The sequence below is a fragment of the Streptomyces sp. ADI95-16 genome, assembly GCF_003721495.1.
Taxonomy (GTDB): Bacteria; Actinomycetota; Actinomycetes; order Streptomycetales; family Streptomycetaceae; genus Streptomyces; species Streptomyces goshikiensis.
The window spans coordinates 110,888-167,574 of the sequence record NZ_CP033582.1 but is presented as its reverse complement, the minus strand read 5'-3'; the positions used below and the strand labels follow the sequence as shown (position 1 = coordinate 167,574).

The following is a 56,687-nucleotide window of genomic DNA, read 5'->3' as shown; positions in this document are numbered from 1 at the left end:
CCCTCTCCGCCGCGCCACACGGCGCTCTTCGGAGGAACCGTCACCGGAGAAGCGTTCACTTCCAATTCATTGCAACGATCGAAGCCGAGGTTGTTGCATTACCGTCGATTCCATTGCAACAATTTCCCTGACTTGACCTGCATGTATGACAGTTGAGCGCAATGAATCGATTGCCGGATCCATGAACGCAACGTAGCTTTTCCATCATCGGAAACGGCGGGCCGACAGAGCGCCCGCCACTCACGAAGGAGAGCACGATGCACAAGTTCGCCACCCCCGCCCCCGTCGCCGCCGTCCTGGAGATCCCCGCGGGCCGGATCCGGCTGATCGCCGCCGACCGGGCCGACACCACGGTCGAGGTGCTGCCCGCGGACCCCTCGAAGGGCCGCGACGTGAAGGCCGCGGAGCTGGTCACGGTCGAGTACGCCGACGGCGTCCTGCGGATCGAGGCCGCCGCGCCGAAGAACCGGCTGCTGGGCATCCACTCCGGCGCGGTCGAGGTGACCGTCCAGCTGCCTTCCGGCTCCCGCGTCGAGGCGAAGGCGGCCGCCGCCGAGCTCCGGGGCGTCGGGCGGCTCGGTGACGTCGCCTTCGAGGGCGCGCAGGGCACCGTCAAGCTGGACGAGACCGCGAGCGCCCACCTCACCCTCCAGGCCGGCGACATCACCGTCGGCCGCCTCGGCGGCCCCGCGCAGATCAGCACCCAGCAGGGCGACCTGACCATCACCGAGGCCCTGCGCGGCGCGCTCGAACTGAGCACCCGGGCCGGTGACATCACGGTCGGCGCGGCCCGCGGCGTCCGCGCCTCCCTCGACGCCGGCACCTCCCACGGCCGGATCCACAACGCCCTCACCACCGCCGAAGGCGCCACCGCCACCCTCACCATCCAGGCCACCACCGACGCCGGCGACATCACCGCCCGCACCCTCTGAAGCCGCACGCCCCCCGCATCGACACCGAGGAAGGCCGGAAAACATGAGCACCACCGAGAACTACCAGGCCGCGGAGCGACTCCTGCGCCGTCCCGCCCGCCCCGGCGAGCTCGTCGTGGGCGACAGGGTCAGGCCGCAGTGGATCGAGGGCGGCGCCCGCTTCCAGTACGCGGTGAGCAACGGCGTCGGCAGCCGGTTCGTGCTGGTCGACCCGGCCGCGGGCACCCGCGAGCCGGCCTTCGACCACACCCTCCTCGCCGCCGCGCTGGCCGCCGCCTCCGGGCAGCGGGTCGACCCCGAGGCCCTGCCGTTCACGGCGGTCGAACAGGCCGGGAACGCCGTGGAGTTCGCCGCGTTCGGCGCGTACTGGCGCTGCCGCCTCGACGGCTACGTCTGCGAACCCGCCGAGTTCACGCCGCCCGGCAGCCCGCTGGAGGTGCCGTCCCCCGACAAGACGGTCGCGGTGTCCCGGCGGGGGCACGACCTGTGGGCGCGCTCGCTGTCCGACGGCCGCGAGTGGGCGCTGACCACCGACGGCGCGCCCGACCACCAGTACGGCCCCGGCCCGGACTCCACCGCCAACGCCACCCTGCTGCGCAAGATCGGCCTGCCGTACCTGCCGCCCGCGGTGGCCTGGTCGCCCGACTCGACGAAGGTGCTGGCCCACCGGACCGACGAGCGCCACGTCCGCCGGACCCACCTCGTGGAAGCCAGGCCCGCCGACGGCGGCGCGCCCCTCCCGCACACCCAGCGGTACGCCTACGCAGGGGACGAGCACCTGCCGCTGGCCGAGCTGGTCGTGCTGGACGTCGCCGCGGGCACGGTGGTCCGCGCGCGGGCCGAGCCGCTGCCGATGCCGCTGTTGTCGCCGATCACCGCCCAGTGGGCGTGGTGGGCCCCGGACGGCTCGGCGGTGTACTACCTCGCCCGCCCCCGCGACCAGCGCACCCTCACCCTGCACCGGCTCAACCCGGTCACCGGCGAGGTGAGCACCGTACTCAGCGAGAGCGGGGCCACCCGCGTGGAGCCCAACCAGTGGGCGTACGAGCCGCCGATCGTGCGGGTGCTGGCCGACGAGGTCCTGTGGTACTCGCAGCGGGACGGCTGGGGCCACCTCTACCGCTACGACCTGCGCACCGGCGCACTGCTCGGGCAGGTCACCTCCGGGCCGTGGGCGGTGCGGCAGATCCTGCGCGTCGACGAGGCCCGGCGGGTGGTGTACTTCACCGCCTCCGGGCTGGTCGAGGAGGACCCGTACCGCCGCACGGTGTGCCGGGTCGGCCTGGACGGCTCCGGCTTCGCCAAGGTCACGGACGACGCCCTGGACCACGTCGTGACCCTGCCGGGCGCCGGCCAGGAGTACTTCGTCGACTCCGCCTCCACCGTCGACACCCCGCCGGTGACCCGCGTCCGCGACTGGAGCGGCCGCGTCCTCGTCGAGCTGGAGCGCGCCGACACCGGCGGGCTGACCGCCACCGGCTGGACGCCGCCGGAACGGTTCCGCGTCAAGGCGGCCGACGGCGTGACGGACGTCTACGGGGTCCTGTACCGGCCGCGGGGCTTCGACCCCGCCCGGCGCTACCCGGTGGTGGACAACCTCTACCCCGGCCCGCAGGTGGCCCGGGTCTCGCCGTCCTTCGACCCCGGCGGGACGGGCCTCGACGCCGAACCCCTCGCCGCGCTGGGCTTCGTGGTGATAGCCCTGGACGGACGGGGCACCCCCGGCCGGAGCAAGTCCTTCCACGACGCCTCGTACGGCCACCTCGCCGACGCCGGCTGCCTCGCCGACCACGTCGCCGCGCTGCCGCAGCTGGCCCGGACCCGGCCCTGGATGGACCTGGACCGGGTGGGCGCCCTCGGGCACTCCGGAGGCGGCTTCGCCGCGGCCCGGGCGGTGCTGGACCACCCCCGGACGTACAAGGCCGCGGTCGCCCTCTCCGGCTCCCACGACGCCCGCCACTTCAACCCGGGCTTCGTGGAGGCCTACGACGGCGCGGACAGCCCCGACACCTGGGCCCGCACCTCGAACACCGACCTCGCCCACCAGCTGACGGGCCGACTGCTGCTCGTCCACGGCGCGATGGACGACCAGGTCCACCCGGACCACACGCTCCGGCTGGCCGACCGGCTCATCGCCGCCGACAAGGACTTCGAGCTGCTCATCGTGCCCGGGGCCGAGCACACGTTCATCGACTGCCTCGCCTACGTCCGCAAGCGCTGCTGGGACTTCCTGGTGCGCGAGCTGATGGGCACACAGCCCCCCGCCTACCGCCCGGCCCCCATCGCCATCGGCCCCGAACTGCTCGCCGAACTGTTCGCCTGACGAAGCCGCGGTGCCCCTGGGGCGCGGTGGAGCCCGTCATGATCACTAATCTGGGGAACCCGCTGACCCCCGGAAAGGTGCCTTCACGTGTCGCGATCATGGGTCAATTCGGCCGAACGCATCGGCGCCGACCTGCACCTGGTGCTGGCCGGGACGGGCTCGCGCCGGGCCGCCCTCGCCCAGGCCCTGCGCGGGGCCATCCAGGAGGGGCGGCTGGCCGCCGGGGTCCGGCTGCCGCCCTACCGGTCGCTCGCCGCCGACCTCGGCATCGCCCGGAACACGGCCGCCGACGCCTACGCGGAACTGGTCGCCGAGGGCTGGCTGACCGCCCGGCAGGGCTCGGGCACCCGCGTCGCCGAGCGCGCCGCACCCGCCAGGGCGGTGCGCGTGCCGGTCGAGACCCCCACGGGACCCGCCGCTCCCGCGCACAACCTGACGCAGGGCCGGCCGGACGCCTCGTCGTTCCCCAGGACCGCCTGGGCGACCTCGACCCGCCGGGCGCTCACCGCCGCGCCGCACGACGCCTTCGGGCCGGGCGATCCGCAGGGCCGCATCGAGCTGCGCACCGCGCTCGCGGACTACCTCGCCCGGGTGAGGGGCGTACGGACCTCACCGGAGCGCATCGTGATCTGCGCGGGCTTCTCCGACGCGCTGCGGCTGCTGTTCGGCGGCGGTGTGCTGCGCGGCCCGCTCGCCGTCGAGGCGTACGGCCTGGCCTTCCACCGCGCCCTGCTGAGCGCCGAAGGCGTACGGACGGTGCCGCTCGGCATGGACGGGCTCGGCACGAGAACGGAGGAACTGCGGGGGCGCCGCGACGTGCGCTCGGTGCTGCTCACCCCGGCCCACCAGTTCCCCGTGGGCGGGCCCCTCTCCGCGGCGCGGCGGGGCGCGGCGGTCGACTGGGCGCGTGCCCGGGGCGGCGTGGTGATCGAGGACGACTACGACGGGGAGTTCAGGTACGACCGCGAACCGATCGGCGCGGTCCAGGCGCTGGACCCCGACCACGTCCTGTACGTCGGGTCGGCCGCCAAGAGCGTGTCGCCCGCGCTGAGGCTGGGCTGGATGGCGCTGCCGGAGCGGCTGGTGGCTCCGGTCCTCGCGGCGAAGGGCCTGCGCGAGCGCTGGACGGGCGTGGTGGACCAGCTCACCTTCGCGGACCTGATCACCTCCGGCGCCTACGACCGGCACGTCCGGCAGATGCGCCAGCGCTACCGGGACCGCCGGGGCCGTCTGGTCGCCGCGCTCGCCGAGCACGCGCCGCACATCGAGGTCACCGGGATCGCGGCGGGGCTGCACGCGGTGCTGCGGCTGCCCCCGGGCACCGAGACCGCGGCCGTGAACGCCGCTTCCCTGCTCGGCCTCGGACTCGACGGGCTCGCCGGCTTCCGGCATCCCGACACCGCCGAGGCCCTGTTCGACGGGCTGGTCGTCGGCTACGCGGCCCCGCCGGACCACGCGTACGCCGCCGCTCTGGACGCGCTCTGCCAGATCCTGCCCCGCGTTCAGCGCCGGGCGAGTTCCCGCTGCCAGACCGGGCTCTCGAAGTAGTGGTTGTCGAACTGCTCGGAGCTGTCACGGATGTCCTGCACCGAGGCCTCGCCCTGGTACACCCGCTCCAGCAGCCGGTAGTAGTCGAAGCGGTCCATCCCCGGGGTGAAGACGACGAGCATCTCGGCCTCGCTGTCCGGGGCCGGCGCGAAGGCGTGCGGCACGGTCGGCGGCACGGTCAGGAAGTCGCCCTGGCCGAGCGTGAGGACCTGGTCGTCGAGCAGGATCCGCATGGACCCGCCCAGTACGTAGAACATCTCGGTCGCGCGGGTGTGGAAGTGTGCGGGAGCGCCGGGCGAACCCTTGTGCAGCGTCGCCCGGTTGGCGGTCAGCGCACCGCCGGTGGCGTTCGCGTCGGCGAGCAGCGTGATCAGGCTGGTCGCCCCGTCCTGCAGCGTCTCGGCCTCGGCGGCGCGGACGAGGACGGGCTTCGAGGCGCTGGTGAACGTCATGGGCACTCCTTGGATTCAGTGGTTCCGCCGACCGGTCCTCCCGGCGACACCACTGAATCTAGTCTCCGGAAAGACCCCCGGAAGGGTGCATTGAAGGCCCGAAAGCATGGGTCAATTGAGGGGCCGTCAGGGCCGTGACGATCTCGGGACATTCGCTGACAGCGCGCCGGGGAACAGGTCATACCGACCAGGGTCTCGGCGGAGAACACCCCCGGGGCCGACGTGCAAGGCAAGGAGTGCTCCGTGCGCACCCACCACAAGACCGCCATCGCCCTCGCCGCCGCGCTGCTGACCGCCGCGGCTCCGGTCGTCGCGCAGGCCGCCCCGGCGGCGGAACGCGGCGCCGCCCCCTCGGCGTGCCGTCCGGCCAACCACACCGCGAAGATCACCTCGGCGCCGGCCAGCGCGGGGCACCACCACTACCGCGTCACCCTGACCGCGCCGCGCGGGTACGACCCCTGCGCGCTGGCCGGTTCGCCGACCGACGTGCGGTTCTCCGACCACGGCTCGCGGACCCCGGTCACCGCCGGCCGCTACGGGGACCAGAGCGCCGTGGTCACCTTCGGCCCCGGCCGCCCGGTGCACTTCGACATCCAGGTCCCGGGCGACGCCCGCCAGGTCCGCGCGGACGAGGCGTCCTTCACGCTCCGGGGCCCGGACGGGCCGATCCCCGGCGCCTCCTTCGCCGAGGGCGCGCTGATGGTCGCTCCCGGCACCCTCATCGGCCCGATGGAACAAGGCGCCTGACCGCGACCGAGCGGGAGAAATCGGGCTTCGCGGTCGATTATTCGGATTCGCCAATTCCGTATATTGCGAAGCCTTTGCCGTGGCGTTCTTCTTAACTCAGGTCTACCTCAAATCCCGGAAGATCGATTGACGCGTCGCGTCCTCCCCGTGCAGTCTTTGCGAAGCGCGGCCCGGCCCACGGGAATGAAAGAGCCGGTGCGCGCAACACGGGGGGAACGGGGGATTGACAGGGTGTACATTCATGCCCTTTTCCCTTTCCTGCTCGAACGACTTCGAGTGGTATGGACCTAAGGGGAAAGAACGTTATGCGCTCCACTGTCAGAAGAGGTGTCACCACGGCCGCCGGCGTCGCTCTGGCCGCGGTGACCCTGGCCGTGCTGCCGGGCTCGGCCCAGGCCGACGACTCCTTGGTCTCGAACGTACGGATCGCCAAGTACACGGCCTACCTCGCGTCGCAGTCGGCCAAGGGGGACGCTCAGGCCGAGGAGACCGCCGAGGGATTCGCCGCCCTCTCGAAAGCAGACAAGGCCCGGTTCCTCGACCTGATCGAGGACCGCGCGGTGATGCGCAAGGTCTTCGACCCGGCCGAGGCCCCGTCCGCGCTCGTGGGCTCGTCGCAGCAGGTGCTGGCCGGCGGCGACGTCGTGGTGCAGCACGAGTCCCTCAGCGGCGTCGACGAGGCCTCGCCCCACACCTCCGTGGCGCTCAGGGCCTCCGGCTACCGGGACATGTGGGCCTCGTACTCGATCACCGACAGGGTCATGGGCGTCAAGGTCTCGCGGGTCACGGTGCGGACCAACTATCAGGTAAAGGGCAAGGACACCACGAAGGTGTACCCGGGCAGTGCGACCCATTCCCTTTCCGTGCCGGGATGCTCTTTCTCCAACAGCCCGGTGAAGGAATGGATTTCCTCCGCGCCGGCCGACAATGCCCAGAGCGAGACCATTTGGTCGGCATCGTGCTGGGGCAGCGAATGGGACAAGCGGGAGCGGGTCTGGGCCGACTACCGCGGCTTCGTGGGCGGTTACCTCAAGGACGAGTAAATTGAAAAGCCGATGAATTCGCCTTCAGGTGAATTCACCCTCGGGTGAGGTCGGCGGCGGGCTCGGTCGCGTAGCGGCGCATGGTGTCGATGCCCGGCCTGCGGCGTCAGCGGCCGCCGAAGGTGTGCGGGGCGCCGGGCGGACCAGGACGAACGTGCCCGGCCCGCGCCGTCCAGGAACGCCGGCAGGCCGTGCTGTGGAACGGCACGGCCGGCCCGGCCCCGCTCGGCCACGACCTGCCCGCGGAGCCGGCCGCGGTGTCGCTGACACGGGCACCCGCGATGTCGTGCGCTCGCGCGGGGAAGCGCACGACATCGCGGGGGAGTGCCGGTGCCGGCGCCGCGCCGCGCGGACCGGCGCGCGCGGCGGTGAAGCCCGTGCCTACCGGAACAGACGGTCCCCGGGGCCGGCCATGCGATGCGTGCCGCCGTGGCGGTTCACCCAGTCGCGGACGAGGCCGATCGCGTTGGCGCACTGCCAGCTGTCGTCGTACTCGCGCACCCCGGTGAACGCCCCGTAGCCCGCGATGATGCCGTCCACGCGCCCGTCGCCCAGCAGCTTGTCCACGTACCACGGGTCGTTGTACGTGGTCGTCCAGGACAGCGTGGCCGCGAGCCGTCCGGCGTCACGGTCCCCGGCGCCCTTCTTCAGCTCGGCGCACGTGTTGTAGGTGGCCTCCGTGCAGTTGCCGAACCCCTTGGTGATGTCGCTGTCGCCGTAGTCCATCACCCGGCGACCGGCCGGGAACCCGGAACCGGACCGGTTGAAGGCACCCTGGACCTGGTCGCGGCTACCGGTCGAGGTGATCCCCTCCAGGCTGCCGAGCCGGCCTTCCAGGCTCTGCCAGCCCCGGCCGCCCACGTCCGGGGTGTTGCCGCCGTGGTACTCGTAGAACCCGTACAGCACCTGGATCCCGGCGGCCGTCAGCCGCTGCGCCTTGTCGCGCAGTCCGGCGACGCTGCACCCGCGGTTCTCCCGCTCCCCGCAGTAGTTCGGGTCCTTGATGTCCAGCCAGACCAGCGACAGCCGGCGTCCCGCGTTGGCGTTGGACAGAATGCGGTCGATCATGCTGTCGAAGCTGGGGCCCAGCCGGTTGTCACCGGCCGAGGAACAGTCGTGATAGGCCCGCCATTCGTTCGGGTTCCACCAGGCACAGACGTCTATCTCGATGCTGTTGGCGCCGTGCTTCAGGGCGGCGTCCACACCGGCCAGCGTGTCGACGCGGTGCGCGATGGCATAGATCGGGTGACGCTGATCGGCTGCTGCCGCCGGGGTCGTGGTGAGCGCGGTGGTACCGATGACCGCGCACAGGGCCGCCATCAGCGTCATGAGCACCCGCACCCGTGAACCGGCACCACGCCTGAGGTATGTGGTCAAGAAAACTCTCCGTCAAGTCGGTGTCCTGATAGGACGGTTGATCTGGTCCCGCACATGCTGGCACGCGATAAATGCATGATGAACGGACCTGGTGGAAGGCAGCCACGGAGTGGCGGGAAACCGCCTCCGGCCGCGGCGCCGCCCGCCTTTACCGCGGCCCCCGCGTAGGTGATGCTGACCCGGCGTTGGACGATGATCGACACGGGGGACCCGGTCGGTCCGGAGGGGGAGACCGCCGTGGTGCGCGTAGAGCTGCTGGGACCGGTACGGGTGTACGCCGATGACGGGGCCGGGGCCGGGGCCGGGACGGCGCCGGTCGAGGTGGGCGGCCCGCGGCTGCGGATGCTCCTCGCCCGCCTCGCGCTCGGTGAGGGCCGCACGGTGACCACCGACTCGCTCGTCGACGGCCTGTGGGGGCAGGCGCCGCCCGCCGACGCGGCCAACGCCTTGCAGGCACTGGTGTCCCGGCTGCGCAGGTCGCTGCGCGGGGCCGCGACGGTGGAGTCCGCCTCCGGCGGCTACCGGCTCTCGGTGCGCCCCGAGGACGTGGACGTCCACCGCTTCGAGGACCTGGCCGCCCGCGGCCGTCGCGAACTCGCGGCCGGCCGCCCCGGCGAGGCGGCCTCGCTCCTCGGGACGGCGCTCGGGCTGTGGCGGGGCGAGGCGCTCGGCGACGTACTCGACGCCCCCTTCGCGCGGCCCGCCGCGACCCGGCTCGACGCGCTGCGCACCGCCGCCGCCGAGGACCGCTCCGAGGCCGAGCTGCGGCTCGGACGGTACGGGGAGGTGCTCTCCGACCTGGAGGCGGCGGGCGCCGCGCGGCCGCTGAGCGAGCGGGTCGCCGGCCTGCGGATGCGGGCGCTGGCCGCCGCCGGACGGCAGTCCGAGGCCCTCGCCGTCTACGAGGCGATACGGGAGCGGCTCGGCGACGAACTCGGCGTCGACCCGTCGGCCGAGCTGCGCGAAGTCCACCTCGCCCTGCTCCGGGGCAGGCTGGAGACGCCCGCCGGGCGGAACAAGGCCGCCCCCGGCCCGCTGCCCGCCCGTCTCACCAGCTTCGTCGGCCGCGACGCGGAACTCGGCGGACTCGCCCGGCAGCTCGACCGCGGCCGGCTCGTCACCATCGTCGGCCCCGGCGGCGCCGGCAAGACCAGGCTCTCCTGCGAAGCGGCCACCCGCGACCGCGCCCACGCGCGCGGCCGGGTCTGGTTCGTACCGCTCGCCGGCGTCAGCGCGCCGGACCAGCTGGCCGACGCCGTGCTCGGCGCCCTCAGCTCCACCGACGGCGGTCTCTACGACGCCGCCCAAGGGCAGCGGGCCACCCCGGTCGAGCGCATGGCCGGGCTCTTCGGCAGCGGCGACGCCCTGCTCCTGCTCGACAACTGCGAGCACCTCGTCGAGGCGGCCGCCGAGCTCGCCGCCGAACTCCTCGACCAAATGCCCGAGTTGCGGATCCTCGCCACCAGCCGGGAGGCCCTCGCCATCACCGGCGAGGCCCTGTGCCACCTCGGCCCCCTCGACGTGCCGACGGGCTCACCGGAGCCCGCCGAGGCCGCGCAGTCGCCGGCCGTACGCCTCTTCGTCGACCGGGCCACCGGCGTCCGGCCGGACTTCACGCTCGACGACCGCACCCTCGACGCCGTGGTCGAGGTCTGCCGGCGGCTCGACGGGATGCCGCTCGCCCTCGAACTGGCCGCGGCGAAGCTCCGCTCGATGAGCGTCGAGCAGGTCGCGCGCCGCCTCGACGACCGGTTCCGCCTCCTCGCCTCGGGCAGCCGCACCGCCCTGCCCCGCCAGCGCACCCTGCTCGCGCTCGTCGAGTGGAGCTGGGACCTGCTCGACGAGCCCGAGCGGATCCTCGCCCGCCGGCTGTCGGTGTTCCCGGGCGGCGCGACCGTCTCCGCGCTCGAAGCGGTCTGTGCGGACCCCTCGCTCCCGGCCGGCGACATCCCGTACGTCCTGGACGCCCTGGTCGAGAAATCGCTGGTCACCGTGGTGGCGGGGACGGGCGGGCCGCGCTACCGGATGCTGGAGACGGTACGGGCGTACGCGGCGCGGCGCCTCGCCGACGCCGAGCCCGGCGAAGCCGTCACCCGGCGGTACGGCGCGTACTTCCTGGCGCTCGCCGAGGAGCACGAACCCCGCCTGCGCACCCGCGAACAGCTGCGGGCGATCGAGGTCTTCGACGCCGAACACGACAACCTCGTCCTCGCGCTCCGCTCGGTCGCGGACGCCGGGGACGGGGACACGGCGGCACGCTTCGCCGGGGCGATGTTCTGGTACTGGGGGATCAGGGGGATGGACGCCCACCTCGACGCCCACCTCGGCTCCCCCCTCGACGCCCACTCGGCTGCTCCCGCCGCCCCGGGGGCCCCGGCCACCGAAGGCGGTACGGCCACCGCGCGCGAGTTCCACCCGGCCGCGCTGCTCCTGCGCATGTCCCGCGTCGCCCCGCCCACGGGCGCCCCGGGACCGGGCACCGCCGCCGACCGGGAGGACCCCCTCGACTCGCCCGACCCCTGGGTGCGGGCCGGCGCCCACCTGGCACGGGACTTCGCCCTCACCGAACGGGGCGACCTGGTCACCGGCGCCGCATCCCGCGCCCTGGCCCTGCGCGGCTTCGAGGCGGTGGGCGACCGCTGGGGCCTCGTGATGAGCCTCCTGCCCATCGGCCGCGACCACTCCCTGCGCGGCGAGTACCCCGAGGCCATCGCCACCTTCGAACGCTGCGTGGCGCTCAGCTCCGAACTCGGCACCGAGGACTACCTCTACCTCAGCAAGGCCAGACTCGCCCGCGAACGCCGGCGCAGCGGCGACCTGGAGGGCGCCTTCCGCGACCTGTACGCCGCGCACCGCCAGGCCCGCGAGCGCGGACAGCTGCGCCTGGAGGCCAACATCCTGGTGGGCCTGGCCAATGTGCACCGCAGAGCCGGTGACCTGGCCCAGTCGGACGCCACCCTGGACCGCCTGGAGGCGCTGGGCGTCCGGCGCCCCGCCCTCAAGGGGCTGGCCCGCGACCTGATCGTCAGCACCCGCATCGAGAACCGCCTCGCCGCCGGGGACGCCGTACGGGCCAGGGCCCTGCTGCCCGAGGCGGCCGGCGCCCTGTTCGGCCAGGGAGCGGGAGCCGCTCTGGCCTGGGTGGCCGAACTGCTCGGTGGGATCCGTACGGTGGAGGGCGCTCCCGAGGAGGGCGCCAGATCGCTCGGCATGAGCCAGGTGATGCGCGGGGCCTTCGACCACGGCGAGCCGGAGTGGCGCGAGCTCATCGAGCGCATCGTGGCGGTGCTGGGCCGCCGCGGCTTCGACACGGCGTACGCGCGGGGCGCCGCGTACTCGCGTGACGACGCCCTGCGGTGGCTGGAGGCGGAGACCCTGCGCAGCACCTGACGGGTTTCAACCCGACAGGTCTCAGACGGCGTTCTTGCGGTAGGCGTGCATGGCCAGCGGGAAGAAGACCACGATCACGCCGGCCATCCAGGCGAGGGTGCCGAAGAGGGAACCGGCGACCGGTCCGCCGTTCAGCAGGCCGCGGACCGTCTCGGCGACCAGGGAGACGGGGTTGACGTCGGACCAGGCCCGGAGCCAGCCGGCCATGCCCTCCCGGGGGATGAAGACGTTGCTGGCGAAGGTGAGCGGCAGGATCAGGATGGTCATCAGGCCCTGCACGGAGGCCGGGTTCTTGATCAGCATCCCGAGGTACACCGAGATCCAGGAGAAGCTGAGCGCGAAACCGACGAGGAGGGCGAGCGCGGCGAGGGAGGCGAGCGGACCGGTCCGGACCCGGTAGCCCATGACGAGGGCGAGGACGACCAGGGCGCCCAGGCAGACGACGTAGCGCACGATGTCGGCCAGGACGGCGCCGATCAGGGGGCTGGAGCGGGCGATCGGCATGCTGCGGAAGCGGTCGAAGATCCCGGTACTGGCGTCCGCGGACAGCGAGGCGCCGACGCCGATGCTCGCCTGGAAGACGGCCATGACCATGACACCGGGGGCGACGAGCCGCAGGTAACCGTCGGTGTCGCCGCCGGACATGGCGTCACCGAAGAGGTAGATGAACATCAGCAGGCTGATGATCGGGGTGAGGACCACGTCGACCAGCTGCATCGGCGACTTCATGAACCTGGTGACCCCGCGGCCGGCGAGGGCGAGGCTGTGGTGGGCGGTCTGCGCCAGGCTGATGCGGCCGGCGGGCTCGGCACGGCCGGCGGGGAACTGGATGCTCATGACAAATACCTTTCAAGACGGGGGAAGCGGAAGGGCGGACGACCACGACGACGACCACTCAGACGCCGACGGCCTGACCTTCGGTGACGGGCGCGTGCCCGGTCAGGGCGAGGAAGACCTCGTCCAGGCTGGGCAGCCGCAGGCCGAGCTCGTCGGCGGTGATCCCGGCACCGTCCAGGCGGCGGGCGACCGCGGCGACGACCAGCGGGTCATCGGCGGGCACGGTGAGTACGCCGGACTCCTGGGCGGGGACGTGTCCGGTCAGCTCGGCGAGCATCCCGGCGACCTGCGGCACATCGGCGGCCACGGTGGGCCGGACCTGGAGGATCTGGCCGCCGACACGGCGCTTGAGCTCACCGGGCCGGCCCTCGGCGACCTTGCGCCCCTTGTCGAAGACGGTGATGGAGTCGGCGAGCTGGTCGGCCTCCTCCAGGTACTGGGTGGTGAGCAGCACCGTGGAGCCGTCGGCGACCAGCCGCCGTACGACGTCCCACACCTCCTGCCGGGCGTGCGGGTCCAGACCGGTGGTGGGCTCGTCCAGGAAGAGCACCTGCGGCCTGCCGACCAGGGAGGCCGCCAGGTCGAGGCGCCGCCGCATGCCGCCGGAGAAGGTGGCGATCGGCTTGCGGGCCGCCTCGGTGAGCGAGAAGTCCTCCAGCAGCTGCGCCGCCCGCACCTTCGCACCGCGCCGCGACAGACCGAGCAGCCGCCCGATGAGCACCAGGTTCTCGACGCCGGACAGGCTCTCGTCCACGGAGGCGTACTGCCCGGTCAGCCCGATCAGCTGCCGCACCTTGACCGGGTCCTTCACGACGTCGTGCCCGCCGATGGTGGCGTGACCGCCGTCGGGCCGCATCAGCGTGGCCAGGATGCGTACGGTGGTGGTCTTGCCCGCCCCGTTGGGCCCGAGGACGCCGACGACCTTCCCGGCCGGCACCTCCAGGTCGACACCGTCCAGCGCGGTGAAGTCCCCGTACTTCTTGACCAGCCCCTCGGCCCGGATCGCGTACGCCATGCTCAACAACTCCTCGTCAGGTCCTCGTTCTCGATGCCCCAGACCCTGCCGCTCCTCCCTGACAGCCCCCTGACACCCCCCGGCCACCCCGCTGACAGCCCCCGCCGAGCGCTGTCAGCGGCTGTCAGCGGCGCCCGCGCCCTGCTGGGCGCACCCGGCGCCTGACGAGCCGGGCCCGCACTTCGAACGGGGGCGATTTCGGATCACCTGCGCGCTGTGCCGGATTCGGTCCGTTTCTGGCCATTGCCCACCTGTTTCGCATCGGTCATGGCGTATCGGGGTTTTCGCGGGGTCCGGATGGACAGCGCTCCGTGCGGCGGGGACCGCGTCCGTGGGGGGCGAGCGCCCGCCAGTCGAACAAGGGGGTTTTGAGCGATGGCTGCTCTGAGCTACGAGATCCTTACCGACCCGGTGCCGTTCCGGACGTCCGGGTCGGACGACGCCCAGACGTCCGTGGCGGGCACGGTGTACATCGTCGTCTCCAATCCGACGACGGACTGGGTGCCCTGGTACCAGATCGAGGTGGTCCTGCCCTGTGGGAAGGAGGCCGGTGACCTGACGGACCGGCCGGACGTGATCAAGACCGGGATCGAGCCCTACGCGGTCCGGTTCGGGGACGTACCGAAGGACGAGTGGGACGCGAGCACCCGCACCTTCACGGTCTCCGCCGCCCTCGGCGGGCTGTTCACACCGGGCGATTCGATGGTCCTGTCGCTGGACGGATTCCCCGTCTCCGACAAGGAGGGCCTGGTCCGCCTCACGGTGAACGAGATCTCGGGCGGGGACCCGGGGGACGCGGTGCGCACCCGCCCCCTGACCCTGAGCCTGCTGAAGCGGGCGCCGAAGGCACCGCGCAACTTCCGCCCCGAGGAAGCCCTGGTGGACGGGGGCGAGAACGTGGTCCTGGTGTGGGACGGCCCCGACACCCTGACCTACACGATCGAGGGCCCGGACGGCCTCTCCGTACCCGTCCCGCAACGCTCCGGGCCCGACTGGCGGTGGTCGCCCGGCCCGGACGACGCACCCCTGCGGGACGTTACCTACACCCTGGTGGCCACCTCCCCGGACGGACGGCAGCCCGGCTGCTTCCTCACGACCACCGTCGCCGTGCGCAGGCCCGAGTTCGAGGCCGTCACCGCCGTCCAGGGCCTCTTCGCCCCCCGGATCGAGGGCACCACGGACAAGGGCGTGATCGTCCTGACCGAGGACGGCGTCGAGGTCCTCGCCGCCGACGGCGCACCCGGCCTGGTCTCGGCCGGGAAGGCCGACGTGGAGGGCGTGACCACACGCTGGGTGCGGGGCCGTGACGCCGCCGCCGGGTGGATCGAGTTCCCGGCCGCCGGGCTGAACGTGTTCCGGGGCGAGGGCGACCGGAAGTGGGGGACCGTGGCCGCCGACAAGGCCGATCTCAACGGCATCAACACCGCCTGGGTGCAGGGCCGCGACGCCGCCGCCGGGTGGATCGAGTTCCCGGCCGCCGGGGTCAACGTGTTCCGGGGCGAGGGGGACCGGCAGTGGGGAACCGTGGCGGCCGACAAGGCCGACCTCAACGACCTCGCCACCGACCGGGCACGGGTCAAGGACCGGCTCACCCTGGACGGCGGGTTGACGGTCACGGACGTACTGGAGACACGGAGCGGGCCGTCCCGGCTGATCGTCCACGGCCGGCTGGACGCCGAGGGCGAGCTGAGCGCCGCTCAGAACGCTTCCGTCGGGGGTGAGCTGAGCGTCAACGGTGAGCTGCGGGCCTCGCAGGGCGCCGAGGTCGCGGGCACGGTCGTGGCGAGCGACCTGACGGTCCGGGGCAAGCTGCGGACCAACCACGAGCAGTTCAAGCTGATCGTGGAAGGCGAGTCGCTCTTCCGCGGGCAGGCGAACGCCAACGGCGGGCTGGCGGTCCGCAACGAGCACGCGGGATGGCTGGTGCACGCCAAGGGAGAGCAGGTATCGATCCAGGGAGACCTGCGGGTCCACGGCGCGTTCCGCTCGGACTCCTGACCCCGGGGGGACGCCGCGCCGCCCGCCGGGTCGGGACAATTCCGGGACGGCCGCCCCATGATTGCGGGACCGGATTCCGGTCATTCTGGCGGGGTTCGCCCACCAGGGCGACGGAAAAGGAGTGACCGATGCCGCAGCTGGAGATCGAATTCCCTGCCTTCGCCGAGAACTGGCTTGAGGTGGAAAGCGTCCCGCAGATCGGGCGGGACGCCGCCGAGGAGCGTGCGTGGGTTCCCGCGTACTGGGCAGCGCCCGCCGCTGCCTGACGCGGCAGGCCGGGGGTGGCATCGATGCGATGCCGCCCCCGGCCGTCCTTTTTCGCACCTCCCGCACGAACGGTGGCCCGATGTCTGTCGCTGCAATCAACAACAATTCCCCGGAATCCCCGGAATCCCCGGAGTTCCTGGAACGGCCGGAATCCCAGGCGTTCCGGCGCGCGGACCGCATGCTGGTGGACAACCGCAGGTTCGGCGATTCCCGCTCCATCGAGGAGCGGAACGTCGCCCGGTTCTCCATCGGCGCGGAACTCGCCACCCCAGGGGCCAGGCCGAGGCGCTCATCGCCCTGGCCCGAGCGCTCCGCGCGGCCGGCGACCCCGAGGGCGCACGGGCCCGCGTCCACCAGGCGGCGCACCTGTTGTCCGGCTTCGCCCCACGCCGCGCCGCGAGCATCCTGAGCCTGGCCGACTGACCAGTGCCGTGCCCGGAAAGGCTCACCGGGTCACAGCACTAGGCCCTGTCGTCAAAGTGGCGCCGGTCAGGCCCGCGGCGTCCGGCGCCGTGCATCGCAAGGCGGAGGGACGCCCGTGTACTGGACGTACTCGGGCGCCTGGACAACGCGGCGAGGTGCGGTGCCGGGCGTCGCGGGCCAGGCGCCACTTTGACGACAGGGCCTAGGCGGCTTGCCCCAGGTCCAGGTACGTCGCCCGCTGCACCACGCGCAGCCGGTCGAGGACTTCGGCGACCTCCGCCCGGTCCCTGCGGCCGGCGGCGAACCCCCTCAGGACCTCAAGGACCCGCGCGGCCTTCCAGCACCGCAGCGCGGCCTCGTCCACCAGCTTCGGACCCGCCACCCGCATCAGGACCGCCAGCCGCCGACGAGCGCGCCGCGCCCTGCGCCGGCCCCACCAGCCCTCCTGCGCCCCGTCGAGGGCGCGTACGGTGTCCATCCGGTTCACCAGGGCCCGGATCCGGGCCTCTTGCGGGGCCGTCCAGTCCCGCCCCCGGCGGCCGGGAAGCGCGGACAGGACCTCCTCGACGGCCATCCGGGCCGCGGCCGGCCCCCGTTCGTCCAGCAGGGTGACGGCCGACCACAGCGAGGTTTCCACCGCGGGCGCGTTGTCTCGTTCGGACACGACTTACCCCCTCTCCGTTCCTGACTCATGCCCGCACGACCGCCACGCGCAACGCGAACGGGGTGCAGCGGCCCTTTCAGGAACGCACGGACCGGCGGGATCCGGCCCCCGGGCATGGGCCGCCCGGGTGAGGGTCGCTCTGCTCACCCCCACCATCCCCGCCCCCACCGCCCAGTTCCCGCTCGGCGGCATCCAGCAGCATCTCCAGCGCGACCGGGTAGGCACTGTGCGGCATGCGCGCGGCCAGCAGCCCGGCGGTCGCCGCGATGTTCGGGTACTCCTGCGCCGGCAGCCGGGCGTACGTCGACTCCCACCGGTCCTCGTCCGAGTCGCGCGCCTTCTCCGACAGCGCCAGCGCACCCGCGTCGAGCGCCGCGAAGGCCAGGGACTGGTCGATGTACGCGTGGTAGATCCGTACGGCGTCCACGTCCTCGAACCCCGCGCCCCGCAGGCTGGCGAGGATCGCCTCGTCGGCGGCGATCTCGCGCGGCCGGCCGGTCACCCGGCTCGCGGTCAGCAGCGCGGCCTGCGGGTGCGCGAGGTACGCCCCGTGGATGCGCAGCCCGAGCGAGCGCAGGTCCTCGCGCCACCGCCCGGTCGGGACCCAGCCGGCGAGCGCCCGGCCGATCAGCTCCTCGCCGATGGCCAGGGTCAGGCCGTCCATGCCGTCGAAGTACCGGTACAGGGTGCTGGGATCCGCCCCCAGGGCGGCGCCCAGCCGCCGGGCGGACAGGCCCGCGCTGCCGTGCTCGCGCACCATCCGCAGGGCCGTCTCGACGATCAGCCGCTCGGAGAGCACCGTCCCCTGCCGCGTCGGCCGCCGCCGTCTGCGGCCCTCCTCCGCAACCACGTCCTTCGCCATCCGCCCGCTCCCGACCCTCTCCCGTCCTTATGCCAACACCATTGACCTTAACTCGGAGCGCCCGGTTCCATCAGTCCCCTGAGGCACACGCCTCACAGAGAAAGGACCTCGCCATGCGCGTTCTGCTCGTGGGTGCCGGCGGCGTCGGGAGCGCGATCACCAAGATCGCCGCCCGCCGCGACTTCTTCGACCACTTCGTCGTCGCCGACTACGACCTGACCCGCGCCGAGGCCGCCGTCGCCGCCCTCGGCGACGAGGAGCGGCGGTTCAGCGCCTGCCGCGTCGACGCCTCCGACGAGACGGCCGTCACCCGGCTGCTCACCGAGCGCGGATGCGACGTCCTGATGAACGCCACCGACCCGCGGTTCGTGATGCCCCTGTTCAACGCCGCGCTGGCGGCGGGCACCCACTACCTCGACATGGCGATGTCCCTCTCCCGCCCGCACCCCGACCACCCGCACCGCGAATGCGGCGTGAAGCTCGGCGACGAGCAGTTCGAACGGGCTGCGGAGTGGGAGAAGTCGGGCCGCCTCGCCCTCGTCGGCATGGGAGTCGAGCCCGGGCTCTCGGACGTCTTCGCCCGCTACGCCGCCGACCACCTCTTCGACGAGATCGAGGAGATCGGCATCCGCGACGGCGCCGACCTGACCGTCGAGGGCTACGACTTCGCCCCGTCCTTCAACATCTGGACCACGATCGAGGAGTGCCTGAACCCTCCCGTGGTCTACGAGCGCGAGCGCGGCTGGTTCACCACCGAGCCGTTCAGCGAGCCGGAGGTCTTCGACTTCCCCGAGGGCATCGGCCCCGTCGAGTGCGTCAACGTGGAGCACGAGGAGGTCCTCCTCGTCCCGCGCTGGGTCGGGGCCCGCCGGGTCACCTTCAAGTACGGCCTCGGCGACGACTTCATCGGCAAGCTCAAGACGCTCCACGCCCTCGGCCTCGACTCCACCGACCGGGTCGCCGTACGCGGCGAGGACGGCCGCGAGGTCCGCGTCTCGCCCCGCGACGTGGTCGCCGCCTGCCTGCCCGACCCGGCGACGCTCGGGGACCGCATGACCGGCAAGACCTGCGCCGGCACCTGGGTCAAGGGCACCAAGGACGGCCTGCCCCGCGAGGTCTACCTCTACCACGTGGTCGACAACCAGTGGTCCATGCGCGAGTACGGCTCCCAGGCCGTCGTCTGGCAGACCGCCGTCAACCCGGTGGTCGCCCTCGAACTCCTCGCCACGGGCGTCTGGTCCCGGCCCGGCGTCCTGGGCCCCGAAGCCCTCCCGCCCGTCCCCTTCCTCGACCTCCTCACCGCCTACGGCTCCCCCTGGGGCATCCGCGACCAGCACCACACCCGGCCCCCGAGCCACTGACCACCCGGGGACGGTCAGCCCCGGGCGCCACCCGGCGGCAAGCCCCGACCCGGCGCCGGTCCTTCGCAACCTCCCCCGCATGTGCGGCGTTGTGTTCCTGTTGGCCCCGATCTTCAGGAGTACCGCGTGACGCCTACCTCTCCACCCGCCAGCGACGGTCTGTTGCGCCAGACCCTTGGTGAATGGCGCATCGGACTGGTGGCCTGGCGGCTGCTCGTCCTTCAGACCGCGCACCCGGCCGTCGCGGCCGGCACCGCCCGCTACTCCACCTACCGGGCCCACCCCTGGCGGCGGATCGAGCACACCATGGACAGCGGCAGCCGGCTGTTCTTCGCCGGGCCCGAGGAGCGGCGGCGCGAGATCGCCCGGCTGGAGCGCGCGCACCGCCGGATCCGCGGCACCGACGACGCCGGCCGCCCGTACACCGCCGAGGACCCCGAGGTCCGCGCCTGGGTGATGCTGACGCTGTACGAGGCCATGACGGCCATGCGAGAGCTCTCCGGTGATCCGCTCGAACCGGCCGAGCTCGACGCGCTGTACGCGGAGTTCAAGGAGGTCTGCGCGGCCCTCGGCATCCCCGACGAGGTCCTCCCGGCGACCGCCGCCGACGTACCCGCCTACGTCGACCGGACCGTCCGGGAGGTCCTCGAACTCGGCGACCAGGTCCGCTACCTGCTCTTCGAGATGCTGCGCGAGGCTCCCGCCCCCCGCCGGCTCGGACGCCTCCGGCCCGCCTGGCCGCTGCTGCGCGCCGTCGCCGCGAGCGTGCTGACCAGCCTGACCGTCGCCGACCTGCCGAGGGCCTGGCACGAGCGGTTCGCCATGCCCCGTACCCGTACCGCCGCCGCCCTGTCCTGGACGCTGCACCGCGGCATGCGACAGGTGATGACCCGTCTGCCGGACCGTCTGCGCTACCGCCACGCGTCCGACGAAGAAGGCCGGCAGCGACCTGCTTCCCGGCGGCCCACGGCGCCCCCGCCGCTGCCCCGGCCCCGGTCCCGCACCTTCGACTCCCGCCCGGCGCGGCTGGAGGCGTTCTTCCGGCAGGTGCTCGACCAGACCGGTGACGGGCGGGTGGACTCCGCCGACCTCCAGGCGATGGTCCACAACGTGTGCTGGCAGCTGGAACTCCCCGTCGAGCGCGAGGACCGGCTCTACGCCGCCTTCGAGTCCTGGTGGGAGCAACTGCGCGAGGCCATGGACGCGGACGGCGACGGCGCGGTGGAGTGCGCCGAGTTCGTGTCCGCGATGCTGGGGGGCATCGACCGGGATCCGGACTACCTCGACCGGGGCCTGGGGCCGGCGGTGCGCGCCCTGTTCCGGACCGCCGACACCGACGGCAGCGGATATCTGTGCGCGGACGAGTACCGCGTCCTGTTCGGGGGCCCGCGCGTCCACCCCGCCGAGCTGAACGACGCCTTCCGCCAACTGGACGGGGACGGTGACGGCCGGCTCAGCGAGGAGGAGTTCGTCGCGGCGTTCACCGACTTCTTCACCGCCCGCGCCGACACCGCCGCGGGCGTGGCACTGCTGGGCCGTCCCTGACTCCCACTCGACGTGACCCGGCCCCGGGGCATCGCGCTACTGGCCCGTGTGGTGGGTTTGGCCGTTCCGGTTGCGGACCTTGGTACGGATCCTTTTGGCTGTGTATCCGACCCCGGTGACGATGACGGTCGCGAGCACGTTGCCGAGGAGGTCATGGCTGAGGAAGGCGTACAGCGTTGACAGCCGCCTGGAGCGCGAGGTGCGCGACCTGGTGGTCGTCCCGCCCGGACCCCTCGAACCCGTCGGCCGGGACGCCGTGGACGATGCCGACTTCGAGGCCCGGCTGGAGCACATCACAGCCGAAGGCCTGGAGGACGAGGCGCTGATCGAGGAAGACCTCCGGCCCCCACCCGTCGATCCTGTCCAACCCTTGTCCAGTCCCGCGTTGGACAAGGCCGCGTTGGACAAGCCCGCGTTGGACAAGCCCGCCACCAGCGGCGACCGGCATCTCGGGCAGATCCTGGTCTGGCGTCGGCTCGTACTGCCCTTCCCGCTGCTGGGCGTCACGGGGTTCTTGTACTGGGCCTGCCAGGGGGCGGCCTTCAGCAGGATCGGGGGCTGGGCGGTCGTCCCCGCGACCGTGCTCTGCCTTCCCGTCCTGTACGGCAGCCTCAGGGCCACCACGGTGCGGAAGCTGCCGGCCCGCATCGCGGCCCCCCTGCTCCACATCGCCTGGTCGGCTCTGCTCGTCCTTGACCAACTGCCGTGGCCCCCGCCCGGCACCGGCACGAGATGGAGCAGCCGAGACGGAGCCCGCGGGCAGCGGTACCCGGGCGGGGGAACCTCAGGCCGTGTCGCGCAGGGTCCGGGCCTCCCGGGTGAGCCATGCCGGGCGGACCGTCTCGACATTGCGGCCGACGCCTGCGGCGGCGCGCTCCAGGGCCTCGGCCGCCACCGCCAGGTCTCCGGCGGCCCGCGCGCGAGCGGCGTCCGCGAGTGCCTGGGCCCCCGCGCCTTCCGGGGATCCGGCGCGCTGGAAGGAGGCCGCGGAGCGGTCCGCCGTCCCGGCCGCCTCCTCGTACCGGTCGCCGGTCCAGTGCGTCCAGGCCAGGTTGTAGAGGCAGACGCCTTCGGTGCGCGGGTTCTCCATGGCCGATGCCGCGTGGAACGCGGCCTCCAGCGAGGCGACCGCCTCGGCATGCCGTCCCAGAGCGAGCTGGGCCACGCCCTTGGCGTTGAGCGCGTAGTCCGTCGCCTCCCGCACCCCCGCCACCTGATAGGCGTGTACGGCACGGTCGCTCGCGGTGATGGTCTCTTCCCAGCTGCCCATGGTCAGCAAGGCCGTGAACCGGGCGTTCCAGGCCCGTGCCTCGGTCAGCGGGTCGCGCGACTCGGCAGCGATGGCGTTCAGCCGCTCGGCGCTGGCCAGAGCTTCCCGCCCGTGCCCCAGCGTGCTGTGGGCGAGGCTGAGGCTCAGTACCGCATGGGCCTCAGCCTCGGTGTCGCCGTTGTCGTTGGCCAGGACCGCCGCCCGCGACAACGCCGCCGTCCCCTCCTTGAGGCTGCCGAGTTGGCGGTGCGCGTCGCCCAGGCCGAACAGGGCGTCCTGCAAGGCCTGCCGGTCTCCCAGGCGCTCGGCCACCTCTGCCGCCTCCGTGAAGAGCGTCACCGCGTGTGCCAGCGGACCTCCGCTCAACCGGGCGTGCCCGTAGCTGATCAGATGGGCGAGACGTGCCGCGTCGTCGGTCAACTTGTCCTCCAGTGTCAGGTGCATGGCGATCGCCGCGAGGGCGGAGCCGTGCCGGGTCATCCAGGGTCCGATCGCCCCCAGTACCAGCGCGGCCTCGTTCATGTCCCCTGCCCGCCGGCGGTGTTCGAATGCGCGGCGGTGGGCGCGCACATCCTCCAGGCCGCGCCACCGCTCGCGCGCCGGGGCGGCGTGCGCGTACCAGTCCGCCGCCTGCCGCTCCAGTGACCGGCGCCCGAGCGCCCCGTCCTGGGGCAGCGCGCCGTACGCGAGGTCGGCGTCCAGCGGATGCAGGGCGTAGGTGCGGTTGGGCCGGTCCACCGAGAGCATCCGGATGCGCAGCAGTTGCGACATCACGCCCACGACGTCAAGACCGGGCGCGAGGGCACCCACGATCCAGTCGATCGCCTCCCGGGAGGCGGGCGTGCGCAGAACGGCGAGTACGTCCACCACGACGCGGGTTTCCGGGCCCAGCCGCCGGTAGCGGTCCTGGGCGAGACCGCTGACCACGTCCTCGCGCAGGGTGAAGTCCTCCAGCACGTCCCGCAGGGTCGGCAGTTCCAGCACGTCGTCCGCCACCGCACCCATCAGCAGCTCCAGCGCACGCGGCACCCCGTGGACGCGAACCGCCGCCCGCAGCAACTCCTCGTCGGACAGCTGTGCGACGCCGAGGCTGCCGTCCTGGTCGAGTTCACGCAGGAGCGCGATCGACTCGGCCGCGGGCAGCCCCTCGGAGAGTTCGACCTCCACGGCGAAGCGCCGCAGCTCCGGTGCCAGCCGCAGCGGAATCTGCGACGTCACCAAGAGGCGCGGAGTATGACGGTTGCGGAAGAGGCAGTCGAAGAAGACCCCGAGCTCGGCGTCCTCAAGCCGGCCGTCGTCCAGGAGCAGGTCCTCCAGGTTGTCCACCAGGATGACGACGAGCTCGTCTCCCATCGCGTTGAACAGCTCGCCGACCTTGTCGTGCACCGGGCGGTTCGCCGCCCATACGCCGAGCAGCCGCGCCTCGGTCTCCGGGCCCAGGGCGCGGGCGCAGTCGAAGTACAGGCGCTCCAGGGTGACCCCCGACGTACGGGTGCTCAGATTGACGATCGCGGACGGCAGCGGCGCCCGCGTCTGTCCCGGCCACTGGCCCTGCTCCAGCATCTCCAGGACCTTGGCGGACAGCGCGCTCTTGCCCATGCCCCGCCGCCCGGTGACGGTCACCATGCGGACGGCGGGATCCGCGAGATGACGGCCCACCAGCTCGCGTGCCTCGATGCGGTCCTTGAACAGCTCCAGACCGTGCGTCACCGGCAGCCCGATGACCCTCAGGGAAGACGCCCGCCCCGGCCCGGGCTCCGGCCCCGTCTCCGAGCGGGCGTCGGGCAGCGCCAGCGGATCCCCGATGCCCAGCAGCTCGGCGAGGCGGGTCCGCAGCGGTTCGTCTACGCGCCGCAGCGTGTGGTCGAGGCGGGCCGCGGTCAGCCGCCCCGGCCCCTCCCACCGATGATGTTCGGCGATCACCCCGACGATGCGAGATCCCGCCCACAGGGCGGAGCCCGACATGCCCGACCAGGGCGACACCTGGGGATCGGGGTCGGCGGCGGCCACCGAGACGGTGACTTCCAAGGTCCCCGTCCTGAGGTTGGACAGGGCGGCAACCGTTCCGTCCGCCTGGTGCAACTCGCGGAACTGCCTGCCCTCGGCGTCCCGTCGGCGCTTCCACAGCGGGAATCCGGCCGCGTGTACGTCGACCACGGCATGACGGTCGTCACCGATCCGTCCGAAGGGCGCCGGCCCGACCGGTTCGGCGCCGGCCGGAGGCGTGAACGCGAGCACCGCCACGTCCGTCGCCCCGTCCGACCACACCACCTCGGCCGGCGCGGACCACTGGCCCGGGCGGTCGGCGTCGAAACGCACCTGCACGCCGGCCGCACCGCTCACCACGTGGAACGCGGTGAGCACCACCGCGTTCCCGACCCGGTAGCCCGAACCGCGCCGGCCGCCCTTCCCGGCGGTGACGATGACCTCGGCTATTCGGCGCGGGTCGAGCCCGGTGGCCACCGCTGCCCCGTCAGTTCTCACCGAGCAGTTCGTCCCCGGAGATCAGGGCCACCTGCTCGGGCGCATCCGCGAGCACGGGCTGCAGGGTCAGGGAGAGCCGCTGGGTGACGGTCGAGGACCGCTTCGCGGAGGCACTGGCATCGAACACCCAGAACCGGACCTTGACTCCAGGCTCGTTCGTGCGCTCCACCCCCACCGTCAATTCCAGTTCCACACGCTCTGCCCGGAACCGGAGATCAGAATCCTCACCGGCCGACATGGCGCGGCTCAGTTCCGCCCGCAGCTGCGCGATCATGTCCGCCAACTCCACGGCATCGTTCATCGACTGTCCCCCGAGACAACTCACCCAACTACGTACGACTGCACGTCACATCATCACGCATCCAGATCAACCGCCGTCAATCAAATGCCTGTTCAGCCGGAGAACGCGCCGGATCCCGCCCGGACTTACCCGGGCGAAACCACCCACCCCGCCGACTGCCCGCTGCCCCGGCGCCCGGCCGTCCTCCCGCCGCCGAAACGATTCTTCTCCCCGTCCCCCGGACAGGTGAGTGACCAGCTCCGAAGAGAGGCCCCCCGCACCCGGCGGGCCCCTCAGCCGCGTCCCCGCTCCGCCAGGGCCGGCGGATCTGTTCAGTGCGTGAGGGCGTAAGCGGCCGGTTCGGTCTTGTAGGGGGCGAAGCCGGTGTTGTCCTTGCAGCCGAGCTGTTCCCAGGTCTTGTCGTTGGTCACCGGGTCGGTGTTCGTCAGCCGGTACTTGCACGCGCCCTTGATGAAGTTGCCCTGCACCCCGCCAGGGAAGTCGATCTCCTTGTTCCACAGGTACGGCGACTGGTAGTTGTTCACGCGGGCCGTCGCATTGACGTCGATGCCGCCGGGCGCGTAGATCTCGTACACCCAGCCGGTCTTCTCCTCGCCGTACGTCGCGAACCTCTTGGCCACCGACTGGTCGCAGCTGGTGCTGAGGTGCGCGCTGAGCTGGCCGCCGCCCTTGACGATGTACTCGGCGACGGGGGTGAGCTGGTCACCGCGCGGGGTGAAACCGGTCCGGAAGATCTCCTCGACGTTCTCCCTCGTGTCGCCGCGCCACAGGGTGTTGACGTCCTCGCGCCACTGCCAGCGCTCGCTGGAGGCGGTGGCCGCGACCGTGCGGGCGATCCGCGTGATCGTCGTGGTGCGCCACCAGTCCGTGGCCCGGTAATCGACGACCGGGCCACAGGGCGCGGTGGTGTCGTCGGCCGCCGCCGGCGCCGCGGTGGCGGTCGGGGCGATGACGACGGAGAGAAGGAAGGTGGAGGCAAGGACCCGCAGAGTGGCCTTCAGCATGCTACGACGACCCATCAGTCGAATGCGTTCGCGGAAAACGGAGGAGCACCCCGTTTATAGGGGCGCCGCTCATCGGCCGAGCCACGGTCCGGCGGACGGGTCACCCGTGCGGCGGGATCAGTCGTACTGGTAAAAGGATTCACCGAACAGCCCCCGCGCCATGGAAGGGGCGGCCCACCTGCACTTCGCCTCCCCCATGCCCCTATGCTGCCGCCATGGGTCGGGATCTCACGTTGTTCATGGTGGACTGGGAGCAGTTGCGCACCTTCCCCGCCCAGGACCGGATCGAGGTGCTGGACGACAAGGCCTGGCCATGGGGGCTCGACGACTCGTGCGAACTCAGCCGCGGGCGGCCCGACGGCTGGCTCTGGCCCCCGGGCCCCGAGCGAGCATGGTGCGCCGAGTACGTCTTCTTCACCACCAGCGGCGCCTATTGGCCGCATTTCCGCGCGGGCAACGCATGGGCTGACATACGTCTGCTCGTCGGAGCGTCCGTTCGTGAGGCGATGGACGCCTTCCTCGACGGTCTGATCTGGTACGCGGACCCGGCCGATGATCCGGCCGTGACCGGCGGCGGGGGGCTCTTCCCGCCCGCCACGGACCGCTGGATCCCGCACGCCCTCCTGGTGTGCCCGCCGGCGGCGGTACCCGGCAAGGCCCGGGCCTGGGAGCGGCTGGAGCCGTGCCTGGGCAAGCTGCGCGGGCCGTTCGCCGCCGAGTGCGAGGGCTGGGCAGGCCGCCCCGACACCTTCGAGGACTTCATCGCGCTTCTGCGCGAATGGGGCGACGTGACAACGGAGGCCGCCCGCCACGGCTGGGGCCTGGTGGGCCTGCCCTAGCCGCCGGCAACCAAGGGGAACGTGACGCACGTGGGTCACGACCGGGGAGCTTGTGGTCCCTCGGGGCCGACCGGTGTCCAAGGACGGCGTGGCTGGCTGTGCCGTGGTGGCGCCTTCACCACGCCGGACGATGCTCGGTGCCGAGCCGGGCGGGCGTCCGCGCCCGTCCGCCTTGCGAATCGCCACCCGGACGCCCGCGCCAGCAGCACGGCGGCACGGCGGCACGGCGGCAAGGCGGGTATGTCTGCAGAGCAAAATGAGTACGAGGACTCAGGCCTCAGCGGCGCCCGTCACCGACGATGAGTACCACCACCGCCGAGACCGGGAGCCCTCTCATGCTCAGCCGCATCGCCGACGTCCTGGTGCCCGCCGTCGGACGCCTGTCGGTGACCACCGACGCCGACACCGCTCTCGCTCCGGGCAGCATCATCGCCGCGAACCACACCTCACTGGCCGACCCGGCCATCGTGCTCGCCGCCTTGCGCAGGCTCGGCGCCGAGCCGGTCGTGATGGCGGCCGCCGGACTGTGGCGCGTCCCGCTCCTGGGCCGCGTCCTCGCCGGCGGGGGACACATTCCGGTGCTCCGCGGCGACCGGCGAGCCGCCGCCGCGCTCGACACCGCCGCCGAAGCCCTGGAAGAGGGGCGACTGATCCTCATCTACGCCGAAGGCGGTCTGCCCCGCCGCGAGGACGCCGCCGAAGCCGCCCCCGGCCCCTTCCGCAGCGGCCTCGCCCGCCTTGCCGAACGTACCGGCGCTCCCGTCGTACCCGTGGGCCACGCCGGCGCCCGCCGCGTCACCTCGGGAGGCGTCGGCAAGCAGCTCGCAGGTCTGGCCACCGCACCCCTGCGCCGCCCGGGCCTGCACGTGCACGTGGGCACGCCGCTACGGCTCACCGGGGACTGCCAGGCCCGCACGGCGCGGGCCCGGACCGCGGTCACCAACGCGTGGCGGACCGCAGCAGCTCACCTGGACGACTCCTCCCCGATCGCCGCGTAGCTCTAGGACGCCCGCCAGGTGATCCACTTCGCGTCGGCGCCATCGCCCTTGTAGCTGATGGTGGCCGGCTCGTCCCCCTTCGGAAGCATGTGGATCGAGCACTGCCGCACGGTGGCGTTCGGCTTGACCATCGTGTCCGGAACCGTCCTCGGGCACTGCGCCACTCCGGGCCCGCCCAGATCCAGCAGGATCACGGGCCGCACCTGCTTCCCGCCCGCGCTCTGGAGCCACACATGGTCCTGCATGCCCGGATAGACGTCGTACTGACCGGTGTTGAGGTACTCGATGGTGACGTAGTACGGCACGAGGTCCTGCCCGCCGTCGCCTGCCTTGAAGCGGCTCAGATCCGCCGGATCCCCGGCGCGTACGGTCTTGGGGGTGGCCTTGATCGGGACCAGGTGGCCCTTGCTGTCGTCGACGGCGGCTTCGGCGGGCGTGCCCGGCGGCAGTACCCCACCGCCCCCGCCGCCGAGCCCGTCGCCGACCTTCCAGACGACGGTGTCGCTCCCCTCCGCGGAGTACGCGACGGTCGCCGGCTCCTGCCCCTTGGCCAGCATCACCAGTACGCACACCTCCGCCGTACCCCCGGCGGGGACGGTCGCCGGATTGCCCTTGCGGCAGTGCTCCGGGAGGGCCGGAGCCGTGGCCAAGGGCACGTTGAGGACCATGACCCCCTTGCCGGACACCCCGTTCGTCCCGACCACGGACAGGGTGTCCACCAGGTTCGGCCGGTCCATCGCGAGCTCGCCGGTGTTGGAGAACTCGACGGTCAGGAAGTACGGATCCATGTCCTTGAGCTCGTCGTCGAGCCGGATACCGGCGAGATCGGCTCGCGAACCGGACAACAGGCTCTTGGGCGTGATCTGAACCGGCCGCTGCTTCCAGGTCGCCCGGCGCGCCTCGGTCCCCAGGGGCAACGGCCGCGCCGCCGGCTTGGCGGGCGGCGTGCTCGCCGTCCCGCCGGCACCGCCATGCCCTCCGCCGCAGCCCGTGACGAGCACCAGCAGCGCAACCGCCGCCACACAAACGGGCGTACCCCGACGCAGTCCCACGTTTCTCCCATCGATCCACGGCGTACGAGGCCGGTGAACATCCGGCGCCCGCGCCACTCACAAGCTTAGGGACGGCCCCCCGGCCCCCCGCCGCGGCCTCTGTCCACGCCGGCGGAATGAGCCGGGGTGATTTGACCACTGCGGAGTGGCAGCGGGATCACCACGGAGCGCGCCACGCTCTGACGGCGTCGGCGGACAGCTCGGAAGCTGCCTCCGCGAGGCGGGGGTGCCTTACGGCAACGGTGCGTATGAGGGTGAAGGAGGGCGCGGGAAGCTGGGGATACGCGATGGCGTGTGCCCGGTGGGATCGCAGCTGCGTTGGCCGCCGTCCTGCTGGTGGCAGCCGCCGCCGGGCCGGGAGCCGGGGACTCCGGGCGGCAGGTGGACATCTACACGCAGCCGCCGATGCTCACCATGCGCAGCACGCCCGTACGGGGCACCATCCCCCTGACCGCCATGGCCCAGGACCTGGACCGGCTGCTGTCCGCCGAGCACGTACGGGGCCCTACCTACTGGTGGGGCACTCGTTCGGTGGGATGCTCGCCCTGCGGTACGCGCAGGAGCAACCGGCACAGGTCCGCGGGGCTGGTCCTGGTCGAGGCGCTCGGACCCGCGCTGAAGCCGGCGATGGCGACGGACTGGGCGGCGCACGTCGAAGCACTGCGGCACCCCGGGACCCCCTTCGCCGCCGACCCGGCCTTCGAACAGGTCGGCATCGACGCTGGGGTCACCGCCATCGCTGGCGGCGGGCCGCTCCCACCGGTTCCGGTCGCGGTCCTCAGCAAGACCGCGCCCTTCGCGGCGCCGCCCACCATTGTCCAAAGACCTTCTCGCCAAGCTGGAGACGTCCTGGCCGAAGGCCCAGCAGGCGCTGGTGGGCCTGCGACCGCAGCCCCCACCCCGGGCGACATCGAGGTCTACGAAGCCCGTAACGCCGAGGACATTGCCACCCGCATCAACAGCGGCGAGAAGGTCTCGGACGTATGCACCTATCGACGTGAAGGGCCCCGGCGGATGCCGGAGCCCTTCACGTTCGGTCAGCCGCGGGGACGCCCGCGGCTGAACACGCACTGGTTTTCGCTCGTGCAGCCGGAACAGTAGGAAGAGCTGCTCCAGGGCGAAGGGTTCACCAGGGGCGTGCACGCGGTAGCCGAGGCGAGCTTAGAAAACCCACAGGTCCCGGTAGCCGCCCAGTCTCTGAACCGGCTAGGGAACCAAGACGCTGTGTGGGAATCATCGCCGCGCTACTTCTTGACGTAGAGCTCCTGGAAGGGAGTGAAGGGGAGCGCCTGGAAGCAGAAGTACGCGGTCCACTTGCCCGCCGCGATGCCCGCCTTGCCCGCCGTCTGGCAGGCCGCAGCCGTGCCGTGGAAGGACTCCTCATGGACGTAGCCCGCGGGGGGTGTGCCAAAGCTCGACGAGGCGGCCGACGGCTGTTGGGTGGCGGTCGCGGCGAAGGCCTGGGGGGCCGTCGCCGCAAGGGCGCTGGCCAGGACCGCACCATGCAGGGTACGTCGTATCGAGCGGTTCATGCTGGGTTCCTTTCGTCGGGGCGGAAATGGGACTAGCCGACGGCCAACGGGGGCCGTCTCGCGGGGGTCTGGGTCGCCACAAGATCGCGGTACTGCGGGCAGCGGCATCAAAGAACGCTGGTCCCGGACTCGACGAGGTCCCGGAGTACATCAGGACGACGTGGCGGGCGTGCGCGTGCCGTGCTGGAGATGGTCACGGGCGCTGGCCTCGACGACGGTGAGCGATCAAGCCGCCGTCCTACGCCTGCTGCCTGCCAGCCTTCCAAGAGGCATCGAAGCCATCGTCGTATGACGTCGACGACCCTAGTGGCATGCCGGATTGCCAGGCTGCGAACGCAAGCTGGTCGACGAGAAGGCCAACTGTGAGACTCATGGAACGTGCGCCGTGGCCTGCGCCGAGTTCGCGCCGGAGGAGCACGATCCCGTTGTCACCTGTAGTCGGACGGCGCCCTGCGACGTGCTGGAGTGCGGCACACATTTTCCTGGCGTGCAGCGGATCGACCATCGAGTCTCCCTCGGAGACGCTGAACAACACCGCGGGGTAGACACCCTCCGCGGTGACGCTGTGGTAGGGCGAATAGGACATGAGCCATCCGAGTTCTTCCTCCACCTCCGCCGAGCCGTATTCGGCAGTCCAGGACGGCCCGAGCCCGAACCGCTCGTACCGGGCCATGTCCAGGACAGGTGCTCCGCAGAGGACGGCCCGGTAGAGGTCGGGACGCTGGGTGAGCGCTGCACCGACCAACAGCCCACCGTTGGATTCACCGCTGATCACGAGTTGTGAGCTGGTGGTCCAGCCGCCGCGGATGAGGGCTTCGGCCGCAGCGTGGAAATCGTCGACCGACTTCTGTTTGTTCGCTCTGGCGCCCGCGGCGTGCCACTGCGCTCCGCCCTCGTCTCCACCACGTACGTGGGCCACGGCGTAGACGCCGCCTGCTTCGACCCAGGCAAGTATCTCCGGGTTGTAGGAAGGTGCAAGGGAGAGTCCGAAGCCGCCGTATCCATAGAGGATCGTAGGCAGCGGCCCACGGCGTGAGTGCGGAGCGAAAACGGTGACTCGGATCTGCGTACCGTCCGGCGACGCGCAGTTCAGATGATGCACCGCACCAGGCCGCGAGTGAAGCGACTGCCGTCCAGGAGGCGACGCCCAGATCGTGCGGGTGCGGGTGAGGGCGTCCCAGCGGAAGACGGTCGGCGGCGTGAATGGATCGGTATACGTGAACCACGCTTCGTGTCCCCGGCCACGGATCTCGCCGACGACTCCGGGGCCGGGGAGATCGATGTCAAAGAGGTGCTCGCCCGTGGCCAGGTCATGGACCGTGATCTCGCTGAACATGTGCCGGTTTCGGCCCGCCAGGAGAAGAGGACGCGCCAGTTTTGGGCTGTCGAGCATGGCGACGTGTTCCAGCCTCGCGTCCGGGTCCTGAGGGAGGATGTCCCTCCAGCGGCTGGATTGCGGGTTCTCGATGTCGGTGACCGCGAGGCGGCCGTGGGGCGCATCGCGGTCGGTGTGAAGGTACAGCTGTCCGTCGCGGCCGACGAGGGCGCGCGTGCGCGCACGGACGTTCCTCTGCACGGGTGTGAAGACCGGGTACAGGGGGCTGCTGGTGGTGAGATCGGCCAGCCACACCTCGTTGTGACGTACTGCGCCGATCGTGGCGGTCAGGATGAGCCATCGGCCGTCTGCGGTGACCGCGATGCCGTAGGAAGTCGTCTTGTGCCCGTCCGCGCCGAAGACGAGGGAGTCGTCGGTGTCAGGGTCGGTGGCGACGTGGTGCAGGTAGACGCGCCGATGGTAGTGCTCCTCGCCTGAAGGAACGGCCGAGCTGGGCAGGCTGCGCACGTAGTAGAAGGCGTCGCCGCTGGGCAGCCATGCGATGGGGGAGTGGCGGCATCGGGTGATGGGCCCGTCGACGATCGAGCCTGATGCGGTGTCGAGAACGTAGAGACAGCTGTCGGCGTCACCTTTGACGGACACCTGATAGGCAAGCTGGGTTCCCGTCTGGTCCGGGTACCAGCTGTCCAACGTGGTGTGTCCGGTGGGGTCCAGGGCCGTGGGGTCGATCAGGAGGCGCTGATTCCCGTCTTCTTCGGCGATGTAGAGGGCCGCGTGCTCCTGCTGGGGCTCCCGCTTCATGAAGAAGTGGCGATTTCCGCGCCAGACGGGCGGGCCGATTACGCCCACCGAGACCAGTTCGTTCAGGTGGGTACGCAGCTGGTCCCGCCCGGGAAGCGAGTTGAGTGCGGTATGTCTGAGGCTGTCCTGCTCGGCGAGCCAGGTCCGAGTTTCTTCACTGTCGTATTGCTCCAGCCACCGGTACGGATCAGCGACGGAGTGGCCGAACAGCTTTTCCACCAGACCCTGGCGTCGGGCGGCGGGGTAGGTGAGGGGTGTATCGGAAGGCAATTCTCAGTCCTTTCCGTGCTCGTCGACCAGATGAGCGATGACAGTGGTGTAGCGGAGTACTTCTGAGTCGTCCCACGACACGAAGACGCAGAAATCGTGCAGGTGGAGAAGGGCCTTGAGCGTCGCCGCGCGGTGAACCGACGGGTCGGGCGGGAGTCCGTAACCTTCGATGAACCGTGCCGCTAGGCGGTCCCAGCCGGCCGGATCCACCGAAAGTGGTAGCCGAACCGACAGGGAACGCATTTCGTGAAGCTCGCCCAGTACCCAGCCGACGTCTTGCTGCCAGGTGCCGAGGCCCAGCTCTTCCCCGGTAAGTAGCGCGTCGGTCTCATCTGACTCCGACGGCACGAGCAACCCCAGGCTCGGGTTCCCATGCAGCAATACCCGGGGTCCAGAGCGCAGGCTCTCCAGCCATGAGGCGAGCAGCTGCCAGCGGCGGGTCCCGAGGGCCTCCCGGAGACGCGTGTGCAGCACTGCTGGGGGACCGGCCAGCGGGCTGTCCATCCAGGCTGACAGACGGAGCCAGGTCAGGGGCATGTCAGGGGCTGCGCCGGTCCCTGCCAAGGGTGCGGCGTGAAGTGCTCGAAGCAGCACTCCGAGGTTTTCCAGGAGAGAACCGGCCCTCGCGTGGGCCTGAGGCTCGCGCGAGAAGAGGAGATCGGCTGTGGAGGAGGCGCCTGGGGCCGCGTAGTGGAGCGTGTTGCCGTGTGGTTGGGGCGGGACGAAGCGGGCACCGGGGGGTCTGGTGGTGACTGCCTCAAGAGCGGTGAGGAGTGAGGGGTGCGGAGAGAGGAACGGCTGGGTCCTCCTGTCGCCGGCGCTGCGGACCCACGTCGTCCGTCCGTCCGGAGATCGCGTGATCACGGTCCGGACGTGGCCACTGCCGAAGCGATCGACAACGGTTCCAGGAGGTGTGGTCATGTCGTGCCGGCCTCACCGAGCTCGGTATGGAGTTCCTCGATCATCGGCAGCAGAGTGGTGAGCGGTGCTGCCGTGGATGCCTCGATGTTTCCGGTGGTGATGCTGCGCCCGGGTTCCGGCGCGGCGATCACGACATTGCGGCGGTTCCGGAGCGCAGCCATGTGGGAGCGGAATGCGTAGCTCTCGTATCCTCCCGGCGGCAGTGCGGGTGCTATGCCGATCGGCGCGCTGGTGCATTGCAGGGCCAGCAGCGCGGGGGTGTCGGCTAGTCCTGTCGCGAAGCGGCTGACGAAATGGAAGGTGGCGGGGTAGACGGCAATGGCATCGGCCCACTGGCCGAGCTGGACGTGCGGCGCGGCGACGGGGGAATCGGTGGGCCAGATGTCGTGGAGCACGGGGCTGCCCCCGATCGCAGTGAGGGCCGCTGCAGTGACGAATGTGCTTGCCTGCCGGGTGAGCAGGACCTTTGTTTCGGTCTCGGGGTAAGTCTCACGCAGCCAGCCGAGCCATCCGGGCAGGGAGGAGACACCGAGGGCTCCAGTACCGACGATCAGGAGTCGCTGGGCAGAGAACTTCGGGACCGGTGAGCTCTGTTGCGTCATCTGTGACTCGCAACCATGGCCGCCGCTTCTGCGCGAACGGCTTGGGTGACTGCGTCGAGTGCAGACAGGGACGCGGCTGCTCCGTTCACGGTTTGGAGACCAATCGTGTTGAGGACTACTTCGTCCGCCCCGGCCGCGTAGTAGGCGCGCACGGTACGGAGGATGTCGTCGATACTTCCCACGGCTACGGTTCCGCTGTCGATGAGCCGGGTGGCCGTTGCGAGGAGGTCGTGGGGGTCCACATCGATCCCGGCGAGTTTGAGCATGGCCTGGTAGTGCGGGGCCCGGAGGTGGGCATGGGTAGCGGCCAGGATGACGCGTGTGTGATCGCGCCGTGGGGCGTCGAGCGAGACGTGGACGACTGCGGTTACCCGGGGCCGTGGCCGTTGCGCGCGTTCCGCGCCGCGGGTGAGTGCAGGCAGAAGGACTTGGGCCAGGTAGCTGGGAGGACTCAGCCAGGTGATGGAGACGTCTGAGATTTCGCCAGCGAGTTCAGCCATCCGGGGCCTGAGTACGCCAAGGCCGAGCTGAACCGGCGGGGTGTCCAGGGGTGGGAGAGCGCCGTGCATTCCGTAGTAATCGCCGGCCAGATCCACCATGTCACCGGCCAGGAGGCGCCGGACGATCGTGGTGTACTCCCGTACGGCCCCCAGGGGACTGGAGTAGGAGCTGCCACGCAGCGCCTGGACGAACGGCGCCGACCCGGTGCCGAGTCCGGCAACGAACGGGTGTCCGCTCAGGGCTGCCAGGGACCGGGCCTGGAGGGCGGCCTGGAAGGGGTGGCGCAGTGGCAGGAGCGTCACGCTGGTGCCCACAGGAATGCCGCCGCCGGCGCCGGCGGCGTAGGCGAGCGCCGTGTGTGGTTCGAGTAGGAGCGACTGCCCGGTCCACAGGCGTTCGGCGGCGCCTTCCCGGACCAGGTTTGCGAAGGGAAGAATCTGTTTCCCTTCTGTCGGCATGAAAGGAAGGAGGATGGATATCGTCATGCGCAGGCCTAAGCAATGGGTATTGCGGGACGACGTGCACGGCCAGCAGTCGAAACTGCTGGCCGTGCACCGATTCGACAGGTCCTGAGTCAGCAGCCCCACTTGATGCTGGCGACGACGCTCAGGGAGACGATGGTCTGAGGCGAGGGGGCCTCGTCGGGGGTGACCTCGGTGGCCATCTCGTTCACGTCGGCGTAGGTGTCGAAGCCGGCGGCCAGGTCGATCTCGTTCATAGCGATCTCCTCAAGGAATCCGTTTGCAAATCTGACGGCGCCTGATCGGGACTTCCTGATTGGGTAGTCCCTGAGGGCAAGATCGAAACTAGTCCTGTTTTATTCGTTCATGGAAGTTTTCTTTGATGATCGGTTGAACAGTGTCGGGCTTTTATCAATTCCAGAGAGAAGTGGGAGACGACAGGTTGCGATGGGGGTCGGACGGGTTGATTCCGCCTTCGATGAGGGCATCTCGAACCCGCTCCGTTCGGGTCCGTCCATCCGGGCGGGTCGCGTGACCGACCAGTCCTGAGGCCAGGGCACGGGACCGGTGCTCACCCAGACTGGTGTTGCGCATACCGGGCCGGGCATCATCTGGTTCCCAGGCCATAGCCACCCCGGGAGCCAGCCGCCTGGTGAACGGAGAACCACCACTCCCGAGACCGACGATTCCCTTGACAGCCCCGACAAGCGACGCGAGCACCTCCTGATCCAGACCGTTCAGGTACACCACCACGCCATCGCGCCGCGGCAGCACCGCGCTTGAGGAAGCTGCCTTGGCTCGGTAAGCGACGGCATGTTCTTCCAGGCATTCCAGTGTCCGACCCCAGGCCTCGACAGCAGCGTCGGGTGTCTTGACATGCAGGTACACCCGCAAGACCTGGGCCTCTGGAGGAAGCGGTAGCGACCCGTCGACGAGGAAGAACCCGGGAGAGAGCATGGGGCGGGCCGCCGAAATGCGCACGTGAGCCCGCTGTGCGTCGTCGCTGGTGCGCACAAGCCGGTACGAGTCGAGACGGACACGCACACTGCTCAGCTCTACGACCAGACCGTCCTCCGTCGCAGACAGCACGGGAACGGTGTGCGCGGTGTAGCGGTGAGGTACGGCCTGCGCCAGGAGAGCTTCGAGGTCCCGGTCCTGTGAGGCAGGAGCTCGCTCGGTCTCGCTCTCCGGCCTGCCGACGTGGACGATCTGGTAGAGCGCAGTGGCCAGGTGGGCGGTGAGTGCCTGAGCGGAGGACGCGGTTATTTTCCTCGCCCCCACGGCAGCCGTGAGGCCGCCCCCTTCCACGTGCACCACGTCCAGCAGCTCCTGGAGTTGCTCGGACAACTGCAGTGGCGACTGCGGCCGTGCTCGACCGCCTGTTCTCAAGACTTCGGCCGGTCCGCTCATGCGAGATCCTCTACAAGTCCGAGTGTCAGGATGAACTTGTCCGGCGTGAGCAGTGCTCTTCGCCCGATGCCGGCAGCTGCGCGCGGCAAGGCCGCGAGCCGCGGCGCCGTCCGGGCGCCGGCGAGCAGGCGGTCGAGGAGATGCCAACCGGCGAATGCCACGACCCGCGCGGCCAGGGCGCTGCCTGCGGGCCGCTGCTCCAGATAGCCGTTCCAGAATGCCTGGATAGTGGGACGCGCCAGTCGTATGCCGGAAGTGATCTGCGTCAGCATCTGTTCACGCGATGGTGCCGCGTCACGGTCGGGATCTTCCGATGTTGCAGCGTCCAGCACCGCGCGGTGCAGCAGATCGCCTACGACCCCCCCGAGGTCACGGGCCGCGTCGCCCGCCTGGAATTCCTCAAGGTCGGTGAGGTGGATCCGACCGCTGGCGATCAGGAACTGGTCCAGGCGTAAATCGCAGTGAGCGGCCACCGGTTCGGCCTGCCGCTCCCTTTCAAGGAGCGCCCGCAGGGCGTCCGCCAGGGCAACGTCGTTCTGCAGCAGACTCCACACCTGGAGCTCTGCGGCGGAAGAAGCCTCGAACAGAGCCACTGGAAGACCATCGAGTAGTTCAGCGGACGGGAGCAGCGGTGTGCTCGGCCCACTCTGTCGAAGCTGGTCGACCGGCAGATTGTGCAGATGACCGACCGTGTTGCCCAGTGAGCGAGCAAGGCTGTTTGTCAGACCGTGGTCCTTTACCAGGTCGGCGGCAGTCACGGCATCCTCGACCAGTTCGAACACCATGAGCTGGGATCCGAGTTCGGAGCCCAGACAGCGAGGTGAGAAGAGCTGGGGCTCCGGATACTGCTGCAGGAGCTGCTCAAAGGCCAGACATTGTTGAATCCGTGTCTCGGCCACCTGCTGCGGGCCCTCGAGTTTCTTGACGAAGACGCCCTGGCCGGTATCGGTGGTACCGCTCATGTTGGTATTTCGGCCCGGCAGGTACTTGCGGTCAGGCTGTCCGGCGAGAGTCCCCAGCCCCAGGCTGACGAGGAAGGCATTCACCTCCTGGAACCTCGTGTCATCCGCGGCCGGTACGGGCGCGCTGAGCGTGCTCATCGTTCTCCCCCCTATCTCTCCCCGAAGGGCTCGCGCCCCGGGGACTGGGTATGTACCCGTCATGGCTGTGTGTCCCCGTGCATCGCCCTCCGGATGAGTTCGGCGGCCGCAGCTGGCTGGTCGGCGGTGAAGTAGACACGGCGAGCCATGATCGGCTCGCCCTTGCGGAGCTGCACAGGGAGGGGCTCGGTGAGTTCGAGGGCCATGGTGGTGGCGCTGCTGACCGAGCAAGCCACTGCGTCGTCCTGGTCCAGTAAGCGACGCAGCCCGTGGCTTTGCGCCATGCCGTGCGCAGCACGCACGGTCTGGATTTGATTGATCGGAATGACAAGGGCGCGGAAAGGGCCGGTGCGCAGGTACAGCGTGTCGTCGTCGATCAGGTGAGGGGTACGCATGGTCATCGCGCAGAATCCCACAGTCATGACGAGCGACAAGACCACCCAGACGAGGTGAAGAGGGCGGTAGGCGGGAGGGACCATCGCGTCCACGACGACACTGGTGACGAGATCGGCCGCTGTGACCGCCCAGATGATGGTGCGGGCATCGGCGGAGTGCGGTATCGAGCGGCGTGCGCCGGACAGCGCGACAGGCTTGCGCGCCAGCCAGGCAGCGAGATCGCGGAGCATGGTCTTCGACCAGGTCAGGGCCGATCGCCGGGGCATCGCACCGGCATGGACATGGCTGCGGGTGTCATCATGCACTATGCGTACTCCTCTTGACGCGTAGGCCCGCGGCCAGGGCCAGGGCCCAGCTTCCTGCCACCAGTACGAGTACGGTCGCCGGTCTTCTCAGCGCCGATCCGGCCCGACTCACTATCTGCCCAGGGCGCATTCTGGGGCGGGCACTCTGGACAGGGGTCGGCGCCAGGAGCGCGGACCGCGGGGTCGGCGCGGGACCGAGGCGTGCTCGCTCCAGCCAACCCTGCGCGGGGTCCTCATGCGTGGGAGCGACCGACAGTTCTGCTTCCGTGCTCAACCAGTACTTCTCCCAGCGTTCGATGTCGCCGTGACAAGCGCCGACATAGGCCAGCGTCACGTCGAGGCTGGGCAGGGCTATACCGCGGGCCGCTTCCGACAACGACGTCCCTGAGTAGTTGGCCCTGCTCGCGAGCATGCGGTAGGAGGGGTTTCCCGCCGTCCTCCGCAGCACGCGCAATTCATGGGCGAAGCGTTGCAGGGGGCCGTCAGCGGGGTTGATCGGTGATTCCGGACGTCCCATCTTCTTCTCCAGATCTGTGTAGCGGGTCAGTGAGATGTCTCTGTGCGCCACGGGGCCGGCCCTGGCCCCGCACGGGGCCGGGGCCGAGGCCGAGGTGGTGTCAGATCCAGCCATGCTGCTTTGCCGTCCGGGCTGCCGCGTGGCGGTTGTAGGCACCGAGCTTGGAGACTGCGGACGAAATGTGGTTGCGGACGGTCCCGGCCGACAGCCCCGCTTGCTCCGCGATCTTGGCGATCGAGGCACCATCGGCTGCCAGGCTCAGCACGTCTGTCTCCCGGGGCGTCAGTGGGCAATCGCCGTAGCTGATGGCGTCGGCCGCGAGTTCCGAAGCGATGAAGCGGCGGCCCGCGTGGACGGTGCGGATGATGTTCGCGAGATCGTGCGCGGAGACGGTCTTCGGCAGGAACCCGCGGACGCCAGCTTCCAACGCCCTCTTCAGATGCCCCGGCCGACCGTAACTGGTGAGGATCATGGTGCGGCAGCCGTCGAGCTCCTTGTGCAGCGTTCGCGCGACCTCGATGCCGTCGTGACCGGGCATCTGAAGATCCAGCACGGCCACGTCAGGCCGATGTGCCCTCGCCATGGAGATGGCCTCCCGACCTGTCGCGGCCTCGGCCACGACGGTGAGGTCTTCGTTGAGTGCCAGAAGGCTGGCCAGGGCTCCGCGGATAAGGTGCTCATCGTCTGCGAGCAGAACACGGATACGGTCCGTCACGATCCCCTCCTCTCATGGCCGGTGGCACTCAGTCGGCTCGTCCACGGAAGACAGACGGTGAGGAGGAACTGGCTTTCGCTCTTGGCGCAGCCCGAGACCGTGCCGTCGAGCGGTGCCAGCCGCTCGCGCAGACCAGCCAGACCGCTGCCGCCGGTGCCCGGAACCAGGGGCCCGTACACACCGTCGTTCTCCATGGTCAGAGTCAGAGTGCCCCCCTGCGAGGACAGTTCGATGAGGCACTGCCGTGCTTCGCTGTGTCGCAGCACGTTCGTCACTCCTTCCCTTACTGCCCAGCCCAGGGCCTGCGGGGCCCCCGCCCCGAGGCCTTCTGGGTCACTGACCAGACAACGGATGCCTGCGGAATGCAGCACCGCACGAGCACCTTCCAGCTCAGTTCTCAGGTCCGCGGAGCGGTAGCCCGTCACAACGGCGCGTACCTCTTCCTGAGACTGGTGCGCGATCCGCTGGATCTCGACCATCTGATCGGCGGGCGCGCCCTGACCGCTCAAGGCCGCCGCCAGCTCACTCTTCAAGGCGATCACTGTGAGGTTGCGGCCTAGCACGTCGTGCAGGTCGCGTGCGAACCGCAGCCGCTCCTCGGCGACCGCGAGCCGGGCCTGTATCTCTTGGGACCGCCCCAGTTCGAGCACCACGCCGACTGCCCAGGCCGAGAACCGGTAGGTCAGCGCGAACGCAGCACCACCGATGACGGCGTAGAGCCCAGCTCCGGCCAGTAATTGGATCTCAGTACCCAGGACAACACCACTGAGCCCGACCGTCGTTGCGATCATTGTTAACAGAGCAAGCGCGGCCTTCGGCGGCCAGGCGATCGAGAGAGGGCCTGTGAGGAAGACAAGGGCGCCGGCGAGGAGCAGCTCGGCGGACGACGCACTGAGCTGGGACGGTTCCGCGTTCAACTCGAGCACGACTGCACTGGCTACCATCGTTGCGGCAGCCGCGCCGCTCACCTGGATCCAGTTGCCGAGCTCGGGGCGAGCAGGCAGGGAGTACGGCAGGCAGACACACGTGGCCGTGTGCACGAGGCAGGCCCCGGCGATCACCCAGAACAGATGCCCACCGGTCTGCTCCGCAGGGGTGGCTACGAGCCAGATGCCCACGAGAACGGGTTCCAGCAGGGTCAACAGATACAGCGACGCCCGGGTGTACAGGTGGAACTGCTCGGACCGGCTGCGGCGGCCCGCTCGGCCCACCACTGCGGTGATCCTGCCGTGCCAGTGTCGCCGAATCGGCTCGTGCGACTCTCCGTGGCGCCCCTGCATGATTGAAGCGGTCATTTTCGGGGTTCCCAGCGAAACCAGGTGCGCGCGACCCACACGGCGGCGGCTGTCCACAGCAGGGCACCCCCCAACTGAGGCAGCGCCGCGGACCACACGGCCGTGCCGTCGTCCGTGCCGAGCCAGCCCAGTCGCACCAGTTCCATCACCGGGGTCAGCGGCAGCACACGGCACACCTCGGTGGCCCAGGACGGTAGCGCCTCCAGCGGCATCACCAGACCTGACCCGGCGACTGAGACCAGAATCAGAGGCATGGTGGTCAGCTGAGCCATTTCCACCGTTCGGGTAAATACGGCGGAGCACGCGGCCAGCGCCGCAACGAGAACCGTGCCGATGACCACACCGATCAGCAGCAGCGGCGAGCTCGCCGGAGACTGCACGTCCAGGAGTGCAACGCCGACGCCGAGCACGATGCCGCACTGCGCCCATGCCACTCCCGCCACCGGCATCGCTGTACCCACGAGGATCTCGCTGTCCGACAGAGACCCCGTGCGCAGCCGCTTGAGGACCAGGCCCTCACGGCGTGCGACGTATGCGCCTACGAGTGTCGAGTAGACGACGAAAAGCAGGACCATACCGATCGTGCCGGTCGCCAGGACGGGGCCGGCCAGGAGCTGCTCGTCGTCCCTGGCGGTGAATGTCGACGGGGTGACGGAGTGGATGAACCAGAGCGATCCGAGAGGCAGGACGAGGGCGGAGACGAGGGCGCTCCTGTTCCGGAGCAGCATGATCAGTTCGGTGTGCCCCAGTGCCAACATTCGGCTCCGGCGGGAGGCGAACCCGTTGGAGGCGTACGCGGTCATGAGCTGCTCCTTGCGGGTCGGGACTCTGCGCCGATGGTCATCGCCAGGAAGGCTTCCTCAAGCGATGCGGTTCGTGCGTCCAGCCCTTCCAGACTGATGTGTTGCTCAGCGGCCCAGTTCAGCAGTCGGGTCAGAACGGTCTGGAGGTCCTGGGTGTGGAGCACAACGCTCTGCCCGTCGGTCTGTCGGCGAGCGGTGCCCGGCAGCGACGGCAGGGACTCGGGATGCAGACCTGCGGGAAGGTCGAAGCTGATACGGGAGGGCTGGCCGGCGATGACCTCGGCGGCGGTGCCTTCGGCGACCACACGCCCCTTCTGTAAGATGGCCAGATGGTCGGAGAGCTCTTCCGCCTCCTCCAAGTAATGCGTCGTCAGCAGTACGGTGGTGCCGTCCTGCTGCAACTGCCGCACGATGTCCCAGGTGTCGCGACGCCCTTCGGGGTCCATGCCTGTCGTCGGCTCGTCCAGGAACAGCACCTGCGGGCCGCCGATGACCGCGAGTGCCAGATCCAGCCGACGGCTCTCGCCGCCTGATAACTGCTTGACCGGCACAGTGCGCCGGCCGGTCAGCCCGACCAGGCTCAGTACCTCGGAGACCGTACGAGCGGGAGGGGAACACTTGGACCAGAAGCGTGCGACCTCAGCTACCGTCAGGTCCGCCGGGAAGCCGCCGCTCTGCAGCATGACCCCGGTCAACGGGCGGACTTCGGCCCGCTGGCGGTAGGGGTCATGACCCAGGACGCGTACCTGTCCGCTGTCGGCAGGAGCCAGGCCTTCCATCAGTTCCACCGTGGAGGTCTTGCCCGCTCCGTTCGTCCCGAGCAGGGCGAACACCTCCCCCCGACGGACTTGCAGGCTGACACCTCGCACGGCTTCATACTCCGACCGGCTACCCACCCCGTACGTCCTGCGTACATCACGAACATCGATCACGACGTCGTTCTTGTAATCGTTGACTTTCATGGGTCTCAGCCTCATGTCGCGTGCTGCGACACGGCAGTGCCATATGTAATCAATCTTCACGCCCCCCGCGCGGTCGACCTATGACATATGTCAGAGGTCTGTACGTCCGCAATCGGCGGCAGCCCTCGGCGGTCAGCCCGAGTGGCACACCCAGGTGCTGAATGGGCGCTACCGCCGTGCCGGACGATTCCCCCGTTCGGCACCTCATGATCAAAACTATGGCGGCAATAAGCTGTCAATCTTTTTAACCCCCAATGGTCGATATTTCGCCAACTCCCCGCCTCCCCTATGGGTTGTCTCGTAAGCGATCTTCGACCGGTTGCGGCAGAGCCCCCGCGCACGGGCGACTGGGCCCTGATGGCAGGATGATCGCCCCGACGATCCTGGGGCCATGTCCGTGCACACGCCTGCTGACTACCTCGAACTGGCTCATGCCGAGAGCGACAGCGCCGTACTGCATCGACTCGCGCGGTGTCCGTACCCCTTCGTATGGCAGGCGCTGGCCGCCAATCCCTCCACGGCGCCTGGCACTCTGCTGCAACTGAGCACGGCGCAAGACAGTGCCTGGAACGACAACAGGCTCCTTCTCCTGCTGGCGGAGCATCCGAGCGCGGACCACGCAGTACTGCGAGGCATCCGTGATGCCGTGGCGGCGAAGCTCGCCGAAGGCGAACGGCCCTATGCCGCTGTGCTCGCGCTGGCTGGGCGGACGGAACTCGCGGCGGCAGAACTGCGACAACTCGGGACTCTCCGTGGGGCTTCTGCGCGTCTGCGCAGTCAGCTGGACCGGCACCTCGGGCTCCGTACTTGACCCATACCCATCCCGGTCGACTCCAGGTGAAACGATCTTGGTGTGACTGCAGTGATCACGGCGTCGGTGCCGTCCTGGATAGGCCCCTTCACCGGGCTGAGCCCGCGCTGCTTCGGCAGGCTGGTGACCGCCGTGCGACGCGAGACCGCTGCCGACCTTCAGCGTGGGCGGCCCTGGGGGCTCCCACTTGAGGATCGCATTCTGCTTGTCACGGCCTACTGGCGGACGAACTTGACGATGCGCCAGATCGCTCCGCTGTTCGGCATCTCGAAGTCCGCGGCGGACCGGATCATCGATCACCTCGGGCCGTTGCTCGCGCTGCAGCCGCGCCAGCGGTTCCGCAAAGGCAGCGTGCTGATCGTGGATGGCACCCTGGTGCCCACCCGCGACCATTCGGTGGCCGAGCAGTCGAAGAACTACCGCTACTCAACAGCCCATCAGGTAGTCATCGACGCCGACACCCGCCTGGTCGTCATGGTCGGGCGGCCCCTGCCAGGAAACCGGCACGACTCCCGCGGCTGGGAAGAATCCGGCGCCAAGGCCGCCGTCGGCCAAACGATGACCATCGCAGACGGCGGCTACCAAGGCACCGGACTGGTCATCCCGCACCGCCGGCGCAAAGGCGAGGAACTCCCGGCCTGGAAAGAGGCACACAACCACTCCCACAAGCAGGTCCGGGCCCGCGTCGAGCACACCTTCGCCCGCATGAAGAGCTGGAAGATCCTGCGCGACTGCCGACTCAAAGGCGACGGTGTTCATCACGCGATGCTCGGCATCGCCCGACTGCACAACCTCGCCCTCGCGGGCTAAGCACAGGGGCGGCGCGGCGACCGACCCCTCCACCACCAACTCCGAGATCGTTACGGGACAGCCCTTAGTCGATCACGCTGCCACCCCGGCTGCGGGGCCGTGGGGATGGATGATCAATTCCAAGGTATGCCCGCGGAGGGTGTGGGGTGGGCGGCGGCCGAAATCACCGCGATAGGGTCAGGCGTCAGGGTCGACTTGGGGGTGCGTGAACCGCACGGGCCTGCCCAGTGACCGGGCGTAGGCGATTTCGGCTCGGGTGCTGTCTCCGATGTAGTTGCCGACTACGAGCACCTCATCAGCGAGCCGGATCTTCGCTCGGTGCAGTTCGCCGAGTCGAACCTTCAGCGCCTCGGCCTCGACGGGATCGGACCCAAGTTCGTGCGGCGACTTCATGTCACAGCCCGGTTTGACGACAATCTTGCCGGCTTTGGTCTCCCACAGATCGGCCTCGGTCATCTCGGTCATGAAGCGGGTGGAGCCGCAGATCACGACGATACGCGGGAGGCTCAACAGCTTCTTCGCGTCGGCGAGCTTCTCCTCGGGGGTGAGAAGGTGCGGGTATGACACTGGTTCCTCCTGGTGGTGTGGTCCAAGGGGTGCCTGCGGAGACGAGAACGAGGGTGTCCAAGATCGTTTTCTGACGAACGACGTGGACACCCTCGCGACAGCACTCTATGCGGCGACCGACGACATGCTGAAGGAGTATCCCGAGCTGGCGCCGTGGCGCCCAGCCGGCCGTGCATTGCACCCCGCCTGAGTGATGCGGACGCCTGTAGGACCAGGTGGCCCGGCCGTCGCCATCCCAGGCGAGCTCGAAGGCGCCGGATGCGCGCCGGACACCCTTGATCCGTAACCCGGGGCGGAACTGGCAGCCGGGGGAGCGTAGGTCGGGCAAGAAGGTGCCCAGGACGACGCGACGGAAGCGCCGGCGTTGGGCGGGGGTGAGGTGCTGGAGGTCGGTGGTGAAGCGGGGGGTCTCGAAGGTTGGCATGCTGGTCTCCTCCAGGAAGCGCGAAGCCCTCCGGCGCGGGCCGGAGGGCGGGGTATAGAAGGGCGTGTGCGGTGATCTCGGTCACCGGTGGGCTGGATCGTGCTCGGCGTCCGGTGGTGAGTTCCGGTAGGTGCGGCACGGCGGGTGGTGAGTCATCGGTGAGTGCGGCTCTGTGGGTGGTGAGTGAATTGGTGACTCACCGGTGCGTACGGGCTGGTGAGCGGTGACCGAATCGGTGAGTCACCGGTGCGTGGCGGCAGGGCCCGGAGAGCGATGACATTCGCTCCCGGTGCGGGGCCGCCTCAGCCTGAAGGGCCTGGAAAGAGAGTCGGGCCGCTGTTCCCGCCTGGCGGGATGTACCGCTGCTCGGCCCTTTTTTGTTCAGAAGCCGGTGTCTCGTGGCGGGCGATGGACGCCAGCGGCTGCGGAGGCGAGAACGGGGAGCGCTTGTAGTCGACTGGGGAGAACAGTGGCGCGTAACTGGCAGCTGAAATGTTGGCGAGTTTTTGAGAGCACTGTTCCGGCGTGTCGGACAGACTGGCGTTGTCAGTCGCGCGCAGCCGCTGACGCTGGGGCAGCACGGGATTACGTGTCAAGGCGCGCCCTGCGGGCCCAGACAACGGTCGCGAAGGGGCAAGTGTGTCACTGGGGGTGAGCTTGAGTAGCCCGCCTCACGATTCGACGGACTTCGGCAGCAGTAGACCCGCTGGTGGGCATGCCATTACGCCATCATCGAAGATCGGTGGCGCCGTCCATGACCCGGCCCCTTGCAAGTTCACCGAGCCGCCGGTGAATTTGGTGCCGCGGAAGCTCACTGTGCCGCCGGTGAACTCCACGCCGCGGAAGGTCACGTACCCGCCGGCGAACGTCGCATAGTCGAAGGACACGTTGCCGCCGATGAACACGGCAGCCTGGAAGCCCACCCTGCTGGCTGCGAATGTCGCTCTGTCGAAGCTCACGTTGCCGCCGGCGAACACGGCATGGCGAAAGCTCAGCAAGCCGCCGGTGAACTCGGCACGACGGAAGCTCACGTATCCGCCCGTGAAGCGGGCTCCGCGGAAACTGCCGCCGTCGAAGACTGTGCCGGTGAAGTCGAAGTCGTAGCCCTCCCAGGAGGCTGCGGTCCCACTGATTCGCGGGTTCAGATGATCGCGGATGACGCGGATCACCGTGTGTCGAACCTCGCGGTCGGCCTGCCAGGCCAGCCGTTCCTGGACCGAAGCCGACTCGGACGGCTCGGCCGGATAGGGCATGCGCAGGTACGCGCACAGCACATCGATGCAGATCTGTCGGCGTGCGCGTTCCGCCCAGTCATCCGCCAGACCGGCCATCGCATGGACGCCGGCCAGGCGGCAGGCGGGCTCTTCATGTCCCAGCAGCCCGGCGGCCATGGCAAATTGCTCGTTCAGCAGCCGAGCCTGCTCGTGGTGCAGTTCCTCCTGAGCACTACGGCGCAGTTGCCTGGAGGAGGACCAGGCCGCGAACCACGCAATCATGCCGCCAATGAGAGTGGCCGCCGGGACCGCCCACCAGGGGGCGCCCGAGGTCTCCCCTTGCCCCTGAGGAGACAAGCTCGCGGCAAGAATCAGTCGGACACTGCCTACCGCACTGGTCAGCGTCGTCATGGCGGTCACCCTAGCCCGAGGTCGAACGCCTCCCAGCAGGACAGACCCGTACGAGAACAGATTCACCCGTGCGTCGCTCACCCAGCCTTGCCACTCCCGCCTGCACAGCACGACCTGCGTACTCGGAGCCCGCCACCGCCCAGAACACAACCAAGTCTGGCGCAAGCCTCACGTGTTCTCAGAACTCGGCGACATTGCCATTATGTGGAACGAGGCGTTCGTATCGGCTGACCAACAGACGTTTCTCAAAATTCGCCTACGCAGCCAACGCCGGCGACCACAGGGGGTGGAGCGTCGGCTGCGGCCTACAACGACACCGTGGCCGCTGAGGTCTGCGAGGCGCTGAGGGTGGCGACCGAGCCGCGCATCGTCGCCGCCAGCCGCCTACCGGTCATGGAGATTGCCGGGGTGCCGCACGAGCTGATCCGCTGGACCGCCCGGCGCAGCGACCAGATCGCCGCCTCCCTTTCCGAGCGGGAGCACGAGTACGTCACCGCCGTCGACGACGATGGCGGGCTCCGCTTCCTGCCCGTGGTCTCGGATAGGGCGCGCGTCAGGTTGAACCGGATCGCCCGGATGCTGCGGGCCGTGTCCTGTCGCACGCTGGGGGTATGGAGTATGCGCCGATCCTGGTGCACCGGATCTCCCCGGCCGGCGGTCGGCGGGTCGTGATCCGGATCCGCGGTGTCGACACGGTCCTCGGGGTGGCGTTTTCCGATGCGGATCTGATCGAGTTCCTGCGGCGCATCGACATCCCGGGTCCGGACGAGCTCGTCCTTGGTGATTCCGAAGTCATCGCATGGCAGGGCGGGCAGCCACACCAATACGAGTAGGCGCGCTGGACCCGGGCCGGGCTGCCGTGGGTGCGCGGTCGCTGGGCTTGGCGGGTGTGACCACGGGGGTGAAAGAAGGGGGGAGAGATGGGGGGTGAGGTCAGGGGAGAGGTGGGGGGAGAGATGGGGGGAGCCGGTTTCCGTGTCCTTACGGCATCGTGCCTGGTCAGACGCTGAATCGCAGCCGGTGACTAGCCAGACTTATAGGTAGGAGGGGGTAGGGAGTGGCGAAAGGGCTGAGGGGGCGTGAGCGGCTTGAAAGGAGGCGTGAGGACGGGGGAGAGGGCTGAGAAGAGAAAAGGGGACGAGGTGGGGGAGAGGGGGAGGAGGAGTGGGCTGGTCGAGGTAGCGGCTGAGAGGGAATGGTGGGGGTGGTGGGTGACACTGTTCTGGCCGGTGGGCCTGAGGGGCGCTGTCTCGCAGGGGTCGGGGGGCGGTGTGGTCCGTCACGGGGTTGCGTACGCCGGCCCGGGGCCGGAGTGCGTGTGTAAGCGACGACTGCGGCGGCGTCGTCCCGGTCGGCTGGTGCCGCGAGCACGGGCGGGCTGCCGAGCCGGTGATGGAGTGGCACCTGTCGACTATGTCCCGGACACCCACAACACACTGACCCACGACCCCCGGTACGCGCACGTGTCGGGCGGTCAGGTGCTCCAGGACGGCGACGGAGGCCACCTGAATGTCGCCCAGGACTCCCTCACCCGGGTCCTGCGAGGTGTCTGCGACAACCCGGAGAACTTCGCGAACCTGTACGACGCCGAACGCGCCCAGGCCGCTCGCACGCTCGACGGGGCGAGCGCCTCCTACGGCAGCGACAAGGACTGGGAGAACCGGACCGCGGACGTCGGCATGGGCTCAGGTGTCTTCAACGCGATCGGGGCCGACGTGGTTCTCGACCAGAGGGACTCCAAGAAAGCCTGGATCGATGACGTGGCCCGCTACTCCTACCACGGAGTCGGCGCACCCCTGACGCTCATCCCGGGCATCGGGGACACCGCCCAGCGCATGGTGGACGCGGCCACCTACGAATGGTCGAAGGACGTCAAGGCGGAGGCCGACCAGATCGCGAACGTCGGCGTCGCCAAGGAGATGGGGGCCAAGGCGCAGGGCTCCCACGATCTGATCAACCAGTGGGCCGGCAGCCGCGGAAGGGACCCGATGACGGACAGCGTCGTCAACTATCTGCGGGACCAGTCGGACCTCCACTACAGCGCCTCGCGCAATCAAGCACTCGCCGACCTGCACAGGGGACTGTCCTGATGAAGAAGTCCATCGCCGTTGCCGCAGCCGCCGCAGTCCTGGCGGCAGGAGGCGGGGTCGTGTACGCGACCGGGGTGTTCGACACATGGCGTGACGGCCGTGCGCTGGCCGACGGCTGCGGGGAGATGGTGGACGCGGCCGAGGTGAAGCAGCTCCTCGGCGCCGAACGGGTGCGCGGGCGGAGCCTGGGCGGCCTCGGCTGCCGCGCCTTCGATCCCGGCGGCAAGGCGTCGGTGACGGTGGAGCGCGGGAGCGCCCCCGGCTCGGTGGTGCAGCACGCCCGGCAGATCCTTGCGAAGGACCCGGAGTCGCTCCTCGTACCGGTGGGCGGAGGCTGGCTCGCCCTCGTGGGGGTCGGCGGTGGCGGAGAGACGTACGCGACCGCCCTGCTGCCCTGCGGCAACGAGTCGGCCGGGGACGATCTCGTCGTCGGCATGACCGCCGTGCGGGCCAAGGGCGGTGGCACCCTGGAGGAGCGGCGGGAGGGGCTGGCGGCACTGGTGACCCGGGCACTGAAGCAGGCCGCGGCCGCGAAAGGGTGCGAGCCGGCACACGCCGACAAGCCCCAGATGCCTTCCGGCGCGTTCACGGACCTGAAGAAGGCCGGTGCGGCGACGGGCACGTGCCGGGACACGGGTCTCCCGAGCTACGAGACGGAGTCCTACGCTTCCGCGCCCATCGAGCAGTGCCTCCTCGCCGGCGCGGCGGGCGAACCGACCTTCCGGCTCGCCGCCTACTACGGCCCCTACCCCAACGCCCCGCGGCATGACCCGTCCAGGAGCCCGGACGACTACACGGCCCCCTCGGGAACCACCTCGGGCAAGTCCTGGACGACGGCGGCCTGCCCCACGGGGGAGGCCCTGTTCACGATGGAAGCCCTCCTCCCCGGAGCGGAACCCTCCGCCGAGGCCCGCAAGGCGTTCCCCACCTTCGCGGCCGCGTCGGCGAAGCGACACGGATGCGAACCCCCCGCGTCCTGAAACCGAAAGAGCCCCTCAGGGTTGAAGGCGTGATGCCGGCGGGGGAGAGCCGGTAGGTTGCCTGTCATGGCTGAGCTTGGACCCGTTGTCTGGCCGCCCGCCCCGTTGCGGACCGAGCGGCTCGTGCTGCGCGAGTCCGAGGCCCGCGACCGTGCGGCGTACATCGACCTGTTCGCCTCGTCGGAGGTGCGGACGTACCTCGGTGGCCCCCGACCACGTGCTGAACTTGAGAGTGCGGTGCCCGAAGTGCCCGGGCGGCGCCCTGGCGTGCTGGTGGTCGAGCACGACGGGGCGATGATCGGCATCGTCACGCTCGACCGCCGGGACGCGCAGCGTCCGGGGCACGTCCGCCCTGATGCCGCCGGGGAGGCCGAGCTCAGCTACATGCTCCTGCCGGAGGCATGGGGACGCGGGTACGCCCATGAGGCATGCGCGGCGGCGCTCGGCTGGTTCGCCGACGCGTTTCCCAGCGAGCCGGTGGTGCTCTGCACCCAGGTGGCCAACGACCGCTCGGTACGTGTCGCGGAGAAACTGGGCTTCACCGAGATGGAGCGGTTCGAGGAGTTCGGCGCCCAGCAGTGGTTCGGCGCGTGGTCCCCGGTCCCGCGCTCTGGATGAGCGCGTACTCGACCACCGATCGGGGTTCCACCTCCGCCAGGCATGTAAGGCGGCGGGCGGTAGGCGGCGATCCAGTCCTGAGAGCCGATGAAGGCCCTCATTCGCCGGCCTTATGACGGTTCAAGTTGTCAGGACCAGGACGATGGTCGCGCCAAGCCGCCGGCGCGCGGCGATCAGGAGCGCCGCCCTGGCCGGTAGCGGCTCGTCACAGCTGTCTATAGGCTGCGCAAGTTATGTGTGTTCCCGGCCGGGGATTGAGTGTGTTCCGGGTGGCTGGGTGAGCCGGGGGCGTAGGCACGAGATGAAGCGTGGCGGGAAAGCCGTGGGAATCCTCTTCGGCTGCGTCTTGGGCGCTTTTGGCCTGTTTGTCGTCGGTAAGACTGTCTTCGCACCGGCGCAGGCGCCGGTGCCGCTCGTGGGTGTCCCGGCTTCAACCGGTACCCCGAGGGCGATGGCGTCACTGTCACCCGAGGCCGCGGCCTTGCGTGAGCAGCTTGTCTCCTTCCTGACGTTGGCCGGTGATCCGGGCCACCCGGGAGCGGAGCGCTGGTTCCCCGGTGGTGCCTGGGAACTGGACGGCTTCACCTACAGTCCTCTTTCGCCCATCACGGACCCCGGCGCCGGCGATCGTTTCGACGGGACCGCCCGGGTGCACCATCGGGAACTGTCGAAGGCCGATACCGACACGGTGCTGCGTGCCGTCTCGCGGAACGGGCTGGCCATCCCCTCGACGCTGGAGATCACCTCGGCGTCACGGGCCGACAAGGACTGGACCCTGGGCTTCAAGCTCAAGGCCAAGGGCGGCGTCCTGGTGACGGGGCAGGCGAGGTTCACCACTCGGGACTCCAGCGACCCGGTCATCTTGCGCCTCACCTACGACAACTGACGTTGCCGGTTTCGCCCGTATTGGGGCTGGTCTTGCAGGCGGATCTGGAAAAGCCGGGTGTGTGGCCTGGAGGTCAACGGCGCGGTGAAGCAGAGCGGCTGCTCCTACCTGCAGCTCTTCGACTGCTGGAGTGGCACGAGCAATCGACCGACCGTAGGTACAGCCGTACGGTCCTCAGTGGGCGGGCGCTCCGAATTCCGCGTGCTGGGTGTGGAAGGCGTATTCCGCGTCGTCATCCGAGGGCGGTGCCGAGAATATGATCCGGCGTGCTTCTGCCCGTGCCTGCGCCATGAGCACTTCAAATTGTTCGTCCCATCGAGCGCACCTCCTCAACCCTTTCGCAGGTGATTCGCGGCGCACGGACGACCGGATTGGTTCACCGGCCGGCCGAGCACTGGATCACGGTCGTCGTCTCGGCGACGCCACACCTGGCGCCCCACCCCCGACCGGTGGGACGCCGGCGGCGCGGATCGCCGTCAGCGCGGCAGCGTGTCCACGAAAGGCTGCGGGTGCCTCTGGCGGCCTGGCGGAGGTGGGGCGAATGGCTCGGGTGGGCCGGGCCGCGGTGGTGAACCGGCGCCGGCTGCGGGGCCCGCCTGATCCGAGCCATCGTCACGGCCGGCGTCACCCGTCCGCGAGTGAGTGGGCCCCTAGCCGCCCCGTCCGGCGTGCTGGCCGACGCCCACTCCTAGGCTGTGTCGGCCACGGGGCCGCAGGATGCGCTCGCCCGCGGCCCGCGTCGGAGTGGCATACCCGCCTCGCATCCACCGGCCGCGATGACCGGCGACGGACAGACCGTCACCCTCCACGGCCAGGCGGACGGCGGTCAACCTCCATGCCGCCTGACACCAAACGACACGGGTGTCTGACCAGTCAGCTCCGCGGCGCCGCCGGGTCCGGCAGGGGGTTCCCCTCGCACTCGGCGTCTGCGGCCGGTATCCGGCCGTCGACGAGGAAGCCGTCCACATAGGCGTCCACGCACGCGTTGCCCGCCTGGTACTGGCCGTGGTCACCGCCGTGGACGGTGATCAGTCGCGATCCCTTGAGCCCCCGGTGGGCCCGCACCGCGCCCTCGTAGTGCGTCGCCGGGTCGTGCGTCGAGTTGAGCATCAGGACGGGCGGCAGCCCCTCACCCGTGACGTTGACGTGCGGCGCCTTGGACTTCGGCCACTGCGCGCAGATTGATGCGAACGTGAGCTCCCGCGCTCCGGCCATCGGGTTCGTACGGGTGTCCGTGGCGCTCTTCCTCACCCAGTACCCGGTGTCGCGGGTCCACGGTGTGTCCGAGCAGGTGACGGAGAAGAAGTCGGCGGCGAACCCGGCACCCATCGGGTGCTTGAGGTTCTGCGCGATGGCCTGACGGGCGGCCGGCGGCGCGCTGTCCGGGTGTTCCAGGACGCCCAGGGCCATCGCCAGGTCGGGGAAGCTCTTGCCGCTGTAGATCAGGCTGGTCGTGGCGGCGTCGAGGTGGTTGGGCGTGATGACGGTCCCGTTGAGGTTCAGCGGGTGGTCGTGGAGCTGGCCGCGCAGCCGCTCGTAGCTCGCCTTGGCCTCCTCGGGGGTGCTGCCCTGGTGGTAGGTGGCGTCGTTCTTCGCGAGCCACGGCAGGAAGTCCTGCTCGAACCGGCGCTGGAAGCTCAGCGGCTGGCCGGTCAGGAAGGACTGCCAGCTGCCGGTGAAGTCCACATTGCTGTCGAGGACGACCCGGTCGACCCGGCTCGGGAACTCGGTCGCGTAGTAGGCGCCGAGGAAGGAGGCGTACGACGGGCCGTAGTAGGAGACCTTCTCCGCTCCGAGCAGCGAGCGGTACAGGTCCATGTCGTGCACGGCCTGGTCGGTGGTGATGTACGGCAGTAGATCGCCCGAGTTGCGCTTGCAGTCCTGTACGAAGTCCCGTGTCCGCTCCAGGGTCTGACGGACCGCCTGGTCGGACCGGTCGCGCAGGTCGCCGCTGCCGAACAGGGCGTCGACCTTGTCCTGGTCCGCGCAGATCACGTTCGTACTGGCGCCTACGCCGCGCTGGTCGAAGCTCACGATGTCGTACGCCGCCGCCAGCTTGGGCGAGTACGTGGCCAGCCGCGCGGGCCGGGGCAGGCCCGAGGCGCCGGGGCCGCCGGCCGCCATCATCAGGACGCCGCGCCGTGCTGCGGGGTCCGTGGCCCGGTGCCGGGACACCTCGACGGTGAGGCTCGCTGCCTTGTCGGGGTGGTACCAGTCGCGCGGGACCGACATCGCGGCGCACTCCAGCGACGCGGTGCCCGTACACGGCTGCCAGTCGAGCTGCTGACTGCGGTAGCGGTCCGGTACCGGAGGTGCGCCGGCCGGTGCGGCGGCGCTCGCCGCGCCTGCAGGCAAGGCCGCCGCGGCAAGAACCACGCACGCGGTGGCCGTAACCGCAGCCCATCGTGTTGGCTTCCTGAACAAGTGCATTCCGTGTGCTCCCCGTTGGATCTTCTTGCTCTTCGCTCCGATCCTCCCCGCAGGGGGAGACTGGGGCGATCCTGCTGTCACCCGTAATGAGGGTGGCACTAGGACCACCCCGCGCCACGCGTCCAGCCTGGAACGACCCCTCCGCTACCGGGCCCATCCCATTCCCGGTTCGGCGAGGGCTGCGCGTTGCTCGGAGTCGCGGCGTTCGCGGCGTTGTTTCTGGTCGGCGATCCAGATGCCGGTACGGTGTTCGCCGCCGTCGGGGGATCCCACGCCGGCGGCGCCCGAACCGGCGCCCCGCACGCGACCCAAGTGGCCGACCGCTTCCACCTCTGGCAGAACCTTGGCACCGCCGTCGAAGCCGGCGTCCGACTCCACATCAACTGCCTCAAGGCGGCTTTCACCAGCCCTGATGACCGTTTGAGCAATACGGCGACTCGGGGTCCCAGTCCCCTACGACCCGCTCCACCTCGTGGTCGGCCAGGTGAGGCAGGAGCGCGACCGCGGCCTCTGCACGGAACCGAGCCTTACTCAATCGGCACGTTGCTCCGCGGCGTGGGCCGCAGGAGGATCCCGTGGGCTGCGGCCGTGTCTCCCGGCCGCAGCGTCCACGGCACGGACTCGTTCTCGGCGAGCCACCCGTCGGCCAGGAGCTGCTGGACGACGAACTCGCGGAGCTTCGGCGGCCAGCCCAGGGTGGAGCACAGCTGGCCGTACGAGGGGCCGTGCTCGTGCCAGCTCCGGAACACGGCGGTGGCCTGCGCGGCTTGCTGGCCGTGGCCGGGGTTCAGCTCCTTCCAGGCGTCGTACGCGTCACGCACCTGCCGGGGGGTCTGGCCGGTGCAGCGGGTGGCCGTGTGGTGGTGTCATTGCCCAGCCGGAGCCCCACAGTCAGGGTCACGTCTGTGCGGACGAGGGGGTTGTCGGGCGCGAGTTGGTCGTCCAGCCAGATGACAGCGGACGGGTCGCCCTGGCCCCGGGCGGCCGCCGGGATTTCGAGGACCTTGGAGATGGCCCGGCCGACCCTTCGGCACGCCTCGTTCCAGCTCGGTGTTGAGGATGCTTTTTGCCTCGAAGCACCAGTCGAAGAGCACTGCAAGGGACCTGTTCGGGTAGCCCGCCGCATGGCTAATGATCACGTACAGCCGTTAAGATATAGAGAGGTCTGTTGAATTTTCAAAGTGATATAGATCGAAGAGGGGTACTAGCCAGGTGGCACAGCAGGAGCGGGGTACGCGTTCCAGACGCTCGATTCTGGAGGCGGCGGCGCGAGTCTTTGACGAGCGGGGCTACGACGGGGCGAGCACGACGGACATCCTTGTCCGCACCGGGCTGGCACGAGGGGCCCTGTACCACCACTTCGCCTCCAAAGAGGCCATTGCGATCGCACTGATCGAGGCCCAGACGGAAGCTCTGGTGGCTCCGCCGAACGAGGTGAAACTGCAGGCGACCATCGACTTGACCCTGGAATTCGCTCGACGGCTGCAGCGCGATCCGGTACTGCGCGCCAGTGTGCGGCTGACGGTGGAACAGACCTCGTTCACCTACCCGGAGCGCACTCCGTACCAGTGGTCGACCGAGGTGATCGCCGCCCTTCTGGCGGAGGCCGCAGAGCAGGGCGAAATTTTGCCGGATGCAGACCTCGACGAGCTGACCACGTTCATCGTCGGGGCTTTCACCGGCGTTCAGTTGATGTCCCAGGTCTACAGCGGGCGGCAGGACCTTCTTGAGCGCGTGACGTCCATGTGGCAACTGCTGCTGCCCGGCTTCGCTACCCCCGCCATGATCAGTCGTCTGCGGACGACCCCCGCGCAGGAGAGCTGAGCAGAGGGTCGAGTATCGACCAGATGCGTTCCGAGGTCTCTGGGTCCCACCATGCGGAGTCCCGGCGGCCGAGGCATTCCAAACCGGCCGTGACAACCACCGCCAGGTCGGCCAGGTCATCCGTTTGGCGCTCGCTCATCCTGCGGCGCACCAGATCGAGTACCTCCTCAAGCAGCCGCGGGCTCCCGTCGGATCCGCTGGGGCTCAGCTGCAGGCCGGCCCGCACCGTCTCGTCCTCACGCAGAGCGCGGCCTAGAGACGTACTGAAGCGAGCGGCTCCTGTGTAGGCAGGGACTTCGAAGGCGGCATCGATCAAAACCGTGACCTCTTCACGCGCCCGGACGCGGACGGCGACGGCCGCCGCCTCCGTGGTGTCGAAGTGGTGAAACGGAGCCCCTCTGCTCACCCCGCCGTGCGGCAGATGCTGACCAGTCCGGCAGCGCGCAGACCTCCCCTGCCGATGAGCTCGGCGGTTGCGCGGATGAGCGCCTGACGTGTCTGCTCGGCGGGCTTCTGTATCCGGCGCTACGCCTTTCCATGGTTTTGGGAGCGGGTTTATCAGAGCCTGGGCCCAGTGTGTTCAGTCAACCACCCGGCAGTCGTTACAGACAAGTCTGTCTGTTCTGATGGTTGAGTCGCAGCGCCGCTGCACAGCCCAGGGTGAGTGCGTATGGGAGAATTTCGTCTGAAGTGGGTTCAAGAGATTGGGTGTTCTGTGGCTGCATGGAGGCCTTCGAAGGGTGCCGCGAGTCCCGCCAGGATGACACAAATCTCTTTGACAATCAGACAAGTCTGTCTGTTTACTGTCGGGGTGTCTTGCGGGGAGTGCCCGTGGGAGCTGAGTGACGTTGAGGAGTTCGATGGATAGCTCATCCGACCCGGTGTTCGCGGAAGCTCTGTATGAGGGGCTCGTGCGGGCCCCCCGTTCCCCCGATGCGACATGGGGGGCACGGTCGTCGCCCC

Annotated in this window: 53 protein-coding genes and 2 pseudogenes (1 of these 55 cut by a window edge); 25 read left to right on the top strand and 30 right to left on the bottom strand. The window is 69.9% G+C overall.

All coding sequences use genetic code 11. The annotated features are described in order from the left end of the window. Positions 1-257: 257 nt before the first annotated feature. From EES41_RS37650 to EES41_RS37640, 3 genes are all read left to right on the top strand, one after another. Positions 258-932: a DUF4097 family beta strand repeat-containing protein gene (locus EES41_RS37650; protein WP_123083051.1), complete on the top strand. Its 675-nt coding sequence runs from the start codon at positions 258-260 to the stop codon at positions 930-932. A gap of 43 nt (positions 933-975) precedes the next feature. Further along, positions 976-3,255, top strand: coding sequence for a DPP IV N-terminal domain-containing protein (locus EES41_RS37645; RefSeq protein WP_123083050.1), 2,280 nt, complete (start codon positions 976-978; stop codon positions 3,253-3,255). A gap of 87 nt (positions 3,256-3,342) precedes the next feature. After that, positions 3,343-4,803, top strand: coding sequence for a PLP-dependent aminotransferase family protein (locus EES41_RS37640; protein ID WP_123083049.1), 1,461 nt, complete (start codon positions 3,343-3,345; stop codon positions 4,801-4,803). Here EES41_RS37640 and EES41_RS37635 read toward each other — a convergent pair. Continuing rightward, the gene (locus tag EES41_RS37635) at positions 4,758-5,255 is read right to left on the bottom strand and encodes a cupin domain-containing protein (RefSeq protein ID WP_123083048.1); all 498 of its coding nucleotides are present in this window, start codon (positions 5,253-5,255) and stop codon (positions 4,758-4,760) included. The genes EES41_RS37640 and EES41_RS37635 overlap by 46 nt on opposite strands. A gap of 243 nt (positions 5,256-5,498) precedes the next feature. Here EES41_RS37635 and EES41_RS37630 point away from each other — a divergent pair, with 243 nt between their 5' ends. The 3 genes and pseudogenes from EES41_RS37630 to EES41_RS43500 all read left to right on the top strand — a co-directional run. Then, entirely contained in the window at positions 5,499-6,002 is a 504-nt protein-coding gene (locus tag EES41_RS37630) for a DUF4232 domain-containing protein (protein ID WP_164496184.1), read from the top strand. A gap of 305 nt (positions 6,003-6,307) precedes the next feature. Further along, positions 6,308-7,045, top strand: a complete 738-nt coding sequence (locus EES41_RS37625; protein WP_123083046.1) for a hypothetical protein — start codon at positions 6,308-6,310, stop codon at positions 7,043-7,045. A 164-nt stretch (positions 7,046-7,209) separates the two neighbouring features. Then, positions 7,210-7,311 (top strand): annotated as a pseudogene (locus tag EES41_RS43500) (LysR family transcriptional regulator); the annotation flags it as partial. Between the two features lie 115 nt (positions 7,312-7,426). Here the strand turns inward: EES41_RS43500 and EES41_RS37615 are convergent. Then, on the bottom strand, positions 7,427-8,374 hold the full coding sequence (locus EES41_RS37615; protein WP_250569552.1) for a phospholipase: 948 nt from the start codon (positions 8,372-8,374) through the stop codon (positions 7,427-7,429). Positions 8,375-8,662: 288 nt separating this feature from the next. Between EES41_RS37615 and EES41_RS37610 the strand changes: the two genes are divergently transcribed. After that, complete coding sequence (locus EES41_RS37610; protein WP_254211913.1) at positions 8,663-11,812, top strand: BTAD domain-containing putative transcriptional regulator; 3,150 nt, start codon at positions 8,663-8,665, stop codon at positions 11,810-11,812. A 21-nt stretch (positions 11,813-11,833) separates the two neighbouring features. Here the strand turns inward: EES41_RS37610 and EES41_RS37605 are convergent, their stop codons facing one another. Then, a complete protein-coding gene (locus EES41_RS37605; protein WP_123083044.1) occupies positions 11,834-12,649 on the bottom strand; it encodes an ABC transporter permease in 816 nt (271 codons plus the stop codon). 58 nt (positions 12,650-12,707) lie between these two features. After that, the gene (locus EES41_RS37600) at positions 12,708-13,664 is read right to left on the bottom strand and encodes an ATP-binding cassette domain-containing protein (RefSeq protein ID WP_073794920.1); all 957 of its coding nucleotides are present in this window, start codon (positions 13,662-13,664) and stop codon (positions 12,708-12,710) included. Between the two features lie 375 nt (positions 13,665-14,039). On the opposite strand from EES41_RS37600, the gene EES41_RS37595 reads away from it, so the two are divergent. The 3 genes from EES41_RS37595 to EES41_RS41905 all read left to right on the top strand — a co-directional run bounded on the left by EES41_RS37595 (position 14,040) and on the right by EES41_RS41905 (position 16,338). After that, positions 14,040-15,662 carry a hypothetical protein gene (locus EES41_RS37595; protein WP_123083043.1) on the top strand — a complete coding sequence of 541 codons (1,623 nt, stop codon included), beginning with the start codon at positions 14,040-14,042 and terminating at the stop codon, positions 15,660-15,662. Positions 15,663-15,790: 128 nt separating this feature from the next. Continuing rightward, a complete protein-coding gene (locus EES41_RS41910; RefSeq protein WP_158074271.1) occupies positions 15,791-15,928 on the top strand; it encodes a hypothetical protein in 138 nt (45 codons plus the stop codon). A gap of 80 nt (positions 15,929-16,008) precedes the next feature. Then, entirely contained in the window at positions 16,009-16,338 is a 330-nt protein-coding gene (locus EES41_RS41905; RefSeq protein ID WP_164496183.1) for a hypothetical protein, read from the top strand. A gap of 216 nt (positions 16,339-16,554) precedes the next feature. Here the strand turns inward: EES41_RS41905 and EES41_RS37590 are convergent, their stop codons facing one another. Both EES41_RS37590 and EES41_RS37585 read right to left on the bottom strand, forming a co-directional pair. After that, positions 16,555-17,016, bottom strand: a complete 462-nt coding sequence (locus tag EES41_RS37590) for a hypothetical protein (protein ID WP_123083042.1) — start codon at positions 17,014-17,016, stop codon at positions 16,555-16,557. Positions 17,017-17,092: 76 nt separating this feature from the next. Then, positions 17,093-17,878, bottom strand: coding sequence for a TetR/AcrR family transcriptional regulator (locus EES41_RS37585; RefSeq protein ID WP_254211861.1), 786 nt, complete (start codon positions 17,876-17,878; stop codon positions 17,093-17,095). A gap of 113 nt (positions 17,879-17,991) precedes the next feature. On the opposite strand from EES41_RS37585, the gene EES41_RS37580 reads away from it, so the two are divergent. Together EES41_RS37580 and EES41_RS37575 are read left to right on the top strand one after the other, a co-directional pair. Further along, positions 17,992-19,239 carry a saccharopine dehydrogenase family protein gene (locus EES41_RS37580; protein WP_123083041.1) on the top strand — a complete coding sequence of 416 codons (1,248 nt, stop codon included), beginning with the start codon at positions 17,992-17,994 and terminating at the stop codon, positions 19,237-19,239. Positions 19,240-19,365: 126 nt separating this feature from the next. Beyond that, positions 19,366-20,784 (top strand): oxygenase MpaB family protein, encoded by a 1,419-nt coding sequence (locus tag EES41_RS37575; protein ID WP_123083040.1) that lies wholly within the window; start codon positions 19,366-19,368, stop codon positions 20,782-20,784. Between the two features lie 151 nt (positions 20,785-20,935). Here EES41_RS37575 and EES41_RS37570 read toward each other — a convergent pair whose 3' ends face one another. From EES41_RS37570 to EES41_RS37555, 4 genes are all read right to left on the bottom strand, one after another. Beyond that, positions 20,936-21,151, bottom strand: coding sequence for a hypothetical protein (locus EES41_RS37570; protein WP_164496182.1), 216 nt, complete (start codon positions 21,149-21,151; stop codon positions 20,936-20,938). 417 nt (positions 21,152-21,568) lie between these two features. Beyond that, on the bottom strand, positions 21,569-24,538 hold the full coding sequence (locus EES41_RS37565) for a serine protease (RefSeq protein WP_123083038.1): 2,970 nt from the start codon (positions 24,536-24,538) through the stop codon (positions 21,569-21,571). Then, on the bottom strand, positions 24,528-24,839 hold the full coding sequence (locus EES41_RS37560; RefSeq protein ID WP_008740872.1) for a trypco2 family protein: 312 nt from the start codon (positions 24,837-24,839) through the stop codon (positions 24,528-24,530). Before EES41_RS37560 ends, EES41_RS37565 begins: the two co-directional genes overlap by 11 nt. Before the next feature lie 311 nt (positions 24,840-25,150). Then, complete coding sequence (locus EES41_RS37555) at positions 25,151-25,843, bottom strand: hypothetical protein (RefSeq protein WP_254211860.1); 693 nt, start codon at positions 25,841-25,843, stop codon at positions 25,151-25,153. A 215-nt stretch (positions 25,844-26,058) separates the two neighbouring features. Here EES41_RS37555 and EES41_RS37550 point away from each other — a divergent pair, with 215 nt between their 5' ends. Beyond that, a complete protein-coding gene (locus EES41_RS37550; RefSeq protein WP_123083036.1) occupies positions 26,059-26,682 on the top strand; it encodes a hypothetical protein in 624 nt (207 codons plus the stop codon). A gap of 335 nt (positions 26,683-27,017) precedes the next feature. Beyond that, on the top strand, positions 27,018-27,680 hold the full coding sequence (locus tag EES41_RS37545) for a lysophospholipid acyltransferase family protein (RefSeq protein WP_123083398.1): 663 nt from the start codon (positions 27,018-27,020) through the stop codon (positions 27,678-27,680). 2 nt (positions 27,681-27,682) lie between these two features. Here the strand turns inward: EES41_RS37545 and EES41_RS37540 are convergent, their stop codons facing one another. Beyond that, complete coding sequence (locus tag EES41_RS37540) at positions 27,683-28,702, bottom strand: hypothetical protein (RefSeq protein WP_123083035.1); 1,020 nt, start codon at positions 28,700-28,702, stop codon at positions 27,683-27,685. A gap of 324 nt (positions 28,703-29,026) precedes the next feature. On the opposite strand from EES41_RS37540, the gene EES41_RS37535 reads away from it, so the two are divergent. Beyond that, positions 29,027-29,833 carry a hypothetical protein gene (locus EES41_RS37535; protein ID WP_123083034.1) on the top strand — a complete coding sequence of 269 codons (807 nt, stop codon included), beginning with the start codon at positions 29,027-29,029 and terminating at the stop codon, positions 29,831-29,833. 143 nt (positions 29,834-29,976) lie between these two features. On the opposite strand, the gene EES41_RS37530 is transcribed toward EES41_RS37535, so the two are convergent. From EES41_RS37530 to EES41_RS37475, 13 genes are all read right to left on the bottom strand, one after another. Further along, complete coding sequence (locus EES41_RS37530; RefSeq protein ID WP_123083033.1) at positions 29,977-30,264, bottom strand: hypothetical protein; 288 nt, start codon at positions 30,262-30,264, stop codon at positions 29,977-29,979. A gap of 238 nt (positions 30,265-30,502) precedes the next feature. Continuing rightward, positions 30,503-32,671 (bottom strand): prolyl oligopeptidase family protein, encoded by a 2,169-nt coding sequence (locus tag EES41_RS37525; protein ID WP_123083032.1) that lies wholly within the window; start codon positions 32,669-32,671, stop codon positions 30,503-30,505. 3 nt (positions 32,672-32,674) lie between these two features. Next, positions 32,675-33,175: a hypothetical protein gene (locus tag EES41_RS44300; RefSeq protein WP_367995817.1), complete on the bottom strand. Its 501-nt coding sequence runs from the start codon at positions 33,173-33,175 to the stop codon at positions 32,675-32,677. A gap of 413 nt (positions 33,176-33,588) precedes the next feature. Next, the gene (locus EES41_RS37515; RefSeq protein ID WP_123083030.1) at positions 33,589-34,194 is read right to left on the bottom strand and encodes a flavoprotein; all 606 of its coding nucleotides are present in this window, start codon (positions 34,192-34,194) and stop codon (positions 33,589-33,591) included. Continuing rightward, positions 34,191-35,180 carry an LLM class flavin-dependent oxidoreductase gene (locus EES41_RS37510; protein ID WP_123083397.1) on the bottom strand — a complete coding sequence of 330 codons (990 nt, stop codon included), beginning with the start codon at positions 35,178-35,180 and terminating at the stop codon, positions 34,191-34,193. Before EES41_RS37510 ends, EES41_RS37515 begins: the two co-directional genes overlap by 4 nt. A gap of 89 nt (positions 35,181-35,269) precedes the next feature. Further along, the gene (locus EES41_RS41900) at positions 35,270-35,413 is read right to left on the bottom strand and encodes a hypothetical protein (RefSeq protein ID WP_164496181.1); all 144 of its coding nucleotides are present in this window, start codon (positions 35,411-35,413) and stop codon (positions 35,270-35,272) included. A 154-nt stretch (positions 35,414-35,567) separates the two neighbouring features. Then, positions 35,568-36,566 carry a T3SS effector HopA1 family protein gene (locus tag EES41_RS37505; RefSeq protein ID WP_164496180.1) on the bottom strand — a complete coding sequence of 333 codons (999 nt, stop codon included), beginning with the start codon at positions 36,564-36,566 and terminating at the stop codon, positions 35,568-35,570. Then, the gene (gene lxmK / locus EES41_RS37500; protein ID WP_123083028.1) at positions 36,563-37,666 is read right to left on the bottom strand and encodes a class V lanthionine synthetase subunit LxmK; all 1,104 of its coding nucleotides are present in this window, start codon (positions 37,664-37,666) and stop codon (positions 36,563-36,565) included. Before lxmK ends, EES41_RS37505 begins: the two co-directional genes overlap by 4 nt. Before the next feature lie 59 nt (positions 37,667-37,725). Next, positions 37,726-38,367, bottom strand: a complete 642-nt coding sequence (locus EES41_RS37495) for a hypothetical protein (RefSeq protein WP_164496179.1) — start codon at positions 38,365-38,367, stop codon at positions 37,726-37,728. A 617-nt stretch (positions 38,368-38,984) separates the two neighbouring features. Then, on the bottom strand, positions 38,985-39,599 hold the full coding sequence (locus tag EES41_RS37490) for a response regulator transcription factor (protein WP_254211858.1): 615 nt from the start codon (positions 39,597-39,599) through the stop codon (positions 38,985-38,987). After that, the gene (locus EES41_RS37485) at positions 39,596-40,894 is read right to left on the bottom strand and encodes a sensor histidine kinase (protein ID WP_254211857.1); all 1,299 of its coding nucleotides are present in this window, start codon (positions 40,892-40,894) and stop codon (positions 39,596-39,598) included. The genes EES41_RS37490 and EES41_RS37485 overlap by 4 nt, the downstream gene beginning before the upstream one ends. Next, positions 40,891-41,697, bottom strand: a complete 807-nt coding sequence (locus EES41_RS37480) for an ABC transporter permease (protein WP_123083026.1) — start codon at positions 41,695-41,697, stop codon at positions 40,891-40,893. Before EES41_RS37480 ends, EES41_RS37485 begins: the two co-directional genes overlap by 4 nt. Further along, positions 41,694-42,659 (bottom strand): ABC transporter ATP-binding protein, encoded by a 966-nt coding sequence (locus tag EES41_RS37475; RefSeq protein ID WP_123083025.1) that lies wholly within the window; start codon positions 42,657-42,659, stop codon positions 41,694-41,696. The genes EES41_RS37480 and EES41_RS37475 overlap by 4 nt, the downstream gene beginning before the upstream one ends. 391 nt (positions 42,660-43,050) lie before the next feature. Here EES41_RS37475 and EES41_RS37470 point away from each other — a divergent pair, with 391 nt between their 5' ends. Further along, positions 43,051-43,470: a hypothetical protein gene (locus EES41_RS37470; RefSeq protein WP_254211856.1), complete on the top strand. Its 420-nt coding sequence runs from the start codon at positions 43,051-43,053 to the stop codon at positions 43,468-43,470. Positions 43,471-43,512: 42 nt separating this feature from the next. Continuing rightward, positions 43,513-44,280 carry a transposase gene (locus tag EES41_RS37465; RefSeq protein WP_123083024.1) on the top strand — a complete coding sequence of 256 codons (768 nt, stop codon included), beginning with the start codon at positions 43,513-43,515 and terminating at the stop codon, positions 44,278-44,280. Positions 44,281-44,457: 177 nt separating this feature from the next. Here the strand turns inward: EES41_RS37465 and EES41_RS37460 are convergent, their stop codons facing one another. Beyond that, the gene (locus tag EES41_RS37460) at positions 44,458-44,847 is read right to left on the bottom strand and encodes a hypothetical protein (RefSeq protein WP_123083023.1); all 390 of its coding nucleotides are present in this window, start codon (positions 44,845-44,847) and stop codon (positions 44,458-44,460) included. Between the two features lie 70 nt (positions 44,848-44,917). Here EES41_RS37460 and EES41_RS43490 point away from each other — a divergent pair. After that, positions 44,918-45,048: pseudogene (locus tag EES41_RS43490) on the top strand (IS982 family transposase); the annotation flags it as partial. 894 nt (positions 45,049-45,942) lie between these two features. Here EES41_RS43490 and EES41_RS37445 read toward each other — a convergent pair. Both EES41_RS37445 and EES41_RS42505 read right to left on the bottom strand, forming a co-directional pair. Next, positions 45,943-46,896 carry a pentapeptide repeat-containing protein gene (locus tag EES41_RS37445; RefSeq protein ID WP_123083022.1) on the bottom strand — a complete coding sequence of 318 codons (954 nt, stop codon included), beginning with the start codon at positions 46,894-46,896 and terminating at the stop codon, positions 45,943-45,945. Between the two features lie 305 nt (positions 46,897-47,201). Continuing rightward, entirely contained in the window at positions 47,202-47,498 is a 297-nt protein-coding gene (locus tag EES41_RS42505; RefSeq protein WP_123083021.1) for a hypothetical protein, read from the bottom strand. A gap of 9 nt (positions 47,499-47,507) precedes the next feature. Here EES41_RS42505 and EES41_RS37435 point away from each other — a divergent pair, with 9 nt between their 5' ends. The 5 genes from EES41_RS37435 (at position 47,508) to EES41_RS37415 (ending at position 51,470) form a co-directional block, all read left to right on the top strand. Then, complete coding sequence (locus EES41_RS37435; RefSeq protein ID WP_123083020.1) at positions 47,508-47,729, top strand: hypothetical protein; 222 nt, start codon at positions 47,508-47,510, stop codon at positions 47,727-47,729. 564 nt (positions 47,730-48,293) lie between these two features. After that, positions 48,294-48,986, top strand: a complete 693-nt coding sequence (locus EES41_RS37430; protein ID WP_123083019.1) for a hypothetical protein — start codon at positions 48,294-48,296, stop codon at positions 48,984-48,986. Next, entirely contained in the window at positions 48,986-49,966 is a 981-nt protein-coding gene (locus EES41_RS37425) for a hypothetical protein (protein ID WP_123083018.1), read from the top strand. The genes EES41_RS37430 and EES41_RS37425 overlap by 1 nt, the downstream gene beginning before the upstream one ends. Before the next feature lie 66 nt (positions 49,967-50,032). Next, positions 50,033-50,584 (top strand): GNAT family N-acetyltransferase, encoded by a 552-nt coding sequence (locus tag EES41_RS37420; RefSeq protein ID WP_123083017.1) that lies wholly within the window; start codon positions 50,033-50,035, stop codon positions 50,582-50,584. 322 nt (positions 50,585-50,906) lie between these two features. After that, positions 50,907-51,470, top strand: coding sequence for a hypothetical protein (locus tag EES41_RS37415; RefSeq protein ID WP_164496178.1), 564 nt, complete (start codon positions 50,907-50,909; stop codon positions 51,468-51,470). An 873-nt stretch (positions 51,471-52,343) separates the two neighbouring features. Here EES41_RS37415 and EES41_RS37410 read toward each other — a convergent pair. The 3 genes from EES41_RS37410 to EES41_RS41885 all read right to left on the bottom strand — a co-directional run bounded on the left by EES41_RS37410 (position 52,344) and on the right by EES41_RS41885 (position 54,721). Then, positions 52,344-53,825, bottom strand: coding sequence for an alpha/beta hydrolase (locus EES41_RS37410; RefSeq protein ID WP_367995816.1), 1,482 nt, complete (start codon positions 53,823-53,825; stop codon positions 52,344-52,346). A gap of 219 nt (positions 53,826-54,044) precedes the next feature. Continuing rightward, entirely contained in the window at positions 54,045-54,278 is a 234-nt protein-coding gene (locus tag EES41_RS42215; protein ID WP_174261871.1) for a hypothetical protein, read from the bottom strand. 149 nt (positions 54,279-54,427) lie between these two features. Next, a complete protein-coding gene (locus tag EES41_RS41885; protein ID WP_164496153.1) occupies positions 54,428-54,721 on the bottom strand; it encodes a hypothetical protein in 294 nt (97 codons plus the stop codon). A gap of 391 nt (positions 54,722-55,112) precedes the next feature. On the opposite strand from EES41_RS41885, the gene EES41_RS37400 reads away from it, so the two are divergent. Further along, the gene (locus tag EES41_RS37400; protein WP_123083013.1) at positions 55,113-55,724 is read left to right on the top strand and encodes a ScbR family autoregulator-binding transcription factor; all 612 of its coding nucleotides are present in this window, start codon (positions 55,113-55,115) and stop codon (positions 55,722-55,724) included. A gap of 860 nt (positions 55,725-56,584) precedes the next feature. Then, on the top strand, positions 56,585-56,687 hold the 5' end (the start) of the coding sequence (locus EES41_RS44295) for a sensor histidine kinase (RefSeq protein WP_123083011.1). It continues 1,052 nt past the right edge of the window; the window shows 103 of its 1,155 coding nt (coding positions 1-103); it begins with the start codon at positions 56,585-56,587; its stop codon lies beyond the right edge, outside the window.

What these genes read in the sequence shown, in the direction of transcription:
- EES41_RS37650 (WP_123083051.1), top strand. Translation starts at nt 258, where the DNA reads ATGCACAAGTTCGCCACCCCCGCCCCCGTCGCCGCCGTCCTGGAGATC.
- EES41_RS37645 (WP_123083050.1), top strand. Translation starts at nt 976, where the DNA reads ATGAGCACCACCGAGAACTACCAGGCCGCGGAGCGACTCCTGCGCCGT.
- EES41_RS37635 (WP_123083048.1), bottom strand. Translation starts at nt 5,255, where the DNA reads ATGACGTTCACCAGCGCCTCGAAGCCCGTCCTCGTCCGCGCCGCCGAG.
- EES41_RS37625 (WP_123083046.1), top strand. Translation starts at nt 6,308, where the DNA reads ATGCGCTCCACTGTCAGAAGAGGTGTCACCACGGCCGCCGGCGTCGCT.
- EES41_RS37615 (WP_250569552.1), bottom strand. Translation starts at nt 8,374, where the DNA reads ATGACGCTGATGGCGGCCCTGTGCGCGGTCATCGGTACCACCGCGCTC.
- EES41_RS37605 (WP_123083044.1), bottom strand. Translation starts at nt 12,649, where the DNA reads ATGAGCATCCAGTTCCCCGCCGGCCGTGCCGAGCCCGCCGGCCGCATC.
- EES41_RS37600 (WP_073794920.1), bottom strand. Translation starts at nt 13,664, where the DNA reads ATGGCGTACGCGATCCGGGCCGAGGGGCTGGTCAAGAAGTACGGGGAC.
- EES41_RS37595 (WP_123083043.1), top strand. Translation starts at nt 14,040, where the DNA reads ATGGCTGCTCTGAGCTACGAGATCCTTACCGACCCGGTGCCGTTCCGG.
- EES41_RS41910 (WP_158074271.1), top strand. Translation starts at nt 15,791, where the DNA reads ATGCCGCAGCTGGAGATCGAATTCCCTGCCTTCGCCGAGAACTGGCTT.
- EES41_RS41905 (WP_164496183.1), top strand. Translation starts at nt 16,009, where the DNA reads ATGTCTGTCGCTGCAATCAACAACAATTCCCCGGAATCCCCGGAATCC.
- EES41_RS37585 (WP_254211861.1), bottom strand. Translation starts at nt 17,878, where the DNA reads ATGGCGAAGGACGTGGTTGCGGAGGAGGGCCGCAGACGGCGGCGGCCG.
- EES41_RS37580 (WP_123083041.1), top strand. Translation starts at nt 17,992, where the DNA reads ATGCGCGTTCTGCTCGTGGGTGCCGGCGGCGTCGGGAGCGCGATCACC.
- EES41_RS37560 (WP_008740872.1), bottom strand. Translation starts at nt 24,839, where the DNA reads ATGAACGATGCCGTGGAGTTGGCGGACATGATCGCGCAGCTGCGGGCG.
- EES41_RS37555 (WP_254211860.1), bottom strand. Translation starts at nt 25,843, where the DNA reads ATGCTGAAGGCCACTCTGCGGGTCCTTGCCTCCACCTTCCTTCTCTCC.
- EES41_RS37550 (WP_123083036.1), top strand. Translation starts at nt 26,059, where the DNA reads ATGGGTCGGGATCTCACGTTGTTCATGGTGGACTGGGAGCAGTTGCGC.
- EES41_RS37545 (WP_123083398.1), top strand. Translation starts at nt 27,018, where the DNA reads ATGCTCAGCCGCATCGCCGACGTCCTGGTGCCCGCCGTCGGACGCCTG.
- EES41_RS37530 (WP_123083033.1), bottom strand. Translation starts at nt 30,264, where the DNA reads ATGAACCGCTCGATACGACGTACCCTGCATGGTGCGGTCCTGGCCAGC.
- EES41_RS44300 (WP_367995817.1), bottom strand. Translation starts at nt 33,175, where the DNA reads ATGGACAGCCCGCTGGCCGGTCCCCCAGCAGTGCTGCACACGCGTCTC.
- EES41_RS37515 (WP_123083030.1), bottom strand. Translation starts at nt 34,194, where the DNA reads ATGACGCAACAGAGCTCACCGGTCCCGAAGTTCTCTGCCCAGCGACTC.
- EES41_RS37510 (WP_123083397.1), bottom strand. Translation starts at nt 35,180, where the DNA reads ATGACGATATCCATCCTCCTTCCTTTCATGCCGACAGAAGGGAAACAG.
- EES41_RS41900 (WP_164496181.1), bottom strand. Translation starts at nt 35,413, where the DNA reads ATGAACGAGATCGACCTGGCCGCCGGCTTCGACACCTACGCCGACGTG.
- EES41_RS37505 (WP_164496180.1), bottom strand. Translation starts at nt 36,566, where the DNA reads ATGAGCGGACCGGCCGAAGTCTTGAGAACAGGCGGTCGAGCACGGCCG.
- lxmK (WP_123083028.1), bottom strand. Translation starts at nt 37,666, where the DNA reads ATGAGCACGCTCAGCGCGCCCGTACCGGCCGCGGATGACACGAGGTTC.
- EES41_RS37485 (WP_254211857.1), bottom strand. Translation starts at nt 40,894, where the DNA reads ATGACCGCTTCAATCATGCAGGGGCGCCACGGAGAGTCGCACGAGCCG.
- EES41_RS37480 (WP_123083026.1), bottom strand. Translation starts at nt 41,697, where the DNA reads ATGACCGCGTACGCCTCCAACGGGTTCGCCTCCCGCCGGAGCCGAATG.
- EES41_RS37475 (WP_123083025.1), bottom strand. Translation starts at nt 42,659, where the DNA reads ATGAAAGTCAACGATTACAAGAACGACGTCGTGATCGATGTTCGTGAT.
- EES41_RS37470 (WP_254211856.1), top strand. Translation starts at nt 43,051, where the DNA reads ATGTCCGTGCACACGCCTGCTGACTACCTCGAACTGGCTCATGCCGAG.
- EES41_RS37445 (WP_123083022.1), bottom strand. Translation starts at nt 46,896, where the DNA reads ATGACGACGCTGACCAGTGCGGTAGGCAGTGTCCGACTGATTCTTGCC.
- EES41_RS37435 (WP_123083020.1), top strand. Translation starts at nt 47,508, where the DNA reads ATGGAGTATGCGCCGATCCTGGTGCACCGGATCTCCCCGGCCGGCGGT.
- EES41_RS37425 (WP_123083018.1), top strand. Translation starts at nt 48,986, where the DNA reads ATGAAGAAGTCCATCGCCGTTGCCGCAGCCGCCGCAGTCCTGGCGGCA.
- EES41_RS37420 (WP_123083017.1), top strand. Translation starts at nt 50,033, where the DNA reads ATGGCTGAGCTTGGACCCGTTGTCTGGCCGCCCGCCCCGTTGCGGACC.